The organism is Sphingosinicella sp. YJ22 (assembly GCF_011320075.1).
GTDB lineage: Bacteria > Pseudomonadota > Alphaproteobacteria > Sphingomonadales > Sphingomonadaceae > Allosphingosinicella.
The window spans coordinates 1-47854 of the sequence record NZ_JAANPA010000023.1; the positions used below are offsets into that span (position 1 = coordinate 1).

The following is a 47854-nucleotide window of genomic DNA, read 5'->3' on the forward strand; positions in this document are numbered from 1 at the left end:
TCGCCGCCCTCCGGCGGCAAGCCGGGCGGCGGTAGGCCCGACACCAGGGGCCCGCGCACGCCCGGGAGCAAGCCGCCCCGCGGGCCGCGGCCGCCCCGTTCCAAATGACCCCATTTGTACCCCGTCCGCGCCTGCGATAGGGACGCGGCGACACGGCGTTTCGAACGAACATCATGGAGATGAATCAAGTGGACATGACCTCGAAGATCGCGACCGGCAACGGCTTCATCGCCGCGCTCGACCAGAGCGGCGGTTCGACCCCCAAGGCCCTCAAGGGCTACGGCATCGAGGAAGGCGCCTGGGGCAGCGACGAGGAGATGTTCGGCCTCATCCACCAGATGCGCAGCCGAATCATCACGTCGCCGTCGTTCAGCGGTGACAAGGTGCTCGGCGCGATCCTGTTCGAGCGCACCATGGACGGCCAGGTCGACGGCAAGCCGACCCCCCGGGCGCTGAAGGACAAGGGCGTCGTCCCCTTCATCAAGATCGACAAGGGTCTCGAGGATGAGGCGAACGGCGTCCAGCTGATGAAGCCGATGCCGGAGCTCGACGCGCTGCTCGGCCGCGCCAAGGACCTCGGCGTGTTCGGCACCAAGGAGCGCTCGGTCATCAACCTCGCCAACCGCGAAGGCATCGCCGCGGTGGTGAAGCAGCAGTTCGACGTCGCCCGCCAGGTGCTCGCCGCCGGCCTCGTCCCGATCATCGAGCCGGAGGTCAACATCAAGAGCCCGGAGCGCGCCGAGGCCGACGCCATCCTGCTCGACGAGCTGGTCAGGGCGCTCGACTCTATGCCGGGCGACGAAAAGGTCATGCTGAAGCTCAGCATTCCGGCAGAGGCCGGCCTGTTCGACCCGCTCGTCGATCATCCCCGAGTGCTTCGCGTCGTCGCCCTGTCGGGTGGCTACAGCCGTCCCGACGCCTGCCGGGAGCTTTCGAAGAACCGCGGAATGATCGCCAGCTTCAGCCGCGCTTTGCTCGAGGACTTGCGCCACCAGATGAGCGACGCGGAGTTCGACCGCGCGCTGGGCCAGGCGATCGACGAGATCTACGAGGCCTCGACCGACAAGGTCGCCGCCTGACCCAGCCTATCGGTTGTATTCGAACGTGAAGCGGTAGGCGCCGGGCTCGGTCCCGGCGCCGGCCACCCGGCCCGGCTCAGCCGCGACCAGGGCCAGCCGGCCGCCGGCATGCGTGACCGGCTCGCCGAGGGTGAGGTTGTAGGTGGCGCTGCCCGCTGAGCTGCGCACTTCCGTCCGAAGCACGACCCTGCCGGCCCATATGCAGCGTGCGTTGATCGGGCAGCGGCTGTCCTCAACCACGCGCAACGGACGAATGCTCAACCCGTTCACCGTGGCGATCTCGCCGAGCCCTGCCGTCGGCCCCGCCACCGCCGACGGCGTGGTGACGCAGGCGGCCAGGGTGGCGGCGAGGAGCGGAAGGATGAGGCCTTTCATTGGACCTGCCGTGCGGCTCGGCTAATGAGCGCGTCATGAACGACGATGACGACCTCCGCCTCGACCCCAATTTCGCTGCCCGCTTCGAGCGGCAGGGCAGGGGCGACTGCCAGCTGTACCTGATCTCGCCGGCGGACGTCGGCGGCGGGTTCGCCGACCGCTTGCGCGCGGCGCTGGACGGCGGCCCGGTCGCCGCCTTCCAGTTCCGAGTGAAGGACGTCAACGAGCATGAGGCGGCGCGGCTTGCCGAGCCCCTGCAGGCGATCTGCGCGGAGCGCGAGGTCGCCTTCATCGTCAACGACAGCATGAGCCTGGCCAAGCGCATCGGCGCCGACGGAGTCCATCTTGGCCAGCAGGACGGCGATCCGCGCGAGGCGCGCGCCCTGCTCGGCCCGTCGGCGCAGATCGGCGTGACGTGCCACGACAGCCGCCACCTCGCCATGGAGGCGGGCGACGCGGGCGCCGACTATGTCGCGTTCGGAAGCTTCTTCCCGACCACCACCAAGGCCGTCCGCCACCATCCCGATCCGTCGATCCTGTCCTGGTGGGCGACCCTGTTCGAGCTGCCCTGCGTCGCGATCGGCGGAATCACGCCCCATAACGGCCGGGTGCTGGTCGAGGCGGGGGCCGATTTCCTGGCGGTGTGCAATGCGGTGTGGGCGCATCCCGACGGCCCCGGCGCTGCCGTCGCCGCCTTCCAGGAGATCATGAAGCGGTAGCGAAAGGCACGGGCGATGAGGATCATTGGCAGCTATGTCAGCCCCTATGTGCGCAAGGTCCTCGCCTGCCTCGCGCTCAAGCAGCTGAGCTACGAGATCGACCCGATCACGCCCTTCTTCGGCGGCGACGCATTCGATCGGCTGAGCCCGCTGCGCCGAATCCCGGTGCTCATCGACGGCGACCTCACGCTGTGCGATTCCTCGGTCATCTGCGCCTATCTCGACGAGAAATATGGCGGGTATCACTTGCTGCCCGCCTTGCCCGAGGACCGCGCCCGCGCCCGCTGGCTTGAGGAGTTCGCCGACACCCGCCTCGGCGACCTGTTCATCTGGAGCCTGTTCTACCAGCGCTTCGTTCGGCCCGCAGTGTGGGGCGAGGAGGGAGACCAGGCGCGGATCGACAAAGCTCTGGATGAGGGTATTCCGGCCGCACTGGACTATCTCGAGGGCGAGCTGCCCGCCAACGGGTTCCTGTTCGGCAAGATCGGCCTCGCCGACATCGCGCTCGCGAGCTTCTTCCGCAACGCGGCCTATGTCGAGTTCGAGGTCGATGCGCACCGCTGGCCGCGCACCGCCGCCTTCGTGGAGCGGACGCTCGCGAACGACGTCTTCGCCGATCTGCTGCCATTCGAGCTGGCCCAGATCAGCACCAATCCGGCCGGGCGACGCAAGGCCCTGCTGGCCGCCGGGGCGCCGCTGGTCGCGGAGAGCGTCGGAACCTCCACGCCCCGGCGAGGGATGATGGCCCTCTAGCGCTCCGCCTGGCGCACCATCGTCTTCAATGTCTGGGCGTCATGGATGGCGTGAGCGTCGATGTCGTTGTTGAAATAGCACCAGACGCTGCGGCCGCTGCGCGCCTGGCCAACGATCCAGTCGGTCCACCCGAGCAGCGCCTCGTCCGGATAGCGGCCCCAATATTTGCCCGACGTCCCGTGGAAGCGGACATAGGCGGCGGCGCCGACGGCCCGGCGCTCGCTCGCCGATCCCGGCATGTCGTGCACGCAGAAGGACGCGTCGAAGCGCTCGAGAAGATCAAACGTCTCGGGAACATACCAGCTTTTATCACGAAATTCGAAGACGTTGATCACGTCCCTTGGCACCAGTTCGAGAAAACTTTCGAGCCGTTCGAGGTTCAGTTTGAACTGTGGCGGAAGCTGGTAGAGGATCGGCCCGAGCCTGTCGCCGAGATGGCGGAACGGCGGCATCATCCGCGCGAGCGGCTCCTCGCAATCCTTCAGCTTCTTGGCCTGGGTGAGAAAGCGGTTCGCCTTGACCGCGTAACAGAAGCCAGGCGGCGCCTGTTCGCGCCACTTGTCGAACGTCTCGGGCGCAGGGAGGCGATAGAAGCTGTTGTTGATCTCGACCGTGTCGAAATGCTCGGCGTAGAAGGCGAACCAGCGGCGCGCCGCGAGGCCCTTCGGATAGAAGAGCTCGCGCCAATGCTTGTAGTTCCAGCCCGAGCAGCCGATCCGGATGCGCTCCATGGGCCGGGAACGACGCAGACGCGCGTCGGTTCAGGCGTAAGCCCACGATCGTGGCCCGGCCATGAAAGGAGAAGAGCGGCCGCCCGCAGGAGACCGCTCCTCTGCTTGGGTCGATCGGATCAGATAGGCCAGTCCGCCGGGTCCCACTCGCCGCGGGCGAGGGACTGTCCTTCGGCCGTTACGCATGCGCCGCGATTCTTGTAGCCGCGGCTTTCCCAATAGGTGGTTCCGCCCGTCGTCGGACCGATATGGTCGCAGAGCCGGCCCGCCCAATAGCCATAGGCATTGCCGTTGGGCACCGCGGCGACGCTCGTCGGAATTGCGATCGTCGCGATGGCGCTGCACGCCGCTGCGGCCGCAAGTAGGTGCTTCTTCATCAAGGCCTCCTGTTTACGGAGTTGCTCAAGAAGCTTGCCGGCCCCCGCCTTACATACGCGCGTCAGTCGACAAGCGCGCTGTCTCCAGCGAGCCCGAAGACACACCCGGCGACGATGAGAGTCAATGTGAAATTAACCATATCTCCGTCCTGAAGCGGGACGGGAATTCGCTCAGAATACGCGCCTGATGCTGAAGCCGATCGTTCGGCCCAGAGGGTCGAGATAGGCAGGCTGAAGCCCCTCGGGAACGGCGCCGGCGGTGGTCCGGACCCGCGCTCGTGAATCGAAGAGATTGCCGAGCTGCAGGGTCACCCGCGTCCCGGCCGTCCAGCGCTCGCGCGGCATGAGCTGGCCGAGATCGGCGAAGAGCCGCAGGTCGAAACGGGCGACCGAGGAAAAGGTCAGCATCTCCCCACTTGTCGTCCTTGCCCTGCTTTCGCCTTCGATGGACCCGTTCAGGCTCGCGCCGACGCCTCCGACCCCGACGGAAGCCTGCGCCTCGATGAGGTGACGCGAACGGCCGCCGCCAAGTCCGGCGACGCTTCCATCCAGGAAGTCGAGGAGAGGCAGGCCGTCGCGAACCAGCAAATCGTCGCGAATACGGACGGTGTGGAACAGGGCCAGGTTGAGGCGCCCGCCCGGGTCGGCGGCGGCCGCCGCTTCCCGAGCCGACGATGTCTCCCCGCGGAGACCAGGGCGCCGCCTGATCGGGATGTGCCAGTTGAGGCCCCAGCGGAACTGGTCGCGCCCGGCTCGGCTGAAATTGATCAGGCTCTGGTCGACGGCGACCAGCCTGCCGGCGGAGTCGCGGACGAACCTGTCCGGAAAAGCCTGCTCGACCTCGCGGGTGATCGCGGGAAACGATCCGGCCAGGTTTTGCTCGCGGATCCGCGAGTAGGTCGCGGAGAGGTTCAGGCCCTGGACCGGCCGAAGCGTCGCTCCGGCGCGGAAGGTGTCGCGCCGGCTTGCGCGCAGGAACGGATTCCCGCCCGTCCGCAGGCGGACGATCGCCGTCTCGCCGCGGACGAAGTCGAACACCGGCACGTTGTCGAGCGCGACGGCAGGATTGCCGAGATCCTCCAGGGACGGAGCCTCTTCCTCGTGAATATAGCCAAGGGCGACGGTCAACGGCCGCACCGGCGCCCAGTTCGCGCTCCCCTCGAAGCGGAAATGGGCCTCTTCGAAATCGTCGAAGGTCGCGCCGACGGTCACGCCCAATGTCAGGTCGCCGACGCCCCGCCCGCCTTGGTCCCTGCTGCTGAGCGGTAGGTCGAGCCCAATTGACGCCGCCGCCTGCGACCGGCTGAGCTCGACCTCCGGGAGGGGCGCGAGCGTCGATCGGCTCCGCGACGTCAGTTCGCTGAACGCGACCCGGAGGCTGATCCCGGCTTCGCCGGCGGGCAGCCGGGCGATGGTCCGGCTGGCGAGGCCCTCGAGGTTGAAATCGATCCGCTCGCTCTCGGCCAGATAGGCGGCTGCCCCCGCAAGGGCCCCGCGGGTCTGGCCGGCGTTGAGCTGCCCGTCGGCCGCCGCGGTCCATTGCCAGCCCGCGCTGTCGCCGTGAGCCGAGGCCCCGATGCGGACGCTGACATCCTCGCGCACCCGGCGCAGCGGCTGGGCGGATGCGGAGGCGTCCGACGGTCCGGTCAAGTCCGTGGTCCGACGGACCTCCGCCCGAGCGGTCGCGGCGTGGGAGATGCCTTCGGGACGAGACCGCGCCACCGTTCCGGCGATCGTCAACCTGTCCAGCTCGGGCAGGAGGCTGCGGAAGCTGCCAAGGCCTCCGGAAACACGCCGCTCGCTCTCGAGCAGGTCCTCGTTGTGAACCGCCGTGACGTTGAGGTTCCAGCGGGTGCCCGATCCGCTCCGGGCGATCGTGAAGCTTCCTTCCGGGCTTTCCCGCCCGCCCGCGGTCGCCTCGCGGTAGGTCACATCCACGACGCGTGTCGCGTAATTGGGACGAAGCACGATGTTGAGGACCTTGGAGCCGACCCGGTAGCCGTAGCGCCGCGCCACCTCCTCGGACAGGATGTCGACCCGCAGGATCGCCTCCGGGGGGAGGTCGCCGATTTCGGAGAAGCTGCCGAGCCGCCTGCCGTTGAGCAGGACGACCGTCGGCCCGCCGCCGGCGCTGGTGCCCCGGGTCTCCAGCGCCAGCGCGTCGACGAGCTCGCGCACTGTGCTCGCGCCATAGGCGGCGACGTCGGCGGGCTGGAGCTGGCGCTCCGGCTCGGGATTGCCGAAGGCGGCGCCATATGGCGCGGTGACGATGATCGTATCTTCCTCGGGAGGCACGAGCTGGAAGTCGGCGGGCACTTGGGCACGCGCCGGCGTCCATGCATTGAGCATGAGCGCAAGGGCGACGAACCACCAAGTCCAGCGACTCCGGCTCCGCATGACGGCGAGAATAGCGGCCGCAGCCGCACCGAGACGACGGCTGCTTGCGGCGGCTGGTCCCGGAGCGGGACATGCAATTTGGCGTCCTCAATTTCGCAAGACTAAACAGTGCACTAAGAGTGGACGCTCAGATACGACCTAGACTTGGAAGCACTTCGTCCTGGGATGGGGTTTCCTGGATGAAAAGCATGTGTATACAGTGTCCTGTCGGCCACTATTCAAACCCGTTCTAGCATACGGAACGATGCGGGAGCGAAATGGGTTCTTCGCTGCGGTGGATAGATGAACCGGCTCAAGACCCTTCTCACCGTGGTCGTCACCGCGACCATCACCAGCCTGTTCTGGATCGTCGTCTACAACGGCGCGGCGTCGACCAGCAGCGCCAGCACCGCGACCGCCAATGCGGTCGCCGACCTGCCGCCGGGCAAGGCCGTCACCGCGACTCTCGAGGGGCCGGCGCGGCTGGTCGTGGCGCCGTCCGGCCTCGCCATACCCGTCGCCGGGATCGGCTCGCGCGACCTCGTGGACACCTATACCCAGTCGCGCTCCGGCGGCGCGCGCGTCCACAATGCGATCGACATCATGGCGTCACGGGGCACTCCGGTGGTCGCCGCGGCGCCGGGAACCGTCGAGAAGCTGTTCTTCAGCGACGGCGGCGGCGGAATCAGCGCCTATGTCCGCTCCGATGACAGGCAGTGGATATATTATTACGCGCATCTCGACGCCTATGCGCCGGGCCTGCGCGAGGGTCAGCGGATCGCGCGCGGCGCCCCGATCGGCACGGTCGGCTCGACCGGCAACGCCAATCCCGCCGGCCCGCACCTCCACTTCGCGGTCAACCGCATGGCGCCCGGCGAGCGCTGGCACGAAGGCACGCCGGTCAATCCCTACCCGCTCCTTGCCGGAAATCGGGCATCCCGCTAAAGGCGCCGCCACAGTTTCTCCTGACCAGCGAGCAGAGCATGAAGATCAGCGGCGTGGACATCCGTCCCGGCAACATCATCGAGTATGAGGGCGGCATCTGGCGCGCCGTGAAGATTCAGCACACCCAGCCCGGCAAGGGCGGCGCCTATATGCAGGTCGAGCTGAAGAACCTCCGCGACGGACGCAAGAACAATGTCCGCTTCCGCTCCGCCGAGACGGTCGAGCGGGTCCGTCTCGACACCAAGGATTTCCAGTTCCTCTTCGCCGACGGCGACACGCTCACTTTCATGGACAAGGAAACCTACGAGCAGACGACGCTGCCGCGGGACCTACTCGGAGACGCCGCGGCCTTCCTTCAGGACGGCATGGACGTGATCATGGAGCTCTACGACGAAGAGGCGATCAGCGTTCAGCTGCCCGACACGATCGAGGCGACGATCGTTGAGGCCGACGCCGTGGTGAAGGGCCAGACCGCTTCGTCCTCCTACAAGCCGGCCATTCTCGACAATGGCGTCCGGATCATGGTGCCGCCGCATATCGCATCGGGAACCCGGATCGTCGTCGACGTGTACGAGCAGACCTACGTCCGCCGCGCCGACTGATCCGGCATCATGCCCCTGATCGTCACCGACAGCAGCAGCTTCACGGCAGAGCGCGCATGGGGCGCGCGCGACCTTGCCGAGGTGGAAGGCGCGACGGTTCGGCTTCACTGGACCGATAAGGCCTATCAGTGGCACGTCAACGACGGCACGGAGGTGTTCGTCGTTCTCGATGGCGCGGTCGACATGCATTATCGCGAGTCCGGCTCGGAACATTCGGTCCGGCTGGAACCGGGATCGATCTTCGTCGCTGGGGTGGGTGAGGCTCACGTCGCAGTCCCGATCGGCGAGGCGCGCATCCTCGTCGTCGAACGCAAAGGTAGTATCTAATCGTGGTAGCCCATTCCGGCCTGATCACCGTCATGCAGCGCGCCGCCCGCAAGGCAGCGCCGCGAATCCGTCGCGACTTTGGCGAGGTCGAGCAGCTGCAGGTCAGCCGCAAGGGCCCGGCCGACTTCGTCTCGAACGCCGACAAGCAGGCGCAGCGCACGCTCGTCGAGGAGCTCCAGCACGCCCGCCCGGACTGGAGCCTCTATCTCGAGGAAGGCGAGTCGATCGAAGGCGACCCGACCAAGCCGCGCTGGATCGTCGACCCGATCGACGGCACCTCGAACTTCCTCCACGGAATCCCGCATTTCGCCATCTCGATCGCGGTCCAGGAGCCCAAGCCGGGCGGTGCCGGTAGCGGTGGGGGCTGGGGCGAGATCACCCAGGGCCTGATCTACCAGCCGCTCACCGACGAGAGCTTCTGGGCAGAAAAGGGCAGGGGCGCCTGGCTCCAGGACCGGCGCCTGCGCGTGTCGTCGCGCCGCTATCTCGACGAGGCGCTGGTCGCCACCGGCATTCCGTACCGGGGCCACGGCCATCTCGACCGCTTCCAGAAGATCCTCGCCGCGCTGGCCCCGGAAGTGGCCGGGATCCGCCGCTTCGGCTCGGCCGCGCTCGACCTCGCCTGGGTCGCTGCGGGCCGCTACGACGGCTTCTGGGAGGAGGACCTCCAGCTGTGGGACATCGCCGCGGGCGTGCTGATGGTGCGCGAGGCGGGCGGCTTCGTCACCGATTTCCGCGGCGCCGACCGGGCGCTCGAGAGCTGTCAGGTGCTGGCCGCCAACGACCAGCTCCATTCAAAGCTTCACAAGCTGGTGGCGGGAGCGCTGCGCGCCTGACCGAGCGCGCGCTGAAGCAGGCTCACGTCATGCGCTGAATCGTGCATGATCGCCTGGCGCGAGGCGCGGTAGATCACCCAGCCGGTCATCGCGAGCACGCCGACCAGCAGCGGCAGCAGCCGCAGCTCGCCGGTGAGCAGCACGAGCCCGACCGCGAGCATCAGGTTGAGCCCGCCGAACGCGGCGAAGATCCGCTCGTGAAGCATCGGGAAGGCCATCCGCGCGGCGCCGCCGGCGCGCTTGAAGCCGTGCATGCCGCGGGTCCCGGCGATGTCGTGGAAATAGAAGCGGCCGCTGGTGCCCGGCACCAGCGCGTCGCGCAGCTTGTCGGACACGACGATGTCGCCGACCGTCTCCTGGCTGCCGTCCATTCGGCGCACGGTGACGCCGCTGTAGAGGGACTGGCCGAGCAGGCTGCGCTTCAGGCGCGCCACCATCAGGGTCCCTTCGATCGGCCGGTGCATCATCTCGCGTCGTCTCCGCTGGGCAGGTGGGGCGCTCAATGCCTCAGAAGCCGGGAGGTTCACATGAACGGTCGATGACTCGGCCGGCCCGTTCGACCAATCCGTCGCGGGTTCGATCAAGCCCGCCAACCGCGCGACGAAAATGCCGCGCGAGCGCGCGAATTCAGGCTTCCGCAAGCCTTGCCCGCTCCGACCTTCGGCCCTAGAAGCCGCGCCAAGTCTTCAAAGGCCTTGTGGAGTTCTCTAAAAATGGCGTCGTCCGTCGCCGCCGGCTACCTGCCGATCCTGCTGTTCCTCGCCGTGGCGCTGGCGCTGTCGGCGGCCTTCGTCGTGCTGCCGATGATCGCCTCGCGCTTCACCGGCTCGGCCAATCCCTATCCGGACAAGGTCGCCGAATATGAATGCGGCTTTCCGGCGTTCGAGGACAGCCGCTCGCAGTTCGACGTGCGCTTCTACCTGGTCGCGATCCTGTTCATCATCTTCGACATCGAGGCGGCCTATCTGTTTCCATGGGCGGTCAGCCTCGACCAGATCGGCTGGGTCGGCTGGGCCTCGATGATGATTTTCCTCGCCGAGCTCGGCCTCGGCTTTGCTTATGCCTGGAAGAAAGGAGCGCTGGAGTGGGAGTGATCCTCGATCCGCGCCACGAGAATCTCCGTCCCACTGGTGACCAGGGTCCCGACCTGGACTTCTTCAACCAGCTGCAGGGCGAAGTGTCCGACAAGGGTTTCCTGGTCACCTCGACCGAGGAACTGTTCCAGTGGGCGCGCACCGGCTCCTTGTGGTGGATGACCTTCGGCCTCGCCTGCTGCGCGGTCGAGATGATCCACGTCAACATGCCGCGCTATGACCTCGAGCGGTTCGGCGCCGCGCCGCGCGCCAGCCCGCGCCAGTCGGACGTGATGATCGTCGCCGGCACGCTGTGCAACAAGATGGCTCCGGCGCTTCGCCGTGTCTACGATCAGATGAGCGAGCCGCGCTACGTCATCTCGATGGGCAGCTGCGCCAATGGCGGCGGCTATTATCACTACAGCTACAGTGTCGTTCGCGGCTGCGACCGGATCGTGCCGGTCGACATCTACGTCCCGGGTTGCCCGCCGACCGCGGAGGCCCTGCTCTACGGCGTGATGCAGCTGCAGCGTAAGATCCGCCGCGAAGGGACGATCGAACGGTGACCAGCCCCGCGCCCCTCGTTCCCGCCCGCGACGGCATCGTCGACGACGTGAAGGCGGCGATCGGCGACGCCTTCCTGTCGGCCAAGGACGCCGTCGGCGAGGTGTCGATCGACGTCGCCCGCGAGCGCGTCGCCGATGTCATCCGCATCCTTCGCGACCAGTTCGAATATCAGCAGCTGATGGAGATCGCCGGGGTCGACTATCCGGAGCGTCCGGAGCGCTTCGACGTCGTCTATCACCTGCTCTCGGTGACGAAGAACCACCGCATCCGCGTTCGCGTCACCACCGACGAGGACAAGCCGGTTCCGTCCGTGGTGCCGCTGTTCCCGGTCGCCGGCTGGCTCGAGCGCGAGGTGTTCGACATGTACGGAGTGCTGTTCGACGGCAATCCGGACCTTCGGCGAATCCTTACCGACTATGGCTTCAGCGGCCATCCGTTCCGCAAGGACTTTCCGCTGACCGGCTATGTCGAGCTGCGCTATTCCGAGGAGCAGAAGCGGGTCGTCTACGAGCCGGTCAAGCTCGCCCAGGACTTCCGCAGCTTCGATTTCCTGAGCCCCTGGGAAGGTGCCGAATATATCCTTCCGGGCGACGAGAAGGCGCCGCAGCAGCCGGGCGCGCCGACTCCGCTGAAGGCCGATGAGGTGAAGAAGTAATGGCGACGAACGCCACCGAGATCTGGTCCGAGAAGGAAGCGGCGACCACCGGCGCGACCGAGTCCCAGATCGCCAACTACACGATCAACTTTGGCCCGCAGCACCCCGCGGCGCACGGCGTGCTGCGCCTCGTGCTCGAGCTCGACGGCGAGATCGTCGAGCGCGTCGATCCGCATGTCGGCCTCCTCCACCGCGGCACCGAGAAGCTGATCGAATACAAGACCTACATGCAGGCTCTGCCCTATTTCGACCGGCTCGACTACGTGTCGCCGATGTCGATGGAGCACAGCTGGGTGCTCGCCGTCGAGAAGCTGCTCGGCCTCGAAGTGCCTCTGCGCGGCCAGTATCTGCGGGTGTTCTTCGCCGAGCTCACCCGCATTTCGAACCACCTGCTCAACATCGGCAGCCACGTCATGGACGTCGGCGCGATGACCCCGAACCTGTGGCTGTTCGAGCTTCGCGAAGACCTCATGAACTTCTACGAGCGCGCGTCGGGCGCTCGCATGCACGCCAATTATTTCCGCCCCGGCGGAGTTCACCAGGACGTGCCTCTGAAGCTCCTCGTCGACATCGGCGAATGGCTCGACAGGCGCCTGCCGGTTTTGTTCGAGGATGCATTGAGCCTCGTCGTCGACAACCGCATCTTCAAGCAGCGCAACGTCGACATCGCCGTCGTCTCCAAGGAGGACGCGCTGGCTTGGGGCTTCTCCGGCCCGATGATCCGCGCCGCGGGCATCCCGTGGGACATCCGCAAGAGCCAGCCCTACGACGTCTATGACCGCATGGACTTCGAGGTGCCGGTCGGCACCAAGGGCGACTGCTACGACCGCATGATGGTCCGCGTCGAGGAGGTCCGCCAGTCGGCGCGGATCATGAAGCAGTGCCTCGCCGAGATGCCGGAAGGCCCGGTCGCAAGCCTCGACCGCAAGGTGGTGCCGCCCAAGCGCGCCGAGATGAAGCAGTCGATGGAAGCGCTCATCCACCACTTCAAGCTCTACACCGAGGGCTTCCACGTCCCCGCCGGCGAGGTCTATGTCGCCACCGAGAGCCCGAAGGGCGAGTTCGGAGTCTATCTGGTCAGCGACGGCACCAACAAGCCGTACCGCTGCAAGATCCGGCCGACCGCGTTCAGCCACCTCCAGGCGATGGACTTCATGACCAAGGGCCACATGCTGGCCGACGCCACCGCAATCCTCGGCGCGATGGACATCGTGTTCGGTGAGTGCGACCGGTGATGATGGTGCTCGCCATCTTCGGCGGCGCCTTGCTGGTGCTGGCCTATTGGGCCGCGATCCTCTGGCTGGGGGCGCGCGCCGATCGCTCTCACCTCGAGCGCGAGCGTATTCAAAAGGTGTTCGGGGAGCGCCGCCCGTGACGATGGCTCTTTCGGTCGCCCGCTGGCTGCTTCTGGTCTGCATCGCCGTTTGGGCGATCGCGCTGGCCGCGGCGTTGCTCGGCGGTCCGATCGGACCGGCTTATGTCGTCGCCCAGGGCGCAATTTTCGGCATCGCCTTGTCGGCGCTCGCCACGCTCATCCTGCAGGCGGTGCGCTTCTTCCGTTACCGAAGGAATGGCGGTCATGCCTGAACGCACCGGACGTGGCCGCGGTCCCGCCCTCGTGGCGGTCGCGGTCGTCATCATCCTGCTCGGAGTCGTCGTCGCGATGCTCCACCGCATGGGCATGGTCCCGTTGTGGGTGAGCACTGCCGGCACCGTGCTAATGGCGATCGGCGCGATCGCCGTCGCGCTCGCGGCCAACCGCGCCTACCGGAACGGCGGCAATGACTGACCGCGCGCTTCGCACCGAAATCTGTTTGGAACTGATCTGATGGCCGAGACCAATCGCCTCACCGCGACCCCCGAGATCCGCGAGCGCTGGGGCGCTTTCGCGTGGACGAAGGAGAATGACGCCCAGGCCAAGGTCGTTATCGGCCGCTATCCGCCCGGGCGCCAGCAGAGCGCGATCATCCCGTTGCTCGACCTCGCCCAGCGCCAGGTCGGCGCCGAGACCAGCACCCAGGGCTGGCTGCCGATCCCGGTGATCGAGTTCGTCGCCGCTCAGCTCGGAATGCCGTTCATCCGCGCCTACGAGGTCGCGACCTTCTACACGATGTTCAACCTGGCGCCGGTCGGCCGTTTCCATGTCCAGGTGTGCGGCACCACGCCGTGCATGCTGCGCGGCTCCGACGACGTGCTCGCCGCCTGCGCCAAGAAGGGCCTCAAGAAGGGCCACACCACCGCTGACGGCCTGTTCACGCTGACCGAGGTCGAGTGCCTCGGTGCCTGCGCCAACGCGCCGATGGTCCAGATCAACGACGACAATTTCGAGGACCTGACCTTCGACTCCATGACCGCCGTGCTCGACGCGCTCGCCCGCGGCGAGTCTCCGAAGCCGGGCCCGCAGGTCGACCGCCAGACGAGCTGCCCCGAGGGCGGCCCGACCAGTCTGCCCGAGATGGTCGGCGAGAATCACGACTATCGGGGGAGGTGGGAATGAAGCAGGGCTCGGCCTTCGTCACCGCCATCGTCCTCGTCCTGCTCGTCCTCGCCGCGCTCAAGCTGATCGGCGTGGTGATCGGCTTTGCGCTCAAGGTGGCGCTGGTCGTCGTGCTGGCGGGGGTCGGCGTCGTCGCCTGGCTCGCCGTCCAGAAGCGTCTGGAGGACTGGCGTGCGCCCTGACCTTGCTCTCATCGCCCTTGCGGCGCTGAGCGCCGCCGGTTGCGCCCAGGCCCGCGAGCCCGGCAACCAGGTTGCGGCGCCGGCCAATGTCGCGCAGGCGCCGGCGAGCCCGGCCGACAACGCCCAGCGCCTGGTCGCGCAGCGGCTCGGCGGCGTGCAGAACCTGTCGTTCGGCGAGGCGCAGATCTTCATGAGCAACGGCGCCACCGTGGTGTGCGGCCGTTACCAACAGGCGGGTCAAGCCCCGCAACGTTATGTGGCCGTCGGTGACGAGGACGTCTTCATCGAGGGCGAGTTCGTCGGCGACATGAACCAGGCCGTGGCCGAGGCTTGCAGGAACATTTGATGCTCGAGGACAAGGATCGCATCTTCACCAACGTCTACGGGTTCCAGCCCTGGAACCTGAAGGCGGCGCGCGCCCGCGGCGACTGGGACGACACCAAGACGCTGATGGCGCTTGGCCAGGACGCGATCATCGACATCGTCAAGGATTCGGGCCTTCGCGGCCGCGGCGGCGCCGGCTTCCCGACCGGCATGAAGTGGAGCTTCATGCCCAAGGAGCCGACTCCCGGCCGGCCCAACTTCCTGGTCATCAACGCCGACGAGTCCGAGCCGGGCTCGTGCAAAGACCGCGAGATCATCCGCCACGATCCCCACAAGCTGATCGAGGGCGCTCTGCTCGCCGGCTTCGCGATGCGCGCCCGCGCCGCCTACATCTACATCCGCGGCGAGTTCATCCGCGAGGCGGAGACTCTCTTCGCCGCGGTTCAGGAGGCCTATGACGCGGGCCTGCTCGGCAAGAACGCCGCCAAGTCGGGCTACGACTTCGACCTGTTCGTCCACCGCGGCGCCGGTGCTTACATCTGCGGCGAAGAGACCGCGATGCTGGAGAGCCTCGAGGGCAAGAAGGGCCAGCCGCGCCTCAAGCCGCCATTCCCCGCGGGCGCCGGCCTCTACGGCTGCCCGACCACCGTCAACAACGTCGAGTCGATCGCGGTCGTGCCGACCATCCTCCGCCGCGGCGCCGCCTGGTTCAGGCGCTTCGGCCGCGAGAAGAACGAGGGCACCAAGCTCTTCCAGATCAGCGGCCATGTGAACAAGCCGACCGTGGTCGAGGAGGCGATGAGCATCCCGTTCCGCGAGTTGATCGACCGCCACGCCGGCGGCATCCGCGGCGGCTGGGAAAACCTCCTCGCGGTGATCCCCGGCGGCTCGTCGGTGCCTTTGGTGCCGGCGGCCGAGATCATGGACGCGCCGATGGACTTCGACGGCCTCAAGGCGCTCGGCTCCGGCCTCGGCACCGCCGCGATCATCGTCATGGACAAGTCGACCGACATCGTCCGCGCGATCAGCCGAATCTCCTATTTCTACAAGCATGAGTCCTGCGGCCAGTGCACGCCATGCCGCGAGGGCACCGGCTGGATGTGGCGGGTCATGGAGCGGCTTCGCGAGGGCAATGCCGACATCCACGAGATCGACACGCTTTACGACGTCACCAAGCAGGTCGAGGGCCACACCATCTGCGCCCTCGGCGACGCCGCCGCCTGGCCGATCCAGGGACTTATCCGTCACTTCCGTCCGGAGCTTGAGCGGCGCATAGAGGAGCGTCAACACCAACGACTGGAGGCTGCAGAATGATCGCATCGCATCTCTTCCTCGTCGCGGCGCTCACTGTTTCCGGAAGCGCGCCAGCATCGGTGGCTCTTCCCCTCGCATCCCTCTCGGCAAGCCAGGCCGCGGCGGTGAGCCCTCGCCAGACCATGAACGGCTTCGCCCGCTGCCTCGCTGCGGCGCGGATCGACGTGGCGCGGGGCGTTCTCGCCCTTCCGACTGCGAGCAACGAGCAGATGACGGCCGCTGCCGCGATGCTCAACGGCGGTGATCCCTGTGGGGGTGACGGCGAGTTCGAACTCGAACTGCGCGGCATCAACCTGATCGGCGGCCTCGCCGAAGGCCTGCTCGACGCGCAGCCGCAGGCCCGCAACGTGGCGACCCTTGCCTCGTGGGATGACGAGGCGATCGGCCGAAGCGCGCTTCGTCCGCGGAATGGCAACGAAGATCTGGGCCTTTGTGTGGTTCGACGGGCGCCGCAGGAGGCGCAGCGCGTGCTCGAGACGGCCCCGGACTCGGCCGCCGAACAGCAGGCGATCAGCGCCATCGTTCCCCATCTCGGGCCGTGCACGCCCGCCGGCGCGAGTCTGCGGTTCGACAGACCGACGATCCGCGCTCAGCTGGCGATCGCGCTGTATCGCGCATCGACCTTCCTCCGCACTGCGTCCGCCACCGGGAACTGATCGATGCCGTTCCTTGAGGTCTGTTGTATGAAAGCGGAGGTGCCGAAAGGCGCCTCCGTGCCCCAAGCCGGCGAGGCCGCGGAATGACTCCGATCCTGCTCGCTCTTGCCGTCGTCGCTCAGCCCGGTCAGCCCCCGGAGCAGCCGCAGGAGCCGCTCCGCGAAGAATTTCCGGCGTCGCGCGGGCTCACGCCCAACCACGACCTGTTCTATGACGACGTGCCGGTGTCGACCGCCGAGGCGCGCGTCGCCATGCAGCGCTTCGGCGGCTGCGTCGCCCAGCGCAGCCGGCAGCTCGCGGTGGACACGATCGGCAGCGACTTCACCACGCAAACCTATCGTTCCCGGCTCCAGCGGCTGGTGCGCGCCAACGAGGATTGCTTTCGCGAGGGCGGGCGCCGCATGCTCTCGTCCAACCTGCTCTTCGCCGGCGCCATCGCCGAAGCGCTGGTCGAGAGCGACGCCCAGCCGCTCAACGTCCGCCTCGCGCGCGCCGCGATGCAGCCGGCGCCGCGCGCTTATGCGCCGAGCGATCAGGTCGCGATCTGCGTCGTTCGCTCGCTTCCCGACGAGACCGGCCGGTTGATGGCCAGCGAAGTCGGAAGCGCGGAGGAAGAGGCCGCGGTTCGTGCGCTTGCCCCGGCCGTCGAGGCTTGCGCGACGAGCCGGCGGCTCGAAACCAACAGCGCCGGGCTTCGGGCGATCCTCGCCACCGCGGCCTATCGCAGCATCAACGGCGCCGCCGCCACCGGCACGGCGCAACGCGACTAAAGAAACGGAAGGACCGGGCCTCCCATGCCCAAGCTTACGGTTGACGGAATTGAAGTCGAGGTGCCGCAGGGCGCCACGGTGCTCCAGGCCTGCGAGGCCGCGGGGAAGGAGATTCCGCGCTTCTGCTATCACGAGCGGCTGTCGATCGCCGGCAATTGCCGCATGTGTCTGGTCGAGGTGAAGCCGGGGCCGCCCAAGCCGCAGGCGTCGTGCGCGCTGCCGGCGGCGGACAATCAGGAGATCGTCACCAACTCGCTGACCGTGAAGAAGGCGCGGGAAGGGGTGCTCGAGTTCCTGCTCATCAACCACCCGCTGGACTGCCCGATCTGCGACCAGGGCGGCGAGTGCGACCTCCAGGACGAGACCATGGCCTATGGCCGCGGTCACAACCGCTATGACGAGAACAAGCGGGCGGTCGCCGAGAAATATATGGGTCCGGTGGTCAAGACCTTCATGACCCGCTGCATCCACTGCACCCGCTGCATCCGCTTCATGGAAGAGGTCGCCGGAGTCGAGGATCTCGGCGCGGTCGGCCGCGGCGAGGATATGGAGATCACCTCCTATCTCGAGGATGCGCTGAAGAGCGAGCTGTCGGGCAACGTCGTCGATCTCTGCCCGGTCGGCGCGCTGACCTCGAAGCCCTACAGCTTCGAGGCGCGGCCGTGGGAGCTTCGCAAGACCCCGGCGATCGACGTGATGGACGCGGTCGGCACCAACATCCGCCTCGACAGCCGCATGCGCGAAGTGATGCGCGCGCTTCCGCGCCTCAACGAGGACGTCAACGAGGAATGGGCGTCGGACAAGACCCGCCACGCCGTCGACGGGCTTCTGCGCCGCCGCCTCGACCGGCCGTGGATCCGGGTGAAGGGCAAGCTCCAGCAGGCGAGCTGGAACGAGGCGTTCGGGGCGATCGCCAAGGCCGCCAAGAAGGCCGGCTCCAGCGTCGCCGCGATCGCCGGCGACCTCGTGGACGTCGAGACGATGTACGCGGCCAAGAAGCTGCTCGCGTCGCTCGGCTCGGACCTGGTCGAGGGCCGCCAGACCGGTCTCGACTATGACGCGTCGAACATCGCCGCGGTCAATTTCAACACCACCATCGCCGGTCTTGAGACCGCCGACGTGGTGCTGCTCGTCGGTACCAACCCGCGCTGGGAAGCGAGCCTCGTCAACACCCGCATCCGCAAGGCGGTGAAGCGCGGCGCGAAGGTGTTCGCGATCGGCCCGGAGGTCGACCTCACCTACCCGGCGGCCTGGCTCGGCAACGACCTGTCGCTGCTAGCCAAGCTGCCAAAGGAAGCTGCCGACGCCCTCACCGGCGCGGCGCGGCCGGCGGTGATCGTCGGCGGCGCGGCTCTGAAGGTGCCGGGTGGGCAGGCGGCTGCGCTCGCGCTCGTCTCCGCCTTCAACCTGATCCGTGACGGCTGGAACGGCTTCAATGTCCTCCACACCGCCGCGGCGCGCACCGGCGGGCTGATGCTCGGCTACGCGCAGGCCGGTGGCATGGCCGCGATCGCCGAAAAGGCGCCGAAGCTGCTCTTCATGCTCGGCGCCGACGAGATGGACTTCGCGTCGTTCGCCGGCGCGACCAAGGTCTATATCGGCCATCATGGCGACAAGGGCGCCGCCGCGGCCGACATCGTCCTTCCGGGTGCCGCTTACAGCGAGAAGCACGGCATCTACGTGAACCTCGAAGGCCGCGTTCAATATTCCGAGAAGGCCGTCGATCCGCCGGGCGATGCCCGCGAGGACTGGTCGATCTTCCGCGCGCTGTCGGAGGTGCTCGGCAAGCCGCTGCCGTTCGACAGCTACAGCCAGCTCCGCCAGGCGCTGTTCGCCGAGGATCCGCGCTTCGCCCAGCCGGAGCTCGTCGCCTTCGACTGGGCGCCGCCGACGCTCGCCGCCGCGAAGATCGCCAAGGGGACCGAGGTCGCCTATCCGGTCCAGGACTTCTATCTCACCAATCCGATCGCCCGCTCCTCGCCGACGCTCCAGCGCTGCTCGGCCGAGATCCTGCACGGGCAGGACTTCGCGGAGGCCGCGGAATGAGCGATTTACCACGCGTGGTTCAGCGCGCGCCCGCATTTTTCTACGCCGCCGCCGTTCTGTTCTTCATCGCCTCGATCGTGCTGCTTCATCTTCAGCTGGAAAATTCGATGGGTGCCGGACGGGCTGATCCAGCACTCGAACCCTACACGAGACTTGCTGTTCTGAGTGGATGGCTCCAGGCGGCGGAGGGAGCGATTTACATCGCCGCCAACGGCCTGCTCATCCACATCCTGCTCGCCATCTGGAGCAATGTTCGGGGAACCCTGCGTTCCGGAGTTGACGAATGACTGAGTGGTTCCAGAGCACCTGGTTGGGTGAAGGCTTCGGCTGGTTCCTCGCCACCCTGATCCTCATCCTGCTCATCGCTCTGCCGCTGATGCTCGCGGTGGCGATGATCATTTATGCCGATCGCAAGATCTGGGCGGCGATGGCGCTCCGCAAGGGGCCCAACGTGGTCGGCCCGTTTGGTCTGCTTCAGAGCTTCGCCGACGGCCTCAAGGTCTTCCTCAAGGAGACCATCGTCCCGGCCAGCGCCAACCGCGGCCTGTTCCTGATCGCTCCGATCATCACCTTCACGGTGGCGCTGCTCGCCTGGGCGGTGGTCCCGTTCGGCCCGGGCGCGGTACTCGCCGACATCAATGTCGGCCTCCTGTACCTGCTCGCGGTGTCGTCGCTCGGCGTCTACGGCATCATCATCGCCGGCTGGGCGTCCAACTCCAAATATCCCTTCTATTCGGCGCTCCGCGCGGCCGCTCAGATGGTGAGCTACGAGGTGTCGATCGGCTTCGTGCTGATCCCGGTCATCCTGTGGGCGGGTAGCTTCAATCTGAGCCACATCATTGCGGCCCAGCAGGGTCACATCCTCGGCGTGTTCAACGGCTTCGGCCTGAACCCCTTGCTGTTCCCGCTTGCGGTGATCTTCCTCATCTCCTCGATGGCCGAGACCGCGCGCGCGCCGTTCGACCTCACCGAGGCGGAGAGCGAGCTCGTCGCCGGCTACCAGACCGAATACAGCTCGATGAGCTTCGCGCTCTTCTGGCTCGGCGAGTACGGCAACGTCCTCCTCATGTGCGGCATGAACGCGGTGCTCTTCTGGGGCGGCTGGCTGCCCCCGGTCGACTGGGACCCGCTCTACTGGTTCTTCTTCGGCCCCGTGGCGACCGGCTTCTTCTGGTTCTTCGCGAAGATCTTCCTGTTCTTCTTCATCTTCAGCTGGGTGAAGGCGACCGTCCCGCGCTTCCGCTACGACCAGCTGATGCGCCTCGGCTGGAAGATCTTCCTGCCCATCTCGCTGATCTGGGTTTTCCTGGTGTCGGGCTACCTCATGCTGACCCGCTATGACGGCCAGCCTGTGGCGCCGGCCTCTGAAGCGCCCGCAATTTCGACCGTGAGTATCGCCCAATGAGCATCGCTCATACGATCAAGAGCTTCACCCTCTGGGAGTTCGTGAAGGCGCACGCCCTCACGCTGAAATATTTCTTCAAGCCCAAGGCGACGATCAACTACCCGTTCGAGAAGAACCCGATCGGCCCGCGCTTCCGCGGCGAGCATGCGCTGCGCCGTTATCCGAACGGCGAGGAGCGGTGCATCGCGTGCAAATTGTGTGAGGCGGTGTGCCCGGCGCTCGCCATCACCATCGAGGCCGAGCCGCGCGAGGACGGCAGCCGCCGCACCACGCGCTACGACATCGACATGGTGAAGTGCATCTATTGCGGCCTGTGCCAGGAAGCCTGCCCGGTCGACGCCATCGTCGAGGGGCCGAACATGGATTTCGCCACCGAGACCCGCGAGGAATTGCTCTACGACAAGGCCAAGCTTCTCGCCAATGGCGACAAGTGGGAGCGGGCGCTCGCCGCCAACCTTGCCGCCGACGCCCCCTACCGTTAATCGCCCCGACAGATTCGCAAGCCGCAGGCATCATGATCAGCCATTTCGTCGTTCCCGCGAGAGCGGGAATCCAGAACAGCATGCTCCTCCCCGGAACGGGGAGGGGGACCGCCGCGCGGAGCGCGGGGGTGGAGGGGGGCCCCTCCGTCAGCCCTGCGGGCTGCCACCTCCCCGTGCCGGGGAGGATTGCATGATCGCGATCTTCGTCTTCTACCTGTTCGCGACCCTGGTCGTCCTGTCGGGCTTCATGACCATCTTCGCGCGCAACCCGGTCCACAACGTGCTGTGGCTGATCCTCGCCTTCTTCAACGCGGCGGGCCTGTTCCTGCTGCTCGGCGCCGAGTTCCTCGCCTTCCTGCTGGTCATCGTCTACGTCGGCGCGGTCGCGGTGCTGTTCCTGTTCGTCGTGATGATGCTCAACATCGACTTCGCCGAGCTTCGCGCCGGAATCTCCCGCTACTGGGCGATCGGCGGCGTCCTCGCCGTGGTTCTGTTGTTCGAGACGCTGGCCGCGCTGCTCGCCTGGAACGAGGGCGGCATCCAGATTGCCGGCCGCGCGCCGACGCCCGCGAACGTGCCGAACATCGAGGCGCTCGGGGCCATCCTCTACACGCGCTACCTGTTCATCTTCGAGGCCGCCGGCATCGTCCTCCTGGTCGCGATGGTGGGCGCCATCGTCCTCACCAGCCGCCGCCGCGGCGGCCTTCGCCCGCAGAATGTGAGCAAGCAGAACCGCCGCCGTCCGGAAGAGGCGACGGTCAACATGAAGCCCGGCGTCGGACAGGGGGTCGAGCTGTGATCGGCCTGGGTCACTTCCTCGCGGTCGGCGCGATCCTGTTCGTGCTCGGCGTGTTCGGCATCTTCCTCAACCGGAAGAACGTCATCGTCATCCTGATGGCGATCGAGCTCATCCTGCTCGCCGTGAACATCAACCTTGTCGCCTTCTCGGTCTTCCTCGGCGACATGACCGGCCAGGCGTTCGCGATGTTCGTTCTCACCGTCGCCGCCGCGGAAGCGGCGATCGGCCTCGCCATCCTCGTCATCTACTTCCGTAACCGCGGCACGATCGCGGTTGACGACATCAACCAGATGAAGGGCTGACGTGATCCAGGCGATCGTCTTCCTGCCGCTGCTGGCGGCAATCGTCGCGGGCCTCGGCGGCCGCTTCATCGGCAATTTCGCCGCGAAGCTGGTCACCACCGGCGCCCTGTTCGCGTCGATGCTGCTGTCCTGGCCGATCTTCCTCGGCTTCCTCGCCGGCACCGGCCACGCCGAGAGCGTGCCCGTTCTGACCTGGATCAATTCCGGGGACCTGCAGGTCAATTGGTCGCTGTGGGTCGACAGCCTGACCGCGGTGATGCTGGTCGTGGTCACGACCGTCTCGGCGCTCGTCCACCTCTACAGCTGGGGCTATATGGCGGAGGACCCGTCGCAGCCCCGCTTCTTCGCCTATCTGTCGCTGTTCACCTTCGCGATGCTGATGCTGGTGACGGCCGACAACCTCATCCAGATGTTCTTCGGCTGGGAAGGCGTCGGTCTCGCCTCCTATCTTCTGATCGGCTTCTGGTACCACAAGCCGTCGGCCAACGCGGCGGCGATGAAGGCGTTCGTCGTTAACCGAGTCGGCGACTTCGGCTTCATGCTCGGCATGTTCGGCATCTTCCTGGTGTTCGGCACCGTCTCGATCGCCGACATCCTCGGCGCCGCGCCCAGCCAGGTCGGCTCGACGATCGGCTTTCTCGGCTACCGGGTCGATACTCTGACGCTGCTCTGCATCCTCCTGTTCATCGGCGCGATGGGCAAGTCGGCGCAGCTCGGCCTCCACACCTGGCTTCCGGACGCGATGGAAGGCCCGACTCCGGTGTCCGCTTTGATCCACGCCGCGACCATGGTCACTGCTGGGGTCTTCATGGTGTGCCGCATGTCGCCCCTGTTCGAGCAGAGCGACACGGCGCTCGCGGTCGTCACTTTCGTCGGCGCCGCGACCGCTTTGTTCGCGGCGACCGTCGGCACAGTTCAGAATGATATCAAGCGGGTAATCGCCTATTCGACCTGCTCGCAGCTCGGCTACATGTTCTTCGCCGCGGGCGTCGGCGCCTATGGCGCGGCGATGTTCCACCTGTTCACCCACGCCTTCTTCAAGGCTCTGTTGTTCCTTGGCGCGGGCTCGGTCATCCACGCCATGCACCACGAACAGGACATGCGCTTCTACGGCGGCCTCAGGAAGTCGATCCCGCTGACTTTCTGGGCGATGATGATCGGCACCCTGGCGATCACCGGCGTCGGCGTGATCCAGGTCGCGGGCCTGCCGAGCTTCGGCTTCGCCGGCTTCTTCTCCAAGGACGCGATCATCGAGAGCGCCTATGCGAGCGGCGCCGCGGTATCCGGCTTCGCCTTCTTCGTCGGCGTGGTCGCGGCGATGCTGACCAGCTTCTACAGCTGGCGCCTGATGTTCCTCACCTTCTGGGGCAAGCCGCGCTGGGCCGCCTCCGAGCATATCCAGCACGCTGTTCACGGCCATCATGAGACCCCGGATGAGGAGCATGGCGACAGCAGCCATGAGGACCTCCACCCGCCCGAAGGCACGGCCGGCTACCACCCGCACGAAAGCCCGTGGACGATGCTGGTGCCGCTCGCGCTGCTGTCGCTGGGCGCAATCGCGGCGGGCATGGTGTTCCACCACGCCTTCATCGACAGCCACGAAGGCGAGCATTTCTGGCACGGCGCCATCGCGTTCGACACGCACCTGATGCATGCCATCCACGAAGTGCCGTTGTGGGTGAAGCTGTCGCCGGCGATCGCCATGATCATCGGCTTCGCCTTCGCCTTCTACGCCTATATCCGGCGGCCGAGCTTCGCGGCGGCGGCGGCGGATCATTTGCGCGTCCTCTACACCTTCTTCTACAACAAGTGGTATTTCGACGAACTCTACGACCGCATGCTCGTGCGCCCGTCGCTGTGGTTCGGCCGCCTGTTCTGGAAGCGAGGCGACGAGGGCACGATCGACCGCTTCGGGCCGAACGGCATCGCCGCTCTCGTCACCGCCGGCACGCGCGTCACGGCGCGGCTGCAGTCCGGCTATGTCTACACCTACGCCTTCTGGATGCTGCTCGGCATCACCGGCCTCGTCACCTGGATCTTTGCGCGGTGAACCAGCTCGATTTCCCTATCCTGTCGCTGATGCTGGCGATCCCGACGATCGCCGCGGTTGCCTGCCTGTTCGTCAGCGCGTCGGCGGCCCGCGCGATCGCGCTCGGCGCCACGCTCGTCGACCTCGCGCTCGGCATCCTGCTGTGGGCGACCTACGATGTCGGCGGCGCCCAGTGGCAGTTCGTCGAGCATGTCGACCTGTTCGGCCGTTTCGCCTGGGCGCTCGGCATCGACGGCATCGCGCTGATGCTGATCATGCTCAGCGTGTTCCTGATGCCGATCTGCATCCTCGCGAGCGCCGCTATCAAGGACCGAGTCCAGGAATATATGACCTGGTTCCTGATCACCGAGGTGCTGATGCTCGGCGTGTTCATGGCGCAGGACATCTTCCTCTTCTACATCTTCTTCGAGGCCGGCCTCATCCCGATGTACCTGATCATCGGCATCTGGGGCGGCGCCAACCGCATCTACGCGGCCTACAAGTTCTTCCTCTACACGCTGCTCGGATCGGTGCTGATGCTGATCGCGATGCTGTGGATGGTGAACTATGCCGGTTCCACCAGCATCCCGGTCCTCTTGAACACCGACTTCCCGGCGGAAGCGCAGACCTGGCTGTTCCTCGCCTTCCTCGCCAGCTTCGCGGTCAAGCTGCCGATGTGGCCGGTCCACACCTGGCTTCCCGACGCCCACGTGCAGGCGCCGACCGCCGGTTCGGTGATCCTCGCCGGCGTGCTTCTGAAGCTCGGCGGCTATGGCTTCGTGCGCTTCTCGCTGCCGATGTTCCCGGAGGCCTCGAACCAGCTGTTCTGGCTGATGATGGGCCTCAGCCTCGTCGCCATCGTCTACACCTCGCTTGTCGCTTTGGTGCAGCAGGACATGAAGAAGCTGATCGCCTATTCGTCCGTCGCCCACATGGCGTTCGTGACGATCGGCCTGTTCGCCTTCAACCGGCAGGGCATCGAGGGCGGCCTCATCGTCATGCTGAGCCACGGTTTGGTGTCGGGCGCGCTCTTCCTGTGCGTCGGAGTCGTCTACGACCGCATGCACACCCGCGAGATCGACCGCTACGGCGGCGTCGCCAACAACATGCCGGCCTACGCCGTCCTGTTCATGCTGTTCACCATGGCGTCGATCGGCCTTCCGGGGACCAGCGGCTTCGTCGGCGAGTTCCTCAGCATGCTCGGCGCCTACCAGGCGCACAGCCTGGTCGCCTTCATCGCGGCGACCGGAATCATCCTCGGCGCAGCCTACATGCTGCTACTCTACTGGCGGATCGCCTTCGGCACAGCGCGCACGCCGGAAGCCGCCGCGATGCGCGACCTCAATCCGCGCGAGTTCCTGTTCATGGCCCCGATCGCTGCCGTGGTGCTGTGGATGGGCGTCTATCCCGAGAGCTTCATGGCGCCGATGCGCAAGGACGTCGGCATCCTCGTCGAGCGGATAGCGCGGGCGGCCCCCGCAGGGGACGCCCAGCTTACCGCGGGCACGCCGCGGCCCGCGGCCGATGCCCATGTCGCGCCCGGCGCCGCCGAAGGCCACGACACGCCCGCACCCACCGGCGCTGAGGAGGCGCATTGATGTACCGCGATTTGCTCCTCGTCGCCCCGGAGCTGTTCCTCACCTTGGCCTCGCTTGTCCTGCTGCTGTGGGCGGCATGGGGCGGCGACAAGGCCGCCAAGGCGATCAGCTGGGTTGCCGTCGCGTGCCTCGCGGCCGCCGCCTTCCTGATCCCGGCCGAGACGGGCGCCGACGCCGTCGCCTTCGCCGGCCTCGTCACCAGTGACCTGTTCGCCGGCTTCTCGCGCGTGCTGATCTACGGCGCCGCCGCGGTTGCCTTGCTCGCCGCCGCGGGCTGGTTCGGCCGGGCAGGGGACTATAAGGCCGAATATCCGGTGCTGGTCATCTTCTCGGCGATCGGCATGGGCCTGATGGTCACCGCGAGCGACCTGCTCACCCTCTATGTCGGCCTCGAGATGCAGAGCCTGTCGGCCTACGTCCTCGCGTCCTTCCAGCGCAGCGACGCGCGCTCGGCCGAGGCCGGCCTCAAATATTTCGTGCTCGGCGCGCTCGCCAGCGGCCTGCTCCTCTACGGTATCTCGCTGCTCTACGGCTTCACCGGCTCGACCATGTTCGGCGACATCGCCACCGCCCTCGGCTCGCCGGCCGAGGAGGGCATCGAGATGGGCCGCCTGTTCGGCATCGTCTTCGTGCTCGCCGGCCTCGCCTTCAAGGTCTCGGCCGTGCCGTTCCACATGTGGACCCCGGACGTCTATGAAGGCGCGCCGACGCCGGTCACCGCTTTCTTCGCCTCGGCGCCGAAGGTCGCGGCGATGGCGTTGCTCGTCCGCGTCGCCGTCGAGGCGATGGGTCCCGTAGCCGATGCCTGGCAGCAGATCATCATCTTCATGGCGCTGGCCTCGACCATCCTCGGCGGAGTCGCCGCGATCGGCCAGCGCAACATCAAGCGCCTGCTCGCCTACAGCTCGATCAACAATGTCGGCTTCGCGCTCGTCGGCCTCGCCGCCGGCGGCCAGGCAGGCGCATCGTCGGTGCTGTTTTACATGACGGTCTATATCGTCATGACGCTGGGCTCGTTCCTGGTCGTGCTGCGCATGCGCGATGCCGACGGCGAGCCCGTGGAATCGATCGCCAGCCTGTCTGGCCTGTCGCGCACCCGCCCCGGCCTCGCCGCGGCGATGGCTGTGTTCATGCTGAGCCTTGCCGGCATCCCGCCGCTGTTCGGCTTCTGGCCGAAATTCGTGGTGTTCGAGGCGGCGGTGCGCGCCGACCTGGTGTGGCTCGCGGCCGTCGCCATCGCGACCTCGGTGATCAGCGCCTTCTACTACATCAAGATCGTCAAGATCATGTATTTCGACGAATCCGCGCCCGCCTTTATCAAGGAGCGCGAGCCGATCGGCGCCGCTCTGATCCTGGCCGCCGCGCTGGCGGTGTCGCCGCTCGGCTACCTCGCGATCCCCTATTTGACGCCGCTCACCGACGCCGCGGCCGCCTCTTTGTTCTAGCCCGGGTGCCGATCGAGACCGTCCTCGAGACCGGCTCCACCAATGACGACCTGATCGCGCGCGCCGCCACAGGCGCGCCGGAAGGCCTGTGGCTGCGCGCCGAGGTCCAGACCGGCGGCAAGGGCCGGCAGGGACGGGCGTGGATGTCGCCGCCGGGCAATCTCTACGCCAGCACCCTGGTACGGCGGCGCCCGGGCGACCCGCCGGCGCCAACTTTGGCCTTGGTGTCCGCCGTCGCTTTGCATGAGGCGGCGGCGATCTACACGCCCGCCGTTCGCATCAAATGGCCCAACGACCTGCTCGCCGAAGGCGCCAAGCTCGCCGGAATCCTGCTCGAACGCTCGGGCGAGGCGGTGGTGATCGGGTTCGGAGTCAATCTGGCGCACCACCCGGAGGGGCTGGAGCGCCCCGTGACCAGCCTCCAGCGGCTGACCGGGACCGCGCCCGAGCCCGGGGCCTTCGTCGAGCTGCTCGCGGAGACTTTCGCGCGCTGGCTCGGCCGCTGGCGCGGGGAAGGCGTGGCGCCCGTTCGCCGCGCCTGGCTCGCCGACGCCCATCCTCTCGGTACGGCCCTGTCGACATCGGAGGGCGACGGCCTGTTCGACGGCCTCGACGAGGACGGAGCATTGCGCCTACGCCTGGCTGATGGCAGCTCGCGCACCATCCACGCCGGCGACGTGTTCCTGATTTAGGGCCGTTTCAGCTCGTAATAGACGCTGTCGCACCATTCCTCGCCGAGCAGCCAGGTCCGCTGGGCGCGGTGGGTGAAGGTGAAGCCCAAACGTTCCAGCAGCCGGATCGATGGCGTGTTGCGCGGATCGATGTCGGCCCTCAGCGCCGGCAGGTCGAAACGGCCGAAGATGTGGCCGATCACCGCGGTCATCGCCTCGGTGGCATAGCCTCTGCCCCAATGATCGGGGTGGAGGATGTAGCCGATCTCCGGCAGCTTGTAGCAGCCGCATTTGCCGATCGTCTCGCCATCCAGCTCGACGATGAAGTCGCAGCCCCCGCGCTCGGGCGCGGCGATCATGTCGCCGAGCCATTCGCGGGTCTGGTCGAGGCTCTCGTGCGGCAGCGACGACCAGTAGCGCATCGCCTGGCGGTTGCTGAGGATCCGGTGCATCGCCGTCAGGTCATCCGTCCGCGCCTTGCGCAGCAGCAGCCGTTCGGTGCGGATCGCGTCCATGGGCCCTGCGCTAGCCAAGCCGCCGATGCGTGGCTAGTGACGGCGCATGCTTCTCGCCATCGATGCCGGCAACACGAACCTTGTCTTCGCCCTTGTTGAGGACGGCGTGATCCGCGCTCGCTGGCGCATCGCGACCGACCCCCGGCGCACTGCAGACCAATATGCGGTTTGGCTGCACCAATTGCTCGAGCTCGAGGGCTTCACCAGGGCGGATGTCGATGCGGTGATCATCGGCACGGTGGTGCCGCGCGCTCTCCACAATCTCGAAGTGCTCGCGACAAAATATTTCGGAGTCGAGCCGCTGGTCGCGGGGCAGGGCGAGGCCGACTGGGGCATCGAGCTGGACGTCGTCGAGCCGCGCAGCGTCGGCGCCGACCGCGCCCTCAACGCCATTGCCGCCCACGCCCTGCACGAAGGCGACCTCATCGTCGTCGACTTCGGCACCGCGACCACCTTCGACCTCATCGACTATGACGGCGCCTACAAGGGCGGAATCATCGCCCCCGGTATCAACCTGTCCCTGGACGCGCTGGTCAGCGCCGCCGCCAAGCTGCCGCGCATCGCCATCGAGGCGCCGACCGAGCGCAGCGTCATCGGCCGAACCACCGAGGACCAGATGCATATCGGCATCTTCTGGGGCTATGTCGCGATGATGGAGGGCCTGATCGAACGGATGAAGGCCGAGGTCGGGCGCCCGGTGAAGGTCGTCGCCACCGGCGGACTCGCGGTGCTGTTCGACCAGCACAGCGAGATGTTCGACGTGATCGAGCCGGACCTCACCATCCAGGGCCTTGCGATGCTTCACGCGCGGAGCGTCCAGGCGGACTGAGCCGTTCGGTCATTCCAGCGAAAGCTGGAATCTGTTTTCCTTCACCTGCGTCAGAAAAGTGAAAGAGGGATTCCAGCTTTTGCTGGAATGGCGGTAAGGCGCCCGCATGAAACCCGGCAACGAACTCCTCTTCCTCGCGCTCGGCGGTTCCGGCGAGATCGGCATGAACGTCAATCTCTACGGCACCAAGGGCAAGTGGCTCATGGTCGACCTCGGCATGACCTTCGCCGACCCGGGCTATCCGGGAGTCGAGCTGATCCTTCCGGACCTGTCGTTCATCGAGGAGCGCAAGCAGGACCTGGTCGGAATCGTCCTGACCCATGGCCATGAGGACCATATCGGCGCGATTCCCTATCTCGCCGCCGACCTCGGCGTGCCGCTTTACGCGACGCCGTTCACTGCCGGTCTGATCGCCGAAAAGCTCAAGGAAGAAGGCCTCACCGAAGACGTGAAGGTCAACATCATCGAGATCGGCGGCGACGTCCGAATCGATCCATTCTGCATTCGCTTCGTGCCGCTCGCCCACTCGATCCCCGAGGGCAATGCCCTGATCATCGAGACTCCCTACGGCAAGGTCTTTCACACCGGCGACTGGAAGCTCGACGAGTTCCCGCAGCTCGGCGATCCGGCCGACGCCGCGGCGCTGACCAAGGTCGGCGACGAAGGCATCCTCGCTTTGGTCTGCGATTCGACCAACGTCTTCCAGGAGGAAGCGTCGGGCTCCGAGGAAGGCGTCCGCGCCGATCTCGACCGGGTCATCGGGGAGGCGGAGGGCAGGGTGCTCGTCACCACCTTCGCGTCGAACGCGGCGCGGCTGCGCACCCTTGGCAATGTCGCCAAGGATACCGGGCGGCAGGTTTGCGTCGCCGGCCGTTCGCTCGACCGGATCCTGCGCGTCGCCAAGAGCGTCGGCTATCTGCTCGATTTCCCCGAGACGATCGATTTCGAGACCGCGATGCAGCTGCCGCGCCGCGAGGTGATGATCATCGCCACCGGCGGCCAGGGCGAATACCGCGCCGCGCTCGCCCGAATCGCCTTCGACCAGCACAAATTGAGCCTCACCGAGGGCGACCTCGTCGTCTTCTCCTCCAAGCAGATCCCCGGCAACGAGATCGCCATCGGCCGCATCCAGAACGAGCTCGCGGCCAAGGGCATCAAGATGATCACCGACCGCCAGGCCAACGTCCACGTCTCCGGCCATCCCGGCCGCCCCGAACTCGCCGCGATGTACGGCTGGATCCGGCCCGACATCATCGTCCCGGTCCATGGCGAGCTTCGCCACATGGCCGAGCATGAGCGCTTCGCCCGCGCCCAGGGCGTCCCGCGCGGAATCGTCCAGAAGAATGGCGATGTCGTGCGCCTCGCCCCCGACGGCCCGCGCAAGCTTGGCGAGGAGCGGGTCGGTCGCCTCGTCCTCGACGGCGACGTCATCCTGCCCGCCGACGGCACGACGATGAACGAGCGGCGCAGGATCTCGACCGCGGGGGTGATCGCGGTCGCCGTCCCGCTCGACATCGCTGGCAAGCTCGCCGGCGACGTCCAGATCGCGCTCGAGGGTGTTCCGGTCGAGGAGGATCGCGATGCGTTCCTCGGCGAAGCGGTCGATGCTGCCGAGGAAGCGGTTCGCGGGGCGCGCGGCAATGACGAGGACCGGCTGCACGAAGCGGTGCGCCTCGCGGTGCGCCGTTGCGCAACCGACTGGACCGGCAAGAAGCCCGTGGTTCGGGTCATGATCGTGAGGATGTGAGGCCGTGAAGCTGACCTCGATCCTGGCGATCTACCTCTTGTTCTGGACTCTGTGCCTGTTTCTGGTGATGCCCTGGCACGTCCGCACCGCCGAGGATGTCGGCGAGAAGGTCCAGCCCGGCCACGCCGAGAGCGCCCCTCACCGTTTCCCGGCCGCCAAGATCTTCCTGCGCACCACCTTGCTGTCGGCGCTTCTGTTCGGCTTGTTCTACGCCAATTATTTCGCCGGCTGGCTCACCGTCGACGACCTCGACTGGATGCGCTGACGCTTAGCGCCGAAGCCGCTCGATGGCTTGGGCGAGGGCGACGTAGAGCTTGCCCATGTCGGACGACAGCAGGGTGATGCTGAGCGGATCGCCCTCGCGATCGGCGAGGACCCGGCGCAGCATCGCCTCGAAATCGTGGACGTAGCGGTTCACCTGGTCGCGGAACTCGGGTTCCTCGTCATAGTGACGCGCGATCTCACGGGCTTCGCCGGTCTCGAGCAGGCGCACGGCGCGGCGGGTGAACACGCCGCGCTCGCCTTTCAGATAGTCGCGCCATGCCGTGTCGGTGACTTCGTTCGACAGGATCTTGGTGACGTCGATTGCGGTCGAATTGAGCGATTCGATCAGCAAGGCGACGCTTCGGCCCATGCTGCTCTGGTCCTGCTGCTCGCGCAGCACGCGCTCTTCCTCGATCCGCGCCTCGAGCGCGGCGGCGCTCTCGCCGATCGTCAGGAGCTGACGGGTGAGGCGCTCGGACGCCGTGCGCGCGGCCGCCGTCGCCTGCTGCGACGCGGCCTCAAGCTCGGCGATCTGCTGCTTCACCGCGTCGGTGACCGACTGGTCGACCGCGCCCTTGACCGCGTCCGACAGGGCCGAGGCGCTTTCCGGAATGACCGCGGAGATCGCCTCGCGGGCGTGCTGGGCCGCCGAACGGGCCGCCTCGCGCACCCGCACCAGCGCCTCGACCAGCTCGGGCCCGGTCTCGCGCAGCACCGCTGCCGACGCCTCGTCCGCCTCGCCGGCAGCGACTGCAATGTCCTTCAGCTTCTCCTCGACGCTCGCCGCGCCGGCGGTGCCGGCCATGACCAGATCGTGGAGCAAGGCCTTCTGCCGTTCGATGGCATGCTCGGCCTCAATCAGCCGCTCCAGCGCGCCCTGCGCCGCCGCCTGGGCCTGTGCGACCGGCTCAACCGCGCCGAGCGCGGTGTGCTGGGCCGTCGCCGCCTTGGCCTGGACGTCGTCGAGCGCCGGGGCGAGGTCGTCGCGCATCCGCGCAGCGACCGAGTCCATCGCCGCGCCGACATTGTGCGCCTGGTCGATCATCTCGCCGGCCGCGTCGCGGGAGCGGCCGATCTCGCCGTAGAGCGAGCCGACCAGGCCGCGCAGCGCCTCGACGCTCTCGCTGAGCCGGGCGGACTGCTCGTCGCCGGCGGCGCCGGTCACGCGCAGCCGCTCGTCGAGCTGATCGATTTCGCGGGCGACGCTTGCGAGCAGGGCGCGGACCGATTCGTCCTGGGCGGCCAGCTTCGCTTCGATCGTCTCGACCTGGCCGGTGAGCGTTCCGAGCTGCTCGCCGAGCTGGCGGCTGACCTCGGCGCCGGCATCGGCGAAGCGCGCGCGGCCTTCCTCGATCGACGCCGCCAGGGCCTGCGCCTGGACGTCGAGCGCCGCTCGGGTCGCCTCCACAGCCTCGGTGGTGCGGGCAAGCGCCGCGTCGACTGCTGCGTCGAGCCGCGCCGCGGTGCCTTCGAGCTGCTCGGAGGCGACTCCGGCGCTGCTCTCGATTCGCGAGATGTGCGCGCTCAGCCGCTCGGCCGCGCCGCCCACCGTGGTGTCGGCGTCCTGGGCTCGCGCGGAGATCGCCGACAGCTGCGCCTCCAGCGCGCGGGCTCGCTCGTGGGCGGTGACTCCGGCCTCCTTCAGCGTCTCGCTGAACGTCCGCGCCGCCTGCTCGGCCTGGGGAATGTCGGCGAGCAGCACGCCCATGTCGACGCGCGCCTGAGCCGCGGCCGATTCAAGCGCGGCCGACTTGCGTTCGAGCTCTCCGCTCTCGCGCGCGAGATAATGGGTGACACGGCCGAGCCGGTCAGAGGCTTCCTCGCCGAGCCGCATCAGCCGCGCGCTGCTCTCGGTCAGCTGCGCGCGATTGTCGACCAACCGCTCGGCGATGACGCTAAGCACGCGGTCGAGCGCCTGCGCCTCACCGCGCATGGCGACGACGGCGCGGGTGAATTTCTCGCTCTCCGAGCGGCTGCTGCGCCCGAAGATGAGCCAGGTGAGGCCGATGAGGACCAGTGGAACCGAGGCGGTCGCGATCCAGCCGGCGACGTCGACCAGGGACGGCGCCGTGCCCGCTGTCCGATAAAAGGCGAGGCCGCACAGCCCGAGCCAGCCGACGGCGAGAAACATGAGCAGGCCGGCCAGCAGCGGCTTTCCGCCGCTTTCCGCCTCGGGCTCGGGGGCGCCCAGATCGGGCAGGTCGAAATGCTCTTCCGCCCAGCCGGATTCGCCCGGCTCCTCCCACTCGACGGCTTCGTCCGGATGCGCCACGGCGATCTCTGCCCCTGAACTCATGACCCGTCTTGTATCAGGTTTGGACGCCAACGAAACATCTCCTTAACCAGCCCGGAGTACGGCCTGTCGCATGGCCTATGACCCCGGAGCCCTCACCGCCTCGCTCGCCGCCGCCGTCGGCAACGACCGAGCGCTGATGGACGAATTGCGCGAGGCCTTCCTGGCCAGCGCCGCGCGCCAGCACGATCTGATGGGCCGCTCGCGCTGCGACGCCAATTGGGTGATCGCCGCCTCCCGGCTGAAGAGCGTCGCGGCGAGCTTCAACGCGGTCGGCATGGTCGGCCTCGCCGACGAAGCGCTCGACGGCGCTCCCGGCGACCCGGTGGTGCTGCGCAAGATCGGCGAAGCGCTGGACGCCTTCTCCAAGCAATAGGCCGGGCGGCCCCGTCCCGTCTTCAAAGACCGGGTTTATCCGCTGTTGGCAGGCACCCGCTCGCCACCTAACCTGCCCGCGATGCCCATAGCTGCCTTGTTATCCGCCACCCGCGAAGCGCGCGAGCCCGGCGCTCCGCTCCGCGCCACTTTCTGGCTCGCCGGCCGCACCCTGATCGAGCGCCAGGCGCGGCTTGCCGCGGCGGCGGGGGTGAAGCGCGTCATCATCATGGTCGAGACCGTTCCCGGCGAGCTTGCCGCGGCGATCGAGCGGCTGCGGCGCGAAGGCCTTGACGTCGCCACCGCGCGTAACGCCCGCGAAGCCGCTGCGGCGCTGCCCGGCGGCGGGCGAATGCTCATCATGGCCGATGGCTTCGTCGGCGCGCGCTCGCATATCGAACGCCTCACCGGGGCCGACCGCCCGGCGTTGCTCACCGTCGCCGACCGCGGTTTCGACGAGCGCTACGAGCGGATCGACGGCGACACGCGCTGGGCCGGAATCGCTCTCGTCGACGCCGAACTGCTGCGCGACGCCGCCCTGATGCCCGCCGAGTGGGACGTGGTCTCGACGCTTCTGCGCCGTGCGCTCCAGACCGGGGTGACGCCGCTCGCCATCGCCAGCGAGCGCGAAGCGGCGGAGCTCGCCATCGTCGAGCGGCGCGAGGATTTCGCCGAGCTCCAGCGGCGCATGCTGAGCAGCATCGCCTGGGCCTCGCCCAACTGGGTGTCGCGCTACCTGCTCGCACCGGTCGAGCTGCTCGCGACCCGGGCGATCATGACCAAGGACGTAACGCCGACGATGATCGCCGCCGCGGCGGTGGCGCTGACCGCGCTCTCCGTGATCGCCTTCGCGCTCGACTGGCGCTGGGTCGGCCTCGTGCCTCTGGTCCTCGCCATGCCGCTTGAGGGAATCGCGCTCCGGCTTGCGCGCCTGCGCCTCAAGCGGATCGGCGAGCATGCCTGGTGGCGGGTGCTGCTGCCGGTGCTGGAAGGGGCGGCCCTGCTCGCGCTCGCCTACCGCCTCACCGCGAGCGACGGCTGGGGCATTCTGCTGACCGCGGTCATGGCCATTCTCTTCCTGGTCGCGCTTCGCCGCGAGATCGGCGCCAAGGAGGTGAGGGGAGCGGTCTTTCTCGCCGACCGCCACAGCCTGCTCCTGGCCATGGTCGCCTTCGCGCTCGCCGGCTATTGGGGTGCTGGAATCGTGGTCCTTCTCGCTTATTCCGCCGCCTCCTTCTTCTGGGCGCAGGACCAGGCGCATCGCCGCCAGGATTAGCGCCGAGTTAACTCTGCTGTGGCTAGGGTGGTTGTGATGGCGGAGGCAGGATCGAAACGGCGCGAAAGGAGCGACGCGGCGCGTTTGCTGCTGGCCGCCGCGCGTGAGCGTTTCGCCGTCGCCGCGACCGACCTGCTGCTGCCCGAGCAGGCCCGCCTCAGCGAGTGGCAGCGCCTCACCGCCGCCAACCTTCTGTCCCGCCTCATCCGCTCGATCGAGGACGCCTTGCGCGTGCCGCTCGCCGAGCATTTCGCCGGCCAGGAGACCGTCCACGCCGCCTTGTCGTCCGCCCATGTTCCGATCGTGCTGCCGATCCTCGAGCGCGCCGGCGCCCTGGGCGACAGCGACCTTGGCACCGTCCTCGTCCGCCGGGTCGAGGAGCACCGCTTCTGGAAGGCTTATGGCCAGGGCACCGGCGAGGACCTGCTCTACGCGCTCGTCCGCGACGCCGACGCCGATCTCGCCAGCGAGGCGATGGAGATGGTCATTGCGCGCAGCCGCCGCTTCGACCGCTTCCAGGAGCCGGTGCTCGGCCATGTCGACCTGCCCGCCGAGCTCCAGCACAAGCTCGTCTGGCTCGTCGCCGCGGCGCTGCGCCACTATCTCGTTCAGCAGCACGGCCTGCGCGCGGTCGACGCCGCCGTCGAAGCCGCCGCCAGCGCCTTCGTCGCCCAATATGACGAGGGCGCCGGGCTCGAAGCCGCGGCCGTGCGCCTCAGCCGCCGACTCCACACGCTCGGCCGCCTCGACGGCGCGATCCTGACCCGCGCCTTGAGCGAAGGCATGCTGCCCTTGTTCATCGCCGGCCTCGGCGTCCGCGCCGGGCTCGATCATGCCGCGGCCTGGGAGATCCTCTCCGACCCGCGCGGGCGCGGTCCCGCGCTGCTTCTGCGCGCTGGCACCATCGAGCGCGACGATGCCGCCGCCATCCTGCTCCTGCTCAACAGCCGCGGCCGCCTGTTCTCGGGTGCCGAGGGCGATGCCGCCGCCGAGCAGCTCGAACTCTATGACAGCCTCGACGCCGCCAGCGCCGCCGAGGTGATGCGCCTGTGGCAGGCCGATCCCGCCTATCGCGCCAGCGTCGCCCGTCTGTCGACCCGCGCCTCGGGGAGCGCGCGGACGGCATGACCAACGCGCCCGCCATTGCCGGTACCGTCAACGGACGCCTCGACGCCGACGGGCGCCTGATCGAGGCCGATCCGCCGCTCGCCGCGCTCCACGAACATGCCGGCGGCCGCCCGGGCGGAGTTCTCGCGGTGCCGCAGATCGCCACGCTGGCGCGGCTCGCCCGCCGCCTCGGTATCACCGTCGCTCGCCCCGCCATCGCCGCCGACGGCGAGCGCGACCTCGATCTGTGGGTGCGCGCCGAGCCGCGCGGCAACGAAGTCACGCTCGAGATCAGCGGCTGGACCGCGCGCGCGGCGCAGGCGACCGGCCAGGTCGAGCCCGAGGAACGCGAGGCGGACTTCCTCCGCGCCGGCGCCGACTGGACCTGGGAGACGGACGAGACGCTCGCGCTCACCCAATTGTCGCCGTCCGCGACGACCGCGCTCGGGCGCACCGCGCGCGAGTTGATCGGCCGCCGGATGGTCCACCTGTTCCGCTTCCGCGAGGCGGCCGACGGCACCATCCCGATCCTCATCGCGCTCGCCGAGCACAGCCGATTCGATGGCCAGCTCGCCGAACTCGCCGCCGCCCCGGGCAGCCACTACTTGCTGTCCGGAGTCCCGCTGATCGACGGCATGGGCCGCTTCGCCGGCTTCCGCGGCTCGGCGGTGGTCGTCCATCGTGCCGAGAGCTCGGCCGACGCCGAGCACGACCGGGCAAGCGATGGCGGGGCGTTCGGCGCGCGCCTCGACCAGGCGTTGCGCACGCCGCTCAACCATATCGTCAATGCCGCCGAATTGCTTCGCGCCCAGCATGAAGGGCCGCTGCGCCGCGAATATACCGCTTATGCCACAGACATCGCCTCGGCGGGGCGCCACCTCCTCGCCATGGTCGACGACCTTGTCGACCTGCAGGCGATCGAGCGCGACGACTTCACGCCGGAGATCGAACGGATCGACCTCGCCGACGTCGCTCGCCGCGCCGCAGGCCTGCTGTCGGTGCGCGCGGCCGAGCGCCGGGTCCGCATCGACAAGCCCGGCGACGGCGAGGCGCTGCCCGCGCTCGGCGAGTTCCGCCGGGTCCTCCAGATCATGATGAACCTGTTGGTCAACGCGATCCGCTATTCGCCGGAAGGCTCGATGGTGTGGATCCGCACCGAGCGCGTCGGCCAGATGGTCGCGCTGACCGTCGCCGATCTCGGCAAGGGCATCGCGCCCGAGGACCAGGACCGCGTGTTCGACAAGTTCGAGCGAGTCGACCCGTCGGAGCCCGGCGGCACCGGCCTCGGCCTCTACATTGCCCGCCGCCTCGCCCGCGCGATGGGCGGCGACATCCTGCTCGACAGCGCGCCCGGGCAGGGCGCCCGATTCACACTGACCCTGCCCGCCGCCTGACGCGGCTCCGGCCTAGCGCTGGTTGACCGGCACGTAATCGCGCTGCGCGGCGCCGACATAGAGCTGGCGCGGACGGCCGATCTTCTGGTCGGGGTCCGAGATCATCTCGTTCCACTGCGCGACCCAGCCGACGGTGCGGGCGAGCGCGAAGAGTGCGGTGAACATCGAGGTCGGGAAGCCGATCGCCGACAGGATCACGCCGGAATAGAAGTCGACATTCGGGTAGAGCTTCTTCTCGACGAAATAATCGTCCTTCAAGGCGATCTGCTCGAGCTCGCGTGCGGTGTCGAGCACCGGATCGACGATGCCGAGCTTGTCGAGCACCTCGGTCGCCGCCTTGCTCAGCACCTTCGCGCGCGGGTCGAAATTCTTGTAGACGCGGTGACCGAAGCCCATCAGCCGGAACGGGTCGTTCTTGTCCTTGGCGCGGGCGATATATTCCGGGATTCGTTCGGGACGGCCGATCTCGCGAAGCATGTTCAGCGCGGCCTCGTTGGCGCCGCCATGGGCCGGACCCCACAGGCAGGCGATGCCGGCAGCGATGCACGCGAACGGATTGGCGCCCGACGAGCCGGCGAGGCGAACGGTCGAGGTCGACGCATTCTGCTCATGGTCGGCGTGGAGGATGAAGATCTTGTCCATCGCGCTTTCGATGACGGGATCGACCTCGTAGCGCTCGGCGGGGACGCCGAAGGTCATGCGCAGGAAATTGCCGGTGTAGGACAGCGAGTTGTCCGGATACATGAACGGCTGGCCGAGCGTGTATTTGTAGGCCATCGCGGCGATCGTCGGCATCTTCGCGATGAGCCGGTGCGACGCGATCATGCGCTGCTCGGGATCGGTGATGTCGGTGCTGTCATGATAGAAGGCCGACAGCGCGCCGACCACGCCGCACATCACCGCCATCGGGTGCGCATCGCGGCGGAAGCCGCGGTAGAAGGTTGCCAGCTGCTCGTGAAGCATGGTGTGGCGGGTGATCGTGTTGCTGAACGTGTCGAGCTCGGCGCTGCTCGGCAGCTCGCCGTGGAGGAGCAGGTAGCTCACTTCCATGAAGCTGGATTTCTCGGCGAGCTGGTCGATCGGATAGCCGCGGTGGAGCAGGATCCCCTGGTCGCCGTCGATATAGGTGATCTTCGACTGGCAGCTCGCGGTCGAGGTAAAGCCGGGATCGTAGGTGAAGACGTCGGTGTCGGCGTAGAGCTTGCGGATGTCGACCACTCGGGGTCCCACCGTGCCGGTGCGGACGGTGTAATCGTGGCCGCGGCCGTCGATGATCAGGGTCGCCTTGTCGGCGAGGCTGGGGGCGTCGGCCATGTTCAGTCTTCCTTCTTTGCCTTGTCGGTCAGCCGGGCGAGGCTTTCGTCCCGCCCGAGCAGCGCCAGCACCTCGAAAATACCCGGGGATGTCGATCGGCCCGTCAGGGCGGCGCGCAAGGGCTGCGCAACCTGGCCGAGCTTCACCCCCTTGGCCTCGGCCACATCTCGCACCGCCTGCTCGGTGGTCTGCGCCGTCCAGTCCGACAGCGGTGACAGGCTGTCGATCAGGGCGGCCAGCAGGGTCGGCGCTTCGCCTTCTAGCAAAGCCGCCGCTTTCTCGTCCATGTCAAGCGGCACGCGCTTGAACAGGAAGGCGGCGCCATCGCCCAGTTCCAGGACGCTTTTGGCGCGCGGCTTGAGCTCCGGCATGGCGCGCGCGAGCAGGGCGCGCTCGTCGGCGGACAGCGCGCGGCCGAGCGCCTGCTCGGTGCGCGGCGCCGCGAGTTCGGCAAGCCGCTCGTTGTCGGCCTCGCGGATATAATGGCCGTTCAGATTCTCGAGCTTCTTGGTGTCGAAGCGGGCGGGCGATCGGCCGACATTTTCGAGGCTGAACCATTGCAGTGCCTCGTCGCGGCTGATGATCTCGGCGTCGCCATGGCCCCAGCCGAGGCGTAGTAGATAGTTGGCGACCGCCTCGGGCAGCATGCCGAGTTCGTCGCGATAGGAATCGACGCCGATCGCGCCGTGACGCTTCGACATCTTGGCGCCGTCCTGGCCGTGGATCAGCGGGACATGGGCATAGACCGGCTCCGGCCAGCCCATCGCCTTGATGATGGCGAGCTGGCGGAAGGCGTTGTTGAGATGGTCGTCGCCGCGAATGACGTGAGTGACGCCCATGTCATGGTCGTCGACCACCACCGCGAGCATGTAGGTCGGGCTTCCGTCGGAGCGCAGAAGGACGAAATCGTCGATCTCGCCGTTCTGCACGGCGACGCGGCCCTGGACCTTGTCCTCGATGACCGTCTCACCATCTTGCGGCGCCTTCAGGCGAACGACGAACGGCGCGTCCGGCGCGGGATCGCTGCAGTCGCGCCACTTGCTGCGGGTGCGGAACGGGCGGCGCTCGCGCTGGGCTTCCTCGCGCTGAGCGGCGAGCTCCTCCTGAGTCATGTAGCAGCGATAGGCATGGCCGGAGTCGAGCAGCTGCTGGGCGACCTCGGCGTGGCGCGCCCAGAATTGCGACTGGTAATATTCGTGGCCGTCCCAATCGAGGCCGAGCCAGCGCATGCCGTCGAGGATCGCGTCGATCGCGTCCTGGGTCGATCGCGCCTTGTCGGTGTCCTCGATCCTGAGCACGAAGCGGCCGCCGTGGCGGCGCGCGTAGAGCCAGTTGAACAAGGCGGTGCGGGCGCCGCCGATATGCAGGAAGCCGGTCGGCGAAGGCGCGAAGCGGGTGACCACCTGCGCGCCAGGATTCTGTGGCGTCTGACTTGCGCTCACGCGCGCTATCTCCAAGGATGAGGGCAGGGGCGCCCTCGAAAGTGCGGCGGCCCTAGCATAGCGCGGTGCAGCCACGAAAGGGGTGGAGCGGGGTGTTTGCGGCGCCGATGACCCGCCTGCGCAGGGCAGCGGGCGCGATCGAGGCGCGCCTGGAGGCGGAGCGCGAGCAGCTTCCTTTGTGGGTGCCGGTCGGGCTGATCGCCGGAATCGCCGCCTGGTTCGCGTTGCCTGGCCCGGCGCTCTGGGCCGCCTTCCTCGCGACGACCGGAGCCGCCGCGCTCGCCGCGCTCGTCTTCGCCCGCGGGTCGCGCGCCGCCGCCGCCGTCGCCTGGTTCAGCCTGTTCGTCATGATCGGCTGCGCGCTGATCTGGCTGCGCGCCGAGAGTGTCGCCGCGCCGCGGCTCGAACGGCCCCAGGCGGCGCGCTTCACGGCGACCATCGTCCGCGCCGACCGGCTCGCCGCGCGCGACCAGATGCGCCTGCTGCTCGCGCCCATGGACGCACCGGCGCTGCCGCCGCAGGTCCGCGTCGCGGTCCCGCTCGGCCGCGCACCGGACGGTCTCGTTCCTGGCGCGACGGTGCGCTTGCGGGCCTTTCTGATGCCGCCGCCGCCAATGGCGGTGCCCGGCGCCTACGACTTCGCCCGCACCGCCTGGTTCGCGCGGATCGGCGCCACCGGCCGCCTGCTCGGCGACGTCGAAATGGTGACGCCGCTGGCGCGGACCGGCTGGCAGGCCTGGCTCGCCGGCCTTCGCCAGCGCCTGTCCGCGCACATCCAGGGCCGGCTGCCGGGCAGCGAGGGCGCCATTGCGGCGGCGCTCGCCACCGGCGACCAGGGCGGAGTCGGCATGGAGGATGCCGAGGCGATGCGCGCCTCCGGCCTCGCCCATCTGCTGTCGGTCAGCGGCCTGCACATCACCGCGGTCGTCGGCGGCACCATCCTTCTCGCCTTGCGCCTGCTCGCGCTCAGCCCGTGGCTGGCGCTGCGCGTCAACCTCGTCCTCGCGGCCGCGGCGATCGCGGCGTTGACCGGCATCGCCTATACCCTGCTGACCGGCGCCGAGGTGCCGACCATCCGCTCCTGCATCGCTGCCCTGCTCGTCCTCGCCGGGCTGGCGATGGGCCGCGACGCCATCACCCTGCGCCTCGTCGCGACCGGCGCGATCGTGGTGCTGCTGTTCTGGCCAGAATCGCTGGCCGGGCCCAGCTTCCAGCTGAGCTTCGCCGCGGTCGCCGCGATCGTGGCGCTGCACGAGCATCCCCGAATCAAGGCGCTGCTCGCGCGCCGCGACGAAGGTGCGGGGAGCCGCTTCGGCCGTGCCCTGCTCGCTCTGCTTCTCACCGGCGTCGCGGTGGAGCTTGCCATCGCGCCGATCGCCTTGTTCCACTTCCACCAGGCCGGCCTCTACGGCGCTCTGGCGAACATCGCCGCGATCCCGCTCACCACCTTCGTGATCATGCCGCTCGAAGCATTGGCGCTGCTGCTCGACCTTGTCGGCCTCGGCGCGCCCTTCTGGTGGGCGGCCGGGCAGGGGCTGGGGCTGCTCCTGGCGGTCGCCCACGGCGTCGCCGGGGCGCCGGGGGCGGTCGCGCTGATGCCCGCGATCCCGCCCGCGGCGTTCGCGCTGTTCGTCGCCGGTCTGTTGTGGATCGGACTATGGCGGACCCGTTGGCGCTGGTGGGGCGCGGCTCCCGCCGCGGTGGGCGCTGCCTGGGCGCTGCTCACGCCGCCGCCCGATCTGCTGGTCACCGGCGACGGCCGCCATCTCGCGCTGCGCACGCCGACCGGCGATCTCGCCATCCTGCGCCCGCGGGCCGGAGACTATGTTCGCGACCTGCTCGCCGAACTGTCAGGAAGCGAACCGGATTTCGTCGAGATTGCCGCCGCCCGCGACGGTGCGTGCAGCGATGCCCTGTGCCGATACGAGCTCCGCCGCCACGGCCGCGCCTGGCATATCCTCGCCACCACCAGCCGCGATTTCGTCCGCTGGGACGAGATGATCGCCGCCTGCGCCGCCGCCGACATCGTCGTCAGCGACCGCGCCTTGCCAGCGGCGTGCCGGCCGCGCTGGCTGCGCGCCGACCGCCCCTTCCTCGCCGAGCATGGCGGCCTCGCTTTCACCTTTGGCCGCGGCGCAACCCTCACGACCGTCCGGGATCAGGTCGGCGCCCGCCCATGGCGCGCGACTGCGCGATAGCCGTTCAGGACGCGCTCACCGGTTTCTGCTAAGGCGCCAGGCTCATGGCTATCCTGATCGCTCTCGCGGCTTTTTCGGTCCAGCCTCCGGCGGAGCCCGCGCCGCTTGCGCCGCCGCGCTTCGGCGGGCTGTTCACCGATTGGCGCGACGCCAGCCGGGAATCGCTTGACCATGAGCGCAGCCGCGCCGCTGCGGCCGGTTCACCTGCGCGCACCGCCGCCGAGGCTCGCGCGCTCGGCGACCGTGTCGGCCGCATCGTGGCCGAAGGCGCCTGCGCTGAAGGCGAGCGGATCGCGCGCGAGGCCGGCGATTTCGCCTTGGTTCGCGCCGTCCAGGACCATTGCCGGCGGCTGCCGACGGGCGCGCTGCCCGCCTGGGCCGAACCTCAGTAGCGGCGCAGAAGTCCCGCCAGCCGGCCCTGGATCCTCACCTGGTCGGGCTGGTAGCGCTGCGGGTCATAGTGGCGGTTGGCCGGATCGAGGCGGACCATCTGGCCTTCGCGGCGGAAGGTCTTCAGGGTCGCCTCCTCCTCGTTGATCAGAGCCACCACGATCTCGCCGTCGCGGGCGACGTCGGTCTTGCGCACCAGTGCATAGTCGCCGTCGAGGATGCCGACGTCGACCATCGAATCGCCGGCGACCTCGAGCGCATAATGTTCGCCCGGGCCGAGCAGGGCGGCGGGCACCGGCAGGATGTCCTGCCCCTGCAGCGCTTCGATCGGCGTGCCGGCGGCGATGCGGCCATGAAGGGGGATGTCGAGCACGTCGTTGGCGGCATGCGGCGTCCGCACCGCCGCGCCGCCGTCATTGGCGGGCATGCCCTTCACGCTCGCGTCCGGCATGCGCAGCACTTCGAGCGCCCGCGCCCGGTTGGGCAGCCTGCGGATGAAGCCGCGTTCCTCGAGCGCCGAGATGAGGCGGTGGACGCCGCTCTTCGACTTGAGGTCGAGCGCTTCCTTCATTTCCTCGAAGGACGGCGACACGCCGGTCTCGCCGAGCCGCTGATGGATGAAAAGCAGAAGCTCGTGTTGCTTGCGCGTCAGCATGAAAATGCTCCCCACAGAACGTATGAGGAACGTGTACGGAACGTCCGCGCACCTGTCAAGCAAGCGGTTTCTGCGGCGTAACGGTGTCTTTGCGGGACGTTCCGGCCTGCGCGTGCCGGACGAAATTGGCGAGCAGGGCATGGCCGTGCTCGCTGGCGATGCTCTCCGGGTGGAATTGCACGCCCTCGATCGGAAGCGCGCGGTGGCGGACGCCCTGCACGGTGCCGTCGTCTGCCCGCGCCGTCACCGCGAGGCAGCCGGGCATGTCGTCCTCGCGGATGACCAGCGAGTGGTAGCGCGCAACGGTGAGCGGGGAGGGGAGGCCGGCGAACACGCCGTCGCCGTCATGCGTGACCGGCGACGTCTTGCCATGCATCACCCGCGGCGCGCGCACGATGGTGCCGCCGAACGCCTGGCCGATCGCCTGGTGGCCGAGGCACACGCCGAGCAGCGGCATGGCCGCTTCCGCGCATGCTTTCACCAGCGCCAGGCTGATGCCGCCATCCTCGGGCCGCCCGGGGCCGGGGGAGATCAGGATGCCGTCCGCGCCGCTGGCCATCGCCGCCTCGACCGGAAGCGCGTCGCTACGCTCCACCCGGACCGTAGCCCCCGCCTCGCGCAGGTAATGGACCAGGTTCCAGGTGAAGCTGTCGTGGTTGTCGACGACGAGGATCAGCGGGGATTCCTCACTGCCCGGTGCCGCGCAGCTGCTGGCGAAGCGCGTTGATGCGCTCCTCGTCGCGGCGGATATCGGTGGCTCCCTGGATCGCGCGCGCGAACTGCTCCTGAAGCTCCACCGCGCCGGTCTGGTTGAACTGCTGCTGGACCGAGGCGATCAGAGCCGCGCCCTCGGAAGCGGTCGCCGCGTTGCCCGGGGTGCGCTGCTGGTGGTGGACGATGAGCCAGCCGCTGCCCTCCGGCCCGGCGATCACGCGAGCCCGGCCCTGCGGGATGCTGAACAGGATGGCGAGCGGCGGCGGCACCGCCTGGCCCGCCCGCGCCAGATCGAGGCGGCGGCGGGTGATCGACGTCGTCGCCGGCAGAGCAACGCCGGCCTGGGCATAGGCCTGCGCGGGCGCCATGCCGCTGTTGAGGCGCTGGACGATGGCGTCGGCAGCCTGGCGCGCGCGCTGCAGGGCGGTCTGCTGGATGAGCCGCTGGCGGACCTGGTCGCGGATCTCGGCGAGCGGCGGCGCCGCCGACGGCATCACGTTGACGAGGCCGATGACCGCGACCCGCGCATTGGGCTGGACGACTTCCATCAGCGGGTCGCCGTCAGGCTCCATCTCGAAGGCAGCCTGAAGCACCGCGGCGAGGTCGGCGGGGAACTGGAACGGCTGCCCGTCAGCTCCCCGAACGCCCGGCGCCTGGCCGGTGCGCGCAACCGGCGGCGTCGTCTGCAGAGTGAGGCCCTCGGCGCGCGCGACCTCCTCGAAGCTCTCGCCATTGTCGAGGCGCTCCTGAATGCGCTCCTCGGCGGCAATCAGCGCCTCGGCAAGCTTACGCTGCTCGATCGCCGCGGCGATCTCCGGCCGCACCTCGGCGAGCGCTCGGCCCGGCGTCTGGCTGATCCCGTCGACGCGGACGACCTGGAAGCCGAGCGGCGTGCGGAACGGCCCGACGACGGCGCCTTGCTGGGCGGCGAAGGCGGCATTGGCGACCTCTGCCGAAGAGAGGGTGGTGAACGCCTGCTGGGTCTGCTGCGGGAAATTGATGTCGCCGGCGGCGAAGCCGGCCTGCTGGGCGGCGTCGGCGAAGCTGGTGCCGCCGCGCACCCGCTGCGCGAACTGGCGCGCCGCATTCTCGTCCGGCAGGACGACGCGCTGCAGGTTGCGGGTCTGGCGCGGGCCATATTGCGCCTGGTTCTGCTGATATTGCTGCGCGATCTCCTGGTCGGTCGCGGCCACGCGGTCGCCGAAGCTGTTGCGGTCGAGCAGCGCGTAGCGGATCACCCGCCGCTCGGGGATCGCGAACTGGCGCTGGTTGCGCTGGTAAAATTGGGCGATTTCCTGGTCCGACGGGTTGATGTTGGCGGCGAAGGCGCCGGTCGGGACCTGGCCGAACGCGCCCTGCCGCTGCTCGAGCAGAAGCGACGCGAATTCGGTGGCGACTGCGCGCGGCGCGCGCACCTGGGAGCCGATCGGCGCGAGCATCATGCGCATGATCTCGCCGCCCGCGATGTCGTCGCGCAACTGCTGCTCGGTGATGCCCTGCTGCGACAGCGCCTGGCGGAACAAAGCCTCGTCGAACTGGCCGGCGACGTTCTGGAACGCCGGGAAACCGATGATGGTCCGGTCGATCATCTCGCGCGGCAGGACCAGGCCGTGGCGCTGGGCGAAGTCGGCGATCGCGGCCTGGCCGATCATTCGCTCGAGCAGCGGCTGGAACGCCTGCTCGACGAACTGGCCGCGATCGAGATCGGTCTGCTCGCGGGCCGCCCGGCGATATTCACCGTCGATCATGGCGCTGAGAGCGGTGTCGGTCACGCGCTCGTCACCGACGCGGGCGAGCGTCTGCGCGCCTTGACCGCCGATGCCGCCGAGCCCGCCCATGCCGTCGGTGCCGAAGCCGGTCACGACCATGGCGAGGAGGGCGATGCCGAGGAAGCCCAGCAGGACTCCGTTGCGCAGCTTCTTGCGGAAGGTTTCTTCGGCCATGTTGGAATGCGGTCCGTCTGTTAGAAAGGCATGAGCGGTCGCCCGGGAGTGTTGGCAACCCGGGGCGTCAATAGGAAAGGCGCGGCATCGCCGCAAGCATCGCGCCGCGCGCTTGCGGCCCGCCGCACCTTGGCGGGTTCGCCGGCTCTTGCTAGGCGGCGCGCCATACAGACCAAGGGAGGTTATCGTGCACGTCCGCCGCAAGCTCGTCGCCGGCAATTGGAAGATGAACGGCAGCCTCGATGGCCTCAACGAGGTGATCGCGATCGCCGAGGCGGCGCGCGAGGCGTCCGGCGTCGACGTCGCCATCTGCCCGCCGTTCACCCTGATCGCGCCGGCGGGGATGCGCAGCGCCGGGGGAGTCCGAATCGGCGGCCAGGACGTCCATCATCGCGCCAGCGGCGCCCATACCGGCTGCGTGTCGGCCGCCATGCTCAAGGAAGCCGGCGCGAGCCTCGCCATCGCCGGTCATTCGGAGCGGCGCACCGACCAGCACGAGACCGACGCCGAGGTCCGCGCCAAGGCCGAGGCGGGCCTTGCCGCAGGCCTCGACATGATCGTCTGCGTCGGCGAGAGCGACGCGCAGCGCCGTGCCGGCGATCACAGCGCGGTGGTCGAGCGCCAGCTCGCCGCTTCCCTGCCCGACGACATCGGAGGCGCCGAGCTGGTAGTCGCCTATGAGCCGATCTGGGCGATCGGCACCGGCAACGTCGCGACTCCGGCCGACGTCGCCGAGATGCACGCGGCGATCCGCGCCGCGCTCGTCGCTCGCTATGGCGACGCCGGCCAGCATGTCCGGATCCTCTACGGCGGCTCGGTCAAGGCCGACAATGCCGCCGAATTGTTTGCGGTCGCCGACGTCGATGGCGCCCTCGTCGGCGGCGCCAGCCTCACCGCGGCGCAGTTCGTCCCGATCATCGAGGCGGCTGCGCGCAGCTAGGCCTTCCGCGACGCTTAAGGGCGTGTCCCGGCGAAAGCCGGGATCCATGCAGCAGCGCGGGCAGGGGTGTTGAAGCTTTGGGCGTCATCCACTAAGTCGCCGCGGTGCGCCGTTCCGTCGCGCGACCAGCTTCAGCCTGAAAGACGCCATGTTCCTCTTCCTCCTCATCGTCCAGACCCTGGTCGCGGCCGCCCTCATCGCCGTCATCCTGATGCAGCGCTCGGAAGGCGGCGGCCTTGCCGGCGGCGGCAGCCCGGCGGGCATGATGAGCGCGCGCGGCGCGGCTGACTTCCTGACCCGCGCGACCACCGTCCTCGCGACCCTGTTCGTGGTCCTGTCGATCATTCTCGCCGCGCTCGCCGCGCAGACCGGCAGCCGCACGATCGATCCCGAGGCGCTGAAGACCCAGCGTCCGCCCGCCGGTTCGCCGGCCGAGCAGCAGCCGAGCCCGTTCAGCGGCGCGCCGCAGCCCGCTGGATCGGGAGAGCACACGCCTGAGCTCCAGTCACGCGAAGCGATCCGG

At 68.2% G+C, this 47854-nt stretch carries 52 protein-coding genes and 1 pseudogene; 41 read left to right on the forward strand and 12 right to left on the reverse strand.

The annotated features are described in order from the left end of the window. Nucleotides 1–179: 179 nt before the first annotated feature. Nucleotides 180–1079, forward strand: coding sequence for a fructose bisphosphate aldolase (locus G7B71_RS09300; protein ID WP_166040156.1), 900 nt, complete (start codon nt 180–182; stop codon nt 1077–1079). Between the two features lie 6 nt (nt 1080–1085). Here the strand turns inward: G7B71_RS09300 and G7B71_RS09305 are convergent, their stop codons facing one another. Further along, nucleotides 1086–1454: a hypothetical protein gene (locus G7B71_RS09305; protein WP_166040158.1), complete on the reverse strand. Its 369-nt coding sequence runs from the start codon at nt 1452–1454 to the stop codon at nt 1086–1088. Between the two features lie 35 nt (nt 1455–1489). Between G7B71_RS09305 and thiE the strand changes: the two genes are divergently transcribed. Together thiE and G7B71_RS09315 are read left to right on the forward strand one after the other, a co-directional pair. Further along, nucleotides 1490–2173: a thiamine phosphate synthase gene (gene thiE / locus G7B71_RS09310; RefSeq protein ID WP_166040160.1), complete on the forward strand. Its 684-nt coding sequence runs from the start codon at nt 1490–1492 to the stop codon at nt 2171–2173. 15 nt (nt 2174–2188) lie between these two features. Further along, the gene (locus G7B71_RS09315; protein WP_166040162.1) at nt 2189–2926 is read left to right on the forward strand and encodes a glutathione S-transferase family protein; all 738 of its coding nucleotides are present in this window, start codon (nt 2189–2191) and stop codon (nt 2924–2926) included. Here G7B71_RS09315 and G7B71_RS09320 read toward each other — a convergent pair. The 3 genes from G7B71_RS09320 to G7B71_RS09330 form a co-directional block, all read right to left on the reverse strand. Further along, on the reverse strand, nt 2923–3657 hold the full coding sequence (locus G7B71_RS09320) for a DUF72 domain-containing protein (protein ID WP_166040164.1): 735 nt from the start codon (nt 3655–3657) through the stop codon (nt 2923–2925). The genes G7B71_RS09315 and G7B71_RS09320 overlap by 4 nt on opposite strands. Nucleotides 3658–3776: 119 nt before the next feature. Further along, nucleotides 3777–4034: a hypothetical protein gene (locus G7B71_RS09325; RefSeq protein ID WP_166040166.1), complete on the reverse strand. Its 258-nt coding sequence runs from the start codon at nt 4032–4034 to the stop codon at nt 3777–3779. A 171-nt stretch (nt 4035–4205) separates the two neighbouring features. Beyond that, complete coding sequence (locus G7B71_RS09330; RefSeq protein WP_207774759.1) at nt 4206–6431, reverse strand: TonB-dependent receptor; 2226 nt, start codon at nt 6429–6431, stop codon at nt 4206–4208. Nucleotides 6432–6713: 282 nt separating this feature from the next. On the opposite strand from G7B71_RS09330, the gene G7B71_RS09335 reads away from it, so the two are divergent. Genes G7B71_RS09335 through G7B71_RS09350 form a run of 4 tightly spaced genes read left to right on the forward strand, consistent with a single transcriptional unit; the run spans nt 6714 to nt 9120 of the window. Continuing rightward, nucleotides 6714–7355, forward strand: coding sequence for a M23 family metallopeptidase (locus G7B71_RS09335; protein WP_166040171.1), 642 nt, complete (start codon nt 6714–6716; stop codon nt 7353–7355). 38 nt (nt 7356–7393) lie between these two features. Beyond that, nucleotides 7394–7957: an elongation factor P gene (gene efp, locus G7B71_RS09340; RefSeq protein ID WP_166040173.1), complete on the forward strand. Its 564-nt coding sequence runs from the start codon at nt 7394–7396 to the stop codon at nt 7955–7957. 9 nt (nt 7958–7966) lie between these two features. Further along, complete coding sequence (locus G7B71_RS09345; RefSeq protein WP_166040175.1) at nt 7967–8284, forward strand: cupin; 318 nt, start codon at nt 7967–7969, stop codon at nt 8282–8284. 2 nt (nt 8285–8286) lie between these two features. Further along, the gene (locus G7B71_RS09350) at nt 8287–9120 is read left to right on the forward strand and encodes an inositol monophosphatase family protein (protein ID WP_166040177.1); all 834 of its coding nucleotides are present in this window, start codon (nt 8287–8289) and stop codon (nt 9118–9120) included. Here G7B71_RS09350 and G7B71_RS09355 read toward each other — a convergent pair. Then, entirely contained in the window at nt 9087–9587 is a 501-nt protein-coding gene (locus tag G7B71_RS09355) for a hypothetical protein (protein WP_207774760.1), read from the reverse strand. The genes G7B71_RS09350 and G7B71_RS09355 overlap by 34 nt on opposite strands. Before the next feature lie 246 nt (nt 9588–9833). Here G7B71_RS09355 and ndhC point away from each other — a divergent pair, with 246 nt between their 5' ends. The 23 genes and pseudogenes from ndhC (at nt 9834) to G7B71_RS09470 (ending at nt 27956) form a co-directional block, all read left to right on the forward strand. Next, complete coding sequence (ndhC, locus tag G7B71_RS09360) at nt 9834–10214, forward strand: NADH-quinone oxidoreductase subunit A (RefSeq protein WP_166040181.1); 381 nt, start codon at nt 9834–9836, stop codon at nt 10212–10214. Then, complete coding sequence (locus G7B71_RS09365; protein WP_166040183.1) at nt 10205–10759, forward strand: NADH-quinone oxidoreductase subunit B; 555 nt, start codon at nt 10205–10207, stop codon at nt 10757–10759. Before ndhC ends, G7B71_RS09365 begins: the two co-directional genes overlap by 10 nt. A gap of 47 nt (nt 10760–10806) precedes the next feature. Next, nucleotides 10807–11391 (forward strand): annotated as a pseudogene (locus tag G7B71_RS09370) (NADH-quinone oxidoreductase subunit C); the annotation flags it as partial. Between the two features lie 23 nt (nt 11392–11414). After that, nucleotides 11415–12650 carry an NADH-quinone oxidoreductase subunit D gene (locus tag G7B71_RS09375; RefSeq protein ID WP_166040187.1) on the forward strand — a complete coding sequence of 412 codons (1236 nt, stop codon included), beginning with the start codon at nt 11415–11417 and terminating at the stop codon, nt 12648–12650. Next, nucleotides 12650–12790: a hypothetical protein gene (locus G7B71_RS09380; RefSeq protein ID WP_166040189.1), complete on the forward strand. Its 141-nt coding sequence runs from the start codon at nt 12650–12652 to the stop codon at nt 12788–12790. The genes G7B71_RS09375 and G7B71_RS09380 overlap by 1 nt, the downstream gene beginning before the upstream one ends. Then, on the forward strand, nt 12787–13002 hold the full coding sequence (locus tag G7B71_RS09385) for a hypothetical protein (protein WP_166040191.1): 216 nt from the start codon (nt 12787–12789) through the stop codon (nt 13000–13002). The genes G7B71_RS09380 and G7B71_RS09385 overlap by 4 nt, the downstream gene beginning before the upstream one ends. Beyond that, complete coding sequence (locus G7B71_RS09390) at nt 12995–13204, forward strand: hypothetical protein (RefSeq protein ID WP_166040193.1); 210 nt, start codon at nt 12995–12997, stop codon at nt 13202–13204. The genes G7B71_RS09385 and G7B71_RS09390 overlap by 8 nt, the downstream gene beginning before the upstream one ends. A gap of 39 nt (nt 13205–13243) precedes the next feature. Next, nucleotides 13244–13912 (forward strand): NADH-quinone oxidoreductase subunit NuoE, encoded by a 669-nt coding sequence (nuoE, locus tag G7B71_RS09395; protein ID WP_166040195.1) that lies wholly within the window; start codon nt 13244–13246, stop codon nt 13910–13912. After that, nucleotides 13909–14094 (forward strand): hypothetical protein, encoded by a 186-nt coding sequence (locus G7B71_RS09400; RefSeq protein ID WP_166040197.1) that lies wholly within the window; start codon nt 13909–13911, stop codon nt 14092–14094. The genes nuoE and G7B71_RS09400 overlap by 4 nt, the downstream gene beginning before the upstream one ends. Continuing rightward, nucleotides 14084–14440 carry a hypothetical protein gene (locus G7B71_RS09405; RefSeq protein ID WP_166040199.1) on the forward strand — a complete coding sequence of 119 codons (357 nt, stop codon included), beginning with the start codon at nt 14084–14086 and terminating at the stop codon, nt 14438–14440. Before G7B71_RS09400 ends, G7B71_RS09405 begins: the two co-directional genes overlap by 11 nt. Further along, a complete protein-coding gene (gene nuoF, locus G7B71_RS09410) occupies nt 14440–15732 on the forward strand; it encodes an NADH-quinone oxidoreductase subunit NuoF (protein ID WP_166040201.1) in 1293 nt (430 codons plus the stop codon). The genes G7B71_RS09405 and nuoF overlap by 1 nt, the downstream gene beginning before the upstream one ends. Further along, nucleotides 15729–16388 (forward strand): hypothetical protein, encoded by a 660-nt coding sequence (locus G7B71_RS09415; RefSeq protein ID WP_166040204.1) that lies wholly within the window; start codon nt 15729–15731, stop codon nt 16386–16388. Before nuoF ends, G7B71_RS09415 begins: the two co-directional genes overlap by 4 nt. 83 nt (nt 16389–16471) lie before the next feature. Continuing rightward, nucleotides 16472–17158 (forward strand): hypothetical protein, encoded by a 687-nt coding sequence (locus G7B71_RS09420; RefSeq protein WP_166040206.1) that lies wholly within the window; start codon nt 16472–16474, stop codon nt 17156–17158. Between the two features lie 24 nt (nt 17159–17182). Then, nucleotides 17183–19204: an NADH-quinone oxidoreductase subunit NuoG gene (gene nuoG / locus G7B71_RS09425; protein WP_166040208.1), complete on the forward strand. Its 2022-nt coding sequence runs from the start codon at nt 17183–17185 to the stop codon at nt 19202–19204. Next, nucleotides 19201–19491: a hypothetical protein gene (locus tag G7B71_RS09430; protein ID WP_166040210.1), complete on the forward strand. Its 291-nt coding sequence runs from the start codon at nt 19201–19203 to the stop codon at nt 19489–19491. Before nuoG ends, G7B71_RS09430 begins: the two co-directional genes overlap by 4 nt. Then, complete coding sequence (nuoH, locus tag G7B71_RS09435; protein ID WP_166040212.1) at nt 19488–20609, forward strand: NADH-quinone oxidoreductase subunit NuoH; 1122 nt, start codon at nt 19488–19490, stop codon at nt 20607–20609. The genes G7B71_RS09430 and nuoH overlap by 4 nt, the downstream gene beginning before the upstream one ends. Continuing rightward, nucleotides 20606–21091, forward strand: coding sequence for an NADH-quinone oxidoreductase subunit NuoI (nuoI, locus tag G7B71_RS09440; RefSeq protein ID WP_166040214.1), 486 nt, complete (start codon nt 20606–20608; stop codon nt 21089–21091). Before nuoH ends, nuoI begins: the two co-directional genes overlap by 4 nt. Before the next feature lie 190 nt (nt 21092–21281). Beyond that, on the forward strand, nt 21282–21890 hold the full coding sequence (locus G7B71_RS09445) for an NADH-quinone oxidoreductase subunit J (protein WP_166040215.1): 609 nt from the start codon (nt 21282–21284) through the stop codon (nt 21888–21890). After that, nucleotides 21887–22192 (forward strand): NADH-quinone oxidoreductase subunit NuoK, encoded by a 306-nt coding sequence (gene nuoK, locus G7B71_RS09450; RefSeq protein WP_166040217.1) that lies wholly within the window; start codon nt 21887–21889, stop codon nt 22190–22192. Before G7B71_RS09445 ends, nuoK begins: the two co-directional genes overlap by 4 nt. A gap of 1 nt (nt 22193) precedes the next feature. Beyond that, nucleotides 22194–24242 carry an NADH-quinone oxidoreductase subunit L gene (gene nuoL / locus G7B71_RS09455; protein WP_166040220.1) on the forward strand — a complete coding sequence of 683 codons (2049 nt, stop codon included), beginning with the start codon at nt 22194–22196 and terminating at the stop codon, nt 24240–24242. Continuing rightward, the gene (locus G7B71_RS09460; protein WP_166040222.1) at nt 24239–25819 is read left to right on the forward strand and encodes an NADH-quinone oxidoreductase subunit M; all 1581 of its coding nucleotides are present in this window, start codon (nt 24239–24241) and stop codon (nt 25817–25819) included. Before nuoL ends, G7B71_RS09460 begins: the two co-directional genes overlap by 4 nt. Next, entirely contained in the window at nt 25819–27264 is a 1446-nt protein-coding gene (nuoN, locus tag G7B71_RS09465; RefSeq protein WP_166040224.1) for an NADH-quinone oxidoreductase subunit NuoN, read from the forward strand. The genes G7B71_RS09460 and nuoN overlap by 1 nt, the downstream gene beginning before the upstream one ends. Nucleotides 27265–27269: 5 nt before the next feature. Beyond that, entirely contained in the window at nt 27270–27956 is a 687-nt protein-coding gene (locus tag G7B71_RS09470) for a biotin--[acetyl-CoA-carboxylase] ligase (RefSeq protein WP_166040226.1), read from the forward strand. Here the strand turns inward: G7B71_RS09470 and G7B71_RS09475 are convergent. Next, nucleotides 27953–28450, reverse strand: coding sequence for a GNAT family N-acetyltransferase (locus G7B71_RS09475; protein WP_166040229.1), 498 nt, complete (start codon nt 28448–28450; stop codon nt 27953–27955). The two genes, G7B71_RS09470 and G7B71_RS09475, sit on opposite strands and share 4 nt — an antisense overlap. A gap of 46 nt (nt 28451–28496) precedes the next feature. Between G7B71_RS09475 and G7B71_RS09480 the strand changes: the two genes are divergently transcribed. The 3 genes from G7B71_RS09480 to G7B71_RS09490 all read left to right on the forward strand — a co-directional run bounded on the left by G7B71_RS09480 (nt 28497) and on the right by G7B71_RS09490 (nt 31291). Continuing rightward, nucleotides 28497–29279 carry a type III pantothenate kinase gene (locus tag G7B71_RS09480; RefSeq protein ID WP_166040231.1) on the forward strand — a complete coding sequence of 261 codons (783 nt, stop codon included), beginning with the start codon at nt 28497–28499 and terminating at the stop codon, nt 29277–29279. 106 nt (nt 29280–29385) lie between these two features. Next, the gene (locus G7B71_RS09485; RefSeq protein ID WP_166040233.1) at nt 29386–31026 is read left to right on the forward strand and encodes a ribonuclease J; all 1641 of its coding nucleotides are present in this window, start codon (nt 29386–29388) and stop codon (nt 31024–31026) included. Between the two features lie 4 nt (nt 31027–31030). Then, on the forward strand, nt 31031–31291 hold the full coding sequence (locus tag G7B71_RS09490; protein WP_166040235.1) for a DUF1467 family protein: 261 nt from the start codon (nt 31031–31033) through the stop codon (nt 31289–31291). A 3-nt stretch (nt 31292–31294) separates the two neighbouring features. Here G7B71_RS09490 and G7B71_RS09495 read toward each other — a convergent pair whose 3' ends face one another. Continuing rightward, the gene (locus G7B71_RS09495) at nt 31295–33586 is read right to left on the reverse strand and encodes a hypothetical protein (protein WP_166040237.1); all 2292 of its coding nucleotides are present in this window, start codon (nt 33584–33586) and stop codon (nt 31295–31297) included. Nucleotides 33587–33656: 70 nt separating this feature from the next. Between G7B71_RS09495 and G7B71_RS09500 the strand changes: the two genes are divergently transcribed. The 4 genes from G7B71_RS09500 (at nt 33657) to G7B71_RS09515 (ending at nt 37735) form a co-directional block, all read left to right on the forward strand. Beyond that, entirely contained in the window at nt 33657–33959 is a 303-nt protein-coding gene (locus tag G7B71_RS09500; RefSeq protein ID WP_166040239.1) for an Hpt domain-containing protein, read from the forward strand. Nucleotides 33960–34040: 81 nt separating this feature from the next. Continuing rightward, a complete protein-coding gene (locus G7B71_RS09505) occupies nt 34041–35234 on the forward strand; it encodes a hypothetical protein (protein WP_166040241.1) in 1194 nt (397 codons plus the stop codon). A 36-nt stretch (nt 35235–35270) separates the two neighbouring features. After that, nucleotides 35271–36362, forward strand: coding sequence for a DUF2336 domain-containing protein (locus G7B71_RS09510; RefSeq protein ID WP_166040243.1), 1092 nt, complete (start codon nt 35271–35273; stop codon nt 36360–36362). After that, a complete protein-coding gene (locus G7B71_RS09515; protein WP_166040244.1) occupies nt 36359–37735 on the forward strand; it encodes a HAMP domain-containing sensor histidine kinase in 1377 nt (458 codons plus the stop codon). Before G7B71_RS09510 ends, G7B71_RS09515 begins: the two co-directional genes overlap by 4 nt. Nucleotides 37736–37747: 12 nt before the next feature. On the opposite strand, the gene G7B71_RS09520 is transcribed toward G7B71_RS09515, so the two are convergent. Both G7B71_RS09520 and gltX read right to left on the reverse strand, forming a co-directional pair. Next, nucleotides 37748–39049, reverse strand: coding sequence for a citrate synthase (locus tag G7B71_RS09520; protein WP_166040246.1), 1302 nt, complete (start codon nt 39047–39049; stop codon nt 37748–37750). A gap of 2 nt (nt 39050–39051) precedes the next feature. After that, nucleotides 39052–40491, reverse strand: coding sequence for a glutamate--tRNA ligase (gene gltX, locus G7B71_RS09525; RefSeq protein ID WP_166040248.1), 1440 nt, complete (start codon nt 40489–40491; stop codon nt 39052–39054). Nucleotides 40492–40598: 107 nt separating this feature from the next. On the opposite strand from gltX, the gene G7B71_RS09530 reads away from it, so the two are divergent. Both G7B71_RS09530 and G7B71_RS09535 read left to right on the forward strand, forming a co-directional pair. Further along, a complete protein-coding gene (locus tag G7B71_RS09530; protein WP_166040250.1) occupies nt 40599–42689 on the forward strand; it encodes a ComEC/Rec2 family competence protein in 2091 nt (696 codons plus the stop codon). A 44-nt stretch (nt 42690–42733) separates the two neighbouring features. Continuing rightward, a complete protein-coding gene (locus G7B71_RS09535; protein ID WP_166040252.1) occupies nt 42734–43081 on the forward strand; it encodes a hypothetical protein in 348 nt (115 codons plus the stop codon). Here G7B71_RS09535 and lexA read toward each other — a convergent pair. From lexA to G7B71_RS09550, 3 genes are read right to left on the reverse strand one after another with little or no spacing between them, the layout of a single operon-like run. Beyond that, a complete protein-coding gene (gene lexA / locus G7B71_RS09540; RefSeq protein WP_166040254.1) occupies nt 43075–43734 on the reverse strand; it encodes a transcriptional repressor LexA in 660 nt (219 codons plus the stop codon). The genes G7B71_RS09535 and lexA overlap by 7 nt on opposite strands. A gap of 55 nt (nt 43735–43789) precedes the next feature. Next, nucleotides 43790–44410 carry an aminodeoxychorismate/anthranilate synthase component II gene (locus tag G7B71_RS09545; protein WP_166040261.1) on the reverse strand — a complete coding sequence of 207 codons (621 nt, stop codon included), beginning with the start codon at nt 44408–44410 and terminating at the stop codon, nt 43790–43792. Between the two features lie 10 nt (nt 44411–44420). Next, the gene (locus G7B71_RS09550) at nt 44421–46391 is read right to left on the reverse strand and encodes a peptidyl-prolyl cis-trans isomerase (RefSeq protein WP_166040256.1); all 1971 of its coding nucleotides are present in this window, start codon (nt 46389–46391) and stop codon (nt 44421–44423) included. Nucleotides 46392–46578: 187 nt separating this feature from the next. On the opposite strand from G7B71_RS09550, the gene tpiA reads away from it, so the two are divergent. Together tpiA and secG are read left to right on the forward strand one after the other, a co-directional pair. Beyond that, nucleotides 46579–47331 carry a triose-phosphate isomerase gene (tpiA, locus tag G7B71_RS09555; RefSeq protein WP_166040257.1) on the forward strand — a complete coding sequence of 251 codons (753 nt, stop codon included), beginning with the start codon at nt 46579–46581 and terminating at the stop codon, nt 47329–47331. Nucleotides 47332–47479: 148 nt separating this feature from the next. Continuing rightward, nucleotides 47480–47854: preprotein translocase subunit SecG (gene secG, locus G7B71_RS09560; protein WP_166040259.1), on the forward strand; the 375-nt coding region annotated here is incomplete at its 3' end.

Excerpts from the sequence above, each read along its gene's own strand:
- G7B71_RS09300 (WP_166040156.1), top strand. The coding sequence starts at position 180 with ATGAATCAAGTGGACATGACCTCGAAGATCGCGACCGGCAACGGCTTC.
- G7B71_RS09305 (WP_166040158.1), bottom strand. The coding sequence starts at position 1,454 with ATGAAAGGCCTCATCCTTCCGCTCCTCGCCGCCACCCTGGCCGCCTGC.
- thiE (WP_166040160.1), top strand. The coding sequence starts at position 1,490 with ATGAACGACGATGACGACCTCCGCCTCGACCCCAATTTCGCTGCCCGC.
- G7B71_RS09315 (WP_166040162.1), top strand. The coding sequence starts at position 2,189 with ATGAGGATCATTGGCAGCTATGTCAGCCCCTATGTGCGCAAGGTCCTC.
- G7B71_RS09320 (WP_166040164.1), bottom strand. The coding sequence starts at position 3,657 with ATGGAGCGCATCCGGATCGGCTGCTCGGGCTGGAACTACAAGCATTGG.
- G7B71_RS09325 (WP_166040166.1), bottom strand. The coding sequence starts at position 4,034 with ATGAAGAAGCACCTACTTGCGGCCGCAGCGGCGTGCAGCGCCATCGCG.
- G7B71_RS09330 (WP_207774759.1), bottom strand. The coding sequence starts at position 6,431 with ATGCGGAGCCGGAGTCGCTGGACTTGGTGGTTCGTCGCCCTTGCGCTC.
- G7B71_RS09335 (WP_166040171.1), top strand. The coding sequence starts at position 6,714 with ATGAACCGGCTCAAGACCCTTCTCACCGTGGTCGTCACCGCGACCATC.
- efp (WP_166040173.1), top strand. The coding sequence starts at position 7,394 with ATGAAGATCAGCGGCGTGGACATCCGTCCCGGCAACATCATCGAGTAT.
- G7B71_RS09345 (WP_166040175.1), top strand. The coding sequence starts at position 7,967 with ATGCCCCTGATCGTCACCGACAGCAGCAGCTTCACGGCAGAGCGCGCA.
- G7B71_RS09355 (WP_207774760.1), bottom strand. The coding sequence starts at position 9,587 with ATGATGCACCGGCCGATCGAAGGGACCCTGATGGTGGCGCGCCTGAAG.
- ndhC (WP_166040181.1), top strand. The coding sequence starts at position 9,834 with ATGGCGTCGTCCGTCGCCGCCGGCTACCTGCCGATCCTGCTGTTCCTC.
- G7B71_RS09375 (WP_166040187.1), top strand. The coding sequence starts at position 11,415 with ATGGCGACGAACGCCACCGAGATCTGGTCCGAGAAGGAAGCGGCGACC.
- G7B71_RS09380 (WP_166040189.1), top strand. The coding sequence starts at position 12,650 with ATGATGGTGCTCGCCATCTTCGGCGGCGCCTTGCTGGTGCTGGCCTAT.
- G7B71_RS09390 (WP_166040193.1), top strand. The coding sequence starts at position 12,995 with ATGCCTGAACGCACCGGACGTGGCCGCGGTCCCGCCCTCGTGGCGGTC.
- nuoE (WP_166040195.1), top strand. The coding sequence starts at position 13,244 with ATGGCCGAGACCAATCGCCTCACCGCGACCCCCGAGATCCGCGAGCGC.
- G7B71_RS09400 (WP_166040197.1), top strand. The coding sequence starts at position 13,909 with ATGAAGCAGGGCTCGGCCTTCGTCACCGCCATCGTCCTCGTCCTGCTC.
- nuoF (WP_166040201.1), top strand. The coding sequence starts at position 14,440 with ATGCTCGAGGACAAGGATCGCATCTTCACCAACGTCTACGGGTTCCAG.
- G7B71_RS09415 (WP_166040204.1), top strand. The coding sequence starts at position 15,729 with ATGATCGCATCGCATCTCTTCCTCGTCGCGGCGCTCACTGTTTCCGGA.
- G7B71_RS09420 (WP_166040206.1), top strand. The coding sequence starts at position 16,472 with ATGACTCCGATCCTGCTCGCTCTTGCCGTCGTCGCTCAGCCCGGTCAG.
- nuoG (WP_166040208.1), top strand. The coding sequence starts at position 17,183 with ATGCCCAAGCTTACGGTTGACGGAATTGAAGTCGAGGTGCCGCAGGGC.
- G7B71_RS09430 (WP_166040210.1), top strand. The coding sequence starts at position 19,201 with ATGAGCGATTTACCACGCGTGGTTCAGCGCGCGCCCGCATTTTTCTAC.
- nuoH (WP_166040212.1), top strand. The coding sequence starts at position 19,488 with ATGACTGAGTGGTTCCAGAGCACCTGGTTGGGTGAAGGCTTCGGCTGG.
- nuoI (WP_166040214.1), top strand. The coding sequence starts at position 20,606 with ATGAGCATCGCTCATACGATCAAGAGCTTCACCCTCTGGGAGTTCGTG.
- G7B71_RS09445 (WP_166040215.1), top strand. The coding sequence starts at position 21,282 with ATGATCGCGATCTTCGTCTTCTACCTGTTCGCGACCCTGGTCGTCCTG.
- nuoN (WP_166040224.1), top strand. The coding sequence starts at position 25,819 with ATGTACCGCGATTTGCTCCTCGTCGCCCCGGAGCTGTTCCTCACCTTG.
- G7B71_RS09475 (WP_166040229.1), bottom strand. The coding sequence starts at position 28,450 with ATGGACGCGATCCGCACCGAACGGCTGCTGCTGCGCAAGGCGCGGACG.
- G7B71_RS09480 (WP_166040231.1), top strand. The coding sequence starts at position 28,497 with ATGCTTCTCGCCATCGATGCCGGCAACACGAACCTTGTCTTCGCCCTT.
- G7B71_RS09485 (WP_166040233.1), top strand. The coding sequence starts at position 29,386 with ATGAAACCCGGCAACGAACTCCTCTTCCTCGCGCTCGGCGGTTCCGGC.
- G7B71_RS09495 (WP_166040237.1), bottom strand. The coding sequence starts at position 33,586 with ATGAGTTCAGGGGCAGAGATCGCCGTGGCGCATCCGGACGAAGCCGTC.
- G7B71_RS09500 (WP_166040239.1), top strand. The coding sequence starts at position 33,657 with ATGGCCTATGACCCCGGAGCCCTCACCGCCTCGCTCGCCGCCGCCGTC.
- G7B71_RS09505 (WP_166040241.1), top strand. The coding sequence starts at position 34,041 with ATGCCCATAGCTGCCTTGTTATCCGCCACCCGCGAAGCGCGCGAGCCC.
- G7B71_RS09510 (WP_166040243.1), top strand. The coding sequence starts at position 35,271 with ATGGCGGAGGCAGGATCGAAACGGCGCGAAAGGAGCGACGCGGCGCGT.
- G7B71_RS09515 (WP_166040244.1), top strand. The coding sequence starts at position 36,359 with ATGACCAACGCGCCCGCCATTGCCGGTACCGTCAACGGACGCCTCGAC.
- G7B71_RS09520 (WP_166040246.1), bottom strand. The coding sequence starts at position 39,049 with ATGGCCGACGCCCCCAGCCTCGCCGACAAGGCGACCCTGATCATCGAC.
- G7B71_RS09530 (WP_166040250.1), top strand. The coding sequence starts at position 40,599 with ATGACCCGCCTGCGCAGGGCAGCGGGCGCGATCGAGGCGCGCCTGGAG.
- G7B71_RS09535 (WP_166040252.1), top strand. The coding sequence starts at position 42,734 with ATGGCTATCCTGATCGCTCTCGCGGCTTTTTCGGTCCAGCCTCCGGCG.
- lexA (WP_166040254.1), bottom strand. The coding sequence starts at position 43,734 with ATGCTGACGCGCAAGCAACACGAGCTTCTGCTTTTCATCCATCAGCGG.
- G7B71_RS09550 (WP_166040256.1), bottom strand. The coding sequence starts at position 46,391 with ATGGCCGAAGAAACCTTCCGCAAGAAGCTGCGCAACGGAGTCCTGCTG.